The 48,720-nt window shown below is 74.1% G+C and carries 45 protein-coding genes and 1 riboswitch; of the genes, 21 read left to right on the plus strand and 24 right to left on the minus strand.

What is annotated here, in order from left to right; genetic code table 11:
• Positions 1–135 precede the first annotated feature (135 nt).
• Positions 136–1,167: a hypothetical protein gene (locus tag ACF08W_RS33620; RefSeq protein ID WP_385211497.1), complete on the minus strand. Its 1,032-nt coding sequence runs from the start codon at positions 1,165–1,167 to the stop codon at positions 136–138.
• Between the two features lie 212 nt (positions 1,168–1,379).
• On the opposite strand from ACF08W_RS33620, the gene ACF08W_RS33625 reads away from it, so the two are divergent.
• Together ACF08W_RS33625 and ACF08W_RS33630 are read left to right on the plus strand one after the other, a co-directional pair.
• On the plus strand, positions 1,380–1,700 hold the full coding sequence (locus ACF08W_RS33625; RefSeq protein ID WP_352275058.1) for a multidrug efflux SMR transporter: 321 nt from the start codon (positions 1,380–1,382) through the stop codon (positions 1,698–1,700).
• On the plus strand, positions 1,700–2,236 hold the full coding sequence (locus tag ACF08W_RS33630) for a TetR/AcrR family transcriptional regulator (protein WP_392281619.1): 537 nt from the start codon (positions 1,700–1,702) through the stop codon (positions 2,234–2,236). Before ACF08W_RS33625 ends, ACF08W_RS33630 begins: the two co-directional genes overlap by 1 nt.
• Here the strand turns inward: ACF08W_RS33630 and ACF08W_RS33635 are convergent.
• The gene (locus tag ACF08W_RS33635; RefSeq protein ID WP_392281620.1) at positions 2,226–3,155 is read right to left on the minus strand and encodes a winged helix-turn-helix transcriptional regulator; all 930 of its coding nucleotides are present in this window, start codon (positions 3,153–3,155) and stop codon (positions 2,226–2,228) included. The two genes, ACF08W_RS33630 and ACF08W_RS33635, sit on opposite strands and share 11 nt — an antisense overlap.
• Positions 3,156–3,535: 380 nt before the next feature.
• Here ACF08W_RS33635 and dapD point away from each other — a divergent pair, with 380 nt between their 5' ends.
• On the plus strand, positions 3,536–4,525 hold the full coding sequence (dapD, locus tag ACF08W_RS33640; RefSeq protein ID WP_385211505.1) for a 2,3,4,5-tetrahydropyridine-2,6-dicarboxylate N-succinyltransferase: 990 nt from the start codon (positions 3,536–3,538) through the stop codon (positions 4,523–4,525).
• Here dapD and dapA read toward each other — a convergent pair.
• Positions 4,516–5,406, minus strand: coding sequence for a 4-hydroxy-tetrahydrodipicolinate synthase (dapA, locus tag ACF08W_RS33645; RefSeq protein ID WP_392281621.1), 891 nt, complete (start codon positions 5,404–5,406; stop codon positions 4,516–4,518). The genes dapD and dapA overlap by 10 nt on opposite strands.
• A gap of 152 nt (positions 5,407–5,558) precedes the next feature.
• Between dapA and ACF08W_RS33650 the strand changes: the two genes are divergently transcribed.
• Positions 5,559–6,251: a DUF4232 domain-containing protein gene (locus ACF08W_RS33650; RefSeq protein WP_392281622.1), complete on the plus strand. Its 693-nt coding sequence runs from the start codon at positions 5,559–5,561 to the stop codon at positions 6,249–6,251.
• Positions 6,252–6,254: 3 nt separating this feature from the next.
• Here the strand turns inward: ACF08W_RS33650 and ACF08W_RS33655 are convergent, their stop codons facing one another.
• A complete protein-coding gene (locus ACF08W_RS33655) occupies positions 6,255–7,388 on the minus strand; it encodes a lipid II:glycine glycyltransferase FemX (RefSeq protein ID WP_385211509.1) in 1,134 nt (377 codons plus the stop codon).
• Positions 7,389–7,525: 137 nt separating this feature from the next.
• On the opposite strand from ACF08W_RS33655, the gene ACF08W_RS33660 reads away from it, so the two are divergent.
• The 3 genes from ACF08W_RS33660 (at position 7,526) to ACF08W_RS33670 (ending at position 11,565) form a co-directional block, all read left to right on the plus strand.
• Positions 7,526–8,242: an antibiotic biosynthesis monooxygenase gene (locus ACF08W_RS33660; RefSeq protein ID WP_392281623.1), complete on the plus strand. Its 717-nt coding sequence runs from the start codon at positions 7,526–7,528 to the stop codon at positions 8,240–8,242.
• Between the two features lie 209 nt (positions 8,243–8,451).
• Positions 8,452–9,915 (plus strand): hypothetical protein, encoded by a 1,464-nt coding sequence (locus ACF08W_RS33665; RefSeq protein ID WP_392281624.1) that lies wholly within the window; start codon positions 8,452–8,454, stop codon positions 9,913–9,915.
• Positions 9,916–10,086: 171 nt separating this feature from the next.
• A complete protein-coding gene (locus tag ACF08W_RS33670; RefSeq protein ID WP_392281625.1) occupies positions 10,087–11,565 on the plus strand; it encodes an alkaline phosphatase PhoX in 1,479 nt (492 codons plus the stop codon).
• Positions 11,566–11,653: 88 nt separating this feature from the next.
• Here ACF08W_RS33670 and ACF08W_RS33675 read toward each other — a convergent pair whose 3' ends face one another.
• From ACF08W_RS33675 to ACF08W_RS33685, 3 genes are all read right to left on the minus strand, one after another.
• Positions 11,654–12,874 (minus strand): TerD family protein, encoded by a 1,221-nt coding sequence (locus tag ACF08W_RS33675; protein WP_385211517.1) that lies wholly within the window; start codon positions 12,872–12,874, stop codon positions 11,654–11,656.
• 129 nt (positions 12,875–13,003) lie between these two features.
• The gene (locus ACF08W_RS33680) at positions 13,004–13,222 is read right to left on the minus strand and encodes a hypothetical protein (protein ID WP_392281626.1); all 219 of its coding nucleotides are present in this window, start codon (positions 13,220–13,222) and stop codon (positions 13,004–13,006) included.
• Between the two features lie 155 nt (positions 13,223–13,377).
• A complete protein-coding gene (locus tag ACF08W_RS33685) occupies positions 13,378–14,187 on the minus strand; it encodes an NAD-dependent epimerase/dehydratase family protein (RefSeq protein ID WP_392281627.1) in 810 nt (269 codons plus the stop codon).
• A 266-nt stretch (positions 14,188–14,453) separates the two neighbouring features.
• On the opposite strand from ACF08W_RS33685, the gene ACF08W_RS33690 reads away from it, so the two are divergent.
• Both ACF08W_RS33690 and ACF08W_RS33695 read left to right on the plus strand, forming a co-directional pair.
• Positions 14,454–15,458 (plus strand): 5-dehydro-4-deoxyglucarate dehydratase, encoded by a 1,005-nt coding sequence (locus ACF08W_RS33690; RefSeq protein WP_392281628.1) that lies wholly within the window; start codon positions 14,454–14,456, stop codon positions 15,456–15,458.
• Positions 15,455–16,639 (plus strand): hypothetical protein, encoded by a 1,185-nt coding sequence (locus ACF08W_RS33695; protein WP_392281629.1) that lies wholly within the window; start codon positions 15,455–15,457, stop codon positions 16,637–16,639. The genes ACF08W_RS33690 and ACF08W_RS33695 overlap by 4 nt, the downstream gene beginning before the upstream one ends.
• 66 nt (positions 16,640–16,705) lie before the next feature.
• Here the strand turns inward: ACF08W_RS33695 and ACF08W_RS33700 are convergent, their stop codons facing one another.
• Both ACF08W_RS33700 and ACF08W_RS33705 read right to left on the minus strand, forming a co-directional pair.
• Positions 16,706–18,157 (minus strand): peptidoglycan D,D-transpeptidase FtsI family protein, encoded by a 1,452-nt coding sequence (locus ACF08W_RS33700; RefSeq protein WP_385211527.1) that lies wholly within the window; start codon positions 18,155–18,157, stop codon positions 16,706–16,708.
• A 125-nt stretch (positions 18,158–18,282) separates the two neighbouring features.
• A complete protein-coding gene (locus ACF08W_RS33705; protein ID WP_352275074.1) occupies positions 18,283–19,053 on the minus strand; it encodes an IclR family transcriptional regulator in 771 nt (256 codons plus the stop codon).
• A gap of 182 nt (positions 19,054–19,235) precedes the next feature.
• Between ACF08W_RS33705 and ACF08W_RS33710 the strand changes: the two genes are divergently transcribed.
• From ACF08W_RS33710 to ACF08W_RS33720, 3 genes are all read left to right on the plus strand, one after another.
• Positions 19,236–20,756, plus strand: a complete 1,521-nt coding sequence (locus ACF08W_RS33710) for an aldehyde dehydrogenase (NADP(+)) (protein WP_392281630.1) — start codon at positions 19,236–19,238, stop codon at positions 20,754–20,756.
• The gene (locus ACF08W_RS33715; RefSeq protein ID WP_392281631.1) at positions 20,753–21,262 is read left to right on the plus strand and encodes a hypothetical protein; all 510 of its coding nucleotides are present in this window, start codon (positions 20,753–20,755) and stop codon (positions 21,260–21,262) included. The genes ACF08W_RS33710 and ACF08W_RS33715 overlap by 4 nt, the downstream gene beginning before the upstream one ends.
• A gap of 86 nt (positions 21,263–21,348) precedes the next feature.
• A complete protein-coding gene (locus ACF08W_RS33720; protein ID WP_392281632.1) occupies positions 21,349–21,735 on the plus strand; it encodes a DUF4440 domain-containing protein in 387 nt (128 codons plus the stop codon).
• Between the two features lie 322 nt (positions 21,736–22,057).
• Here the strand turns inward: ACF08W_RS33720 and ACF08W_RS33725 are convergent, their stop codons facing one another.
• Positions 22,058–22,258, minus strand: a complete 201-nt coding sequence (locus tag ACF08W_RS33725; RefSeq protein WP_392281633.1) for a hypothetical protein — start codon at positions 22,256–22,258, stop codon at positions 22,058–22,060.
• A gap of 289 nt (positions 22,259–22,547) precedes the next feature.
• Here ACF08W_RS33725 and ACF08W_RS33730 point away from each other — a divergent pair, with 289 nt between their 5' ends.
• The 3 genes from ACF08W_RS33730 (at position 22,548) to ACF08W_RS33740 (ending at position 25,137) form a co-directional block, all read left to right on the plus strand.
• A complete protein-coding gene (locus tag ACF08W_RS33730) occupies positions 22,548–23,138 on the plus strand; it encodes an XRE family transcriptional regulator (protein ID WP_352275110.1) in 591 nt (196 codons plus the stop codon).
• Positions 23,139–23,276: 138 nt separating this feature from the next.
• Complete coding sequence (locus ACF08W_RS33735; RefSeq protein ID WP_352275078.1) at positions 23,277–23,984, plus strand: DsbA family oxidoreductase; 708 nt, start codon at positions 23,277–23,279, stop codon at positions 23,982–23,984.
• 91 nt (positions 23,985–24,075) lie between these two features.
• Positions 24,076–25,137: an aminotransferase class V-fold PLP-dependent enzyme gene (locus tag ACF08W_RS33740; protein ID WP_392281634.1), complete on the plus strand. Its 1,062-nt coding sequence runs from the start codon at positions 24,076–24,078 to the stop codon at positions 25,135–25,137.
• Between the two features lie 22 nt (positions 25,138–25,159).
• Here ACF08W_RS33740 and ACF08W_RS33745 read toward each other — a convergent pair whose 3' ends face one another.
• The 4 genes from ACF08W_RS33745 to ACF08W_RS33760 all read right to left on the minus strand — a co-directional run bounded on the left by ACF08W_RS33745 (position 25,160) and on the right by ACF08W_RS33760 (position 29,651).
• Positions 25,160–26,179, minus strand: coding sequence for a VOC family protein (locus ACF08W_RS33745; protein ID WP_392281635.1), 1,020 nt, complete (start codon positions 26,177–26,179; stop codon positions 25,160–25,162).
• 40 nt (positions 26,180–26,219) lie between these two features.
• The gene (locus ACF08W_RS33750) at positions 26,220–27,491 is read right to left on the minus strand and encodes a hypothetical protein (RefSeq protein ID WP_385211541.1); all 1,272 of its coding nucleotides are present in this window, start codon (positions 27,489–27,491) and stop codon (positions 26,220–26,222) included.
• Complete coding sequence (locus ACF08W_RS33755; protein ID WP_392281636.1) at positions 27,488–28,366, minus strand: class I SAM-dependent methyltransferase; 879 nt, start codon at positions 28,364–28,366, stop codon at positions 27,488–27,490. The genes ACF08W_RS33750 and ACF08W_RS33755 overlap by 4 nt, the downstream gene beginning before the upstream one ends.
• Before the next feature lie 178 nt (positions 28,367–28,544).
• On the minus strand, positions 28,545–29,651 hold the full coding sequence (locus ACF08W_RS33760; protein ID WP_392281637.1) for a pyridoxal-phosphate-dependent aminotransferase family protein: 1,107 nt from the start codon (positions 29,649–29,651) through the stop codon (positions 28,545–28,547).
• A gap of 110 nt (positions 29,652–29,761) precedes the next feature.
• Here ACF08W_RS33760 and ACF08W_RS33765 point away from each other — a divergent pair, with 110 nt between their 5' ends.
• Complete coding sequence (locus ACF08W_RS33765) at positions 29,762–30,862, plus strand: amidohydrolase family protein (protein WP_392281638.1); 1,101 nt, start codon at positions 29,762–29,764, stop codon at positions 30,860–30,862.
• Between the two features lie 355 nt (positions 30,863–31,217).
• A complete protein-coding gene (locus tag ACF08W_RS33770; protein ID WP_352275085.1) occupies positions 31,218–32,363 on the plus strand; it encodes an SCO1860 family LAETG-anchored protein in 1,146 nt (381 codons plus the stop codon).
• Positions 32,364–32,408: 45 nt separating this feature from the next.
• On the opposite strand, the gene cobC is transcribed toward ACF08W_RS33770, so the two are convergent.
• Complete coding sequence (gene cobC / locus ACF08W_RS33775; RefSeq protein ID WP_392281639.1) at positions 32,409–33,911, minus strand: Rv2231c family pyridoxal phosphate-dependent protein CobC; 1,503 nt, start codon at positions 33,909–33,911, stop codon at positions 32,409–32,411.
• A 95-nt stretch (positions 33,912–34,006) separates the two neighbouring features.
• On the opposite strand from cobC, the gene ACF08W_RS33780 reads away from it, so the two are divergent.
• Positions 34,007–34,729: a ZIP family metal transporter gene (locus ACF08W_RS33780; protein ID WP_385211553.1), complete on the plus strand. Its 723-nt coding sequence runs from the start codon at positions 34,007–34,009 to the stop codon at positions 34,727–34,729.
• Between the two features lie 11 nt (positions 34,730–34,740).
• Here ACF08W_RS33780 and ACF08W_RS33785 read toward each other — a convergent pair whose 3' ends face one another.
• The 7 genes from ACF08W_RS33785 to ACF08W_RS33815 form a co-directional block, all read right to left on the minus strand.
• Positions 34,741–36,111: a cobyrinate a,c-diamide synthase gene (locus tag ACF08W_RS33785; protein WP_352275088.1), complete on the minus strand. Its 1,371-nt coding sequence runs from the start codon at positions 36,109–36,111 to the stop codon at positions 34,741–34,743.
• Positions 36,112–36,133: 22 nt separating this feature from the next.
• The gene (gene cobO, locus ACF08W_RS33790) at positions 36,134–36,733 is read right to left on the minus strand and encodes a cob(I)yrinic acid a,c-diamide adenosyltransferase (protein WP_352275089.1); all 600 of its coding nucleotides are present in this window, start codon (positions 36,731–36,733) and stop codon (positions 36,134–36,136) included.
• A complete protein-coding gene (locus ACF08W_RS33795; RefSeq protein WP_352275090.1) occupies positions 36,733–38,775 on the minus strand; it encodes a putative cobaltochelatase in 2,043 nt (680 codons plus the stop codon). Before ACF08W_RS33795 ends, cobO begins: the two co-directional genes overlap by 1 nt.
• A complete protein-coding gene (locus ACF08W_RS33800) occupies positions 38,772–40,334 on the minus strand; it encodes a cobyric acid synthase (RefSeq protein ID WP_392281640.1) in 1,563 nt (520 codons plus the stop codon). The genes ACF08W_RS33795 and ACF08W_RS33800 overlap by 4 nt, the downstream gene beginning before the upstream one ends.
• Positions 40,331–41,317, minus strand: coding sequence for a cobalamin biosynthesis protein (locus tag ACF08W_RS33805; RefSeq protein ID WP_385211560.1), 987 nt, complete (start codon positions 41,315–41,317; stop codon positions 40,331–40,333). The genes ACF08W_RS33800 and ACF08W_RS33805 overlap by 4 nt, the downstream gene beginning before the upstream one ends.
• Before the next feature lie 138 nt (positions 41,318–41,455).
• A riboswitch (cobalamin riboswitch) is annotated at positions 41,456–41,587 on the minus strand.
• Between the two features lie 149 nt (positions 41,588–41,736).
• Positions 41,737–41,967, minus strand: coding sequence for a hypothetical protein (locus ACF08W_RS33810; protein ID WP_352275093.1), 231 nt, complete (start codon positions 41,965–41,967; stop codon positions 41,737–41,739).
• A gap of 32 nt (positions 41,968–41,999) precedes the next feature.
• Positions 42,000–43,301 (minus strand): anion permease, encoded by a 1,302-nt coding sequence (locus ACF08W_RS33815; protein ID WP_392281641.1) that lies wholly within the window; start codon positions 43,299–43,301, stop codon positions 42,000–42,002.
• Between the two features lie 226 nt (positions 43,302–43,527).
• On the opposite strand from ACF08W_RS33815, the gene ACF08W_RS33820 reads away from it, so the two are divergent.
• The 3 genes from ACF08W_RS33820 to ACF08W_RS33830 all read left to right on the plus strand — a co-directional run bounded on the left by ACF08W_RS33820 (position 43,528) and on the right by ACF08W_RS33830 (position 46,975).
• Positions 43,528–44,187 carry a class II aldolase/adducin family protein gene (locus ACF08W_RS33820; RefSeq protein ID WP_392281642.1) on the plus strand — a complete coding sequence of 220 codons (660 nt, stop codon included), beginning with the start codon at positions 43,528–43,530 and terminating at the stop codon, positions 44,185–44,187.
• A gap of 66 nt (positions 44,188–44,253) precedes the next feature.
• Complete coding sequence (locus tag ACF08W_RS33825) at positions 44,254–45,381, plus strand: alpha/beta hydrolase (RefSeq protein WP_392281643.1); 1,128 nt, start codon at positions 44,254–44,256, stop codon at positions 45,379–45,381.
• A 295-nt stretch (positions 45,382–45,676) separates the two neighbouring features.
• The gene (locus tag ACF08W_RS33830) at positions 45,677–46,975 is read left to right on the plus strand and encodes a hypothetical protein (protein ID WP_352275112.1); all 1,299 of its coding nucleotides are present in this window, start codon (positions 45,677–45,679) and stop codon (positions 46,973–46,975) included.
• 45 nt (positions 46,976–47,020) lie between these two features.
• Here the strand turns inward: ACF08W_RS33830 and ACF08W_RS33835 are convergent, their stop codons facing one another.
• Both ACF08W_RS33835 and ACF08W_RS33840 read right to left on the minus strand, forming a co-directional pair.
• On the minus strand, positions 47,021–47,434 hold the full coding sequence (locus ACF08W_RS33835) for a VOC family protein (RefSeq protein ID WP_392281644.1): 414 nt from the start codon (positions 47,432–47,434) through the stop codon (positions 47,021–47,023).
• 83 nt (positions 47,435–47,517) lie between these two features.
• Entirely contained in the window at positions 47,518–48,408 is an 891-nt protein-coding gene (locus tag ACF08W_RS33840) for a neutral zinc metallopeptidase (RefSeq protein WP_385211568.1), read from the minus strand.
• Between the last annotated feature and the right edge of the window lie 312 nt (positions 48,409–48,720).

A 48,720-nucleotide genomic window follows, 5' to 3' on the forward strand; every position in this document is an offset into this window, starting at 1 on the left:
CCCGGGGGGCCGGGCCGGGCCGGACCCCCGCCATGGCCACGGGCGGGCCCGGCCCGCCCGCGGGGGGGGCACGGCCGTTCGCATGCGGGGCATTGTCATCGACGCCCACGATCCGCCCGATCCCGGCGGAAGGCCCTACCGCGGACCGTGGTACGTGGGCCCGTACGGGGTGTCGTACTGCGCCGGTACGCCCGCCGCCTCGGCGAGGGTCGGGCCCAGGTTCTCGGTGCGCATGCGCCGGTCCACGTAGATCAGCCCCGTCACCAGCGGCGGGAAGACCGCCGTGATGAACTGGCTGACCAGGCCGCCCAGGACCATGACCACCAGGTAGCCGCTCATGGCGAAGAGGATCGCGGTGGGGCTGGGGTCCTCGCCCAGGGCCGAACCGCCGATGACGCCGGAGAACATGCCCAGGAACGAGAACGGCATCTGGATGATGTAGCTCGTCACCATGGCCAGCAGGGCGCCCAGCAGGCTGATGCCGAGGACGCGCCACCAGTCGCCGTGCACCAGCCGGGACGAGCGGCGCATGGAGGCCACCGCGGACTGCCCCTCGAAGACCGCGACCGAGGGTGCCAGGGAGAACTTCACGAAGAGCCAGATCGCCAGCGGGCCGGTGGCGAAGGCGCCCACGAGACCGAGCACGACCCACGGGGTGGCACCGGTGTCGTGCGCCACCGCGACCGCTCCGACGACGAGGGCGAAGAACGCGACCATCACGAGCACCATCGGGATCATCGCGATCAGATAGGTGAGGAACACCGCCGCGATCACCGCCCGGACGCGGGACCAGGCCCGGCGCCAGACGGCGGAGAAGGTGGTCGGCCGGCCCAGCACCGCTTCCTGGAGCACCGCGGGAACGGCCGCGTACATCAAGGCCGTCGAGAGCACGCCGACGACCGCCGCGACCAGGAAGACGACGCCGAAACCGATCAGGACCGGAGTCAGGTCCGAGGAGCTCGGGTCCGCGTCGGAGTCGAGCGCGAGAAGGGTGCGCAGATGGTCGCCGACCGCGGAGTACGCGGTCACGACCGCGACGGCCATGACCACCAGCCCCCCGCCGTAGACGGCCGCGCCCATGCCGAACAACTGCTTCCAGTAGCGCCCCAGCGTGCTGAAGGCGCCGCCGAGTATGTCACCGAGTCTGAGCGGGACCAGCGGTATCACCCCTGGTTTCGGCGGTGGCGGCGCCCAGCCTCCCCACCCCGGGGGCCCCTGGGGTCCTCCGTACGGTGCTCCGCCCCACCCTGCGTCCTGCGCCACTGTCGCTCCGTCGTCTCTCGTCGTACTGGTGTGCTGTCGGTCGGGACACCGTAACGTTTCGGCCGCCCGTAGGCTCCCGCCTTCTCCGTACGACAGCGATGCGTACACTCGTACACATGGGTTACGGACTGCTGGCCGCGGCCATAGCGGCGGAGGTGGCCGGCACGACGGCCATGAAGTACAGCGAGGGGTTCACCCGGCTCTGGCCCTCGCTGATCACCGTCGCGGGCTACCTCCTGGCCTTCGGGCTGCTCGCCCGGACGCTGAAGACGCTCTCGATGGGCACCGCCTACGCGATCTGGGCCGGGGTCGGCACCGCGGCCATCGCCGCCATCGGCATCCTCTTCATGGGCGAGTCCGGCAACGCGGTCAAGCTGGCCGGAATCGTGCTGATCATCGCCGGAGTGGTGGTGCTGAACCTGGGCGGGGCCCACTGATGGCCCGCCGCTACGACCCCGGCCGGCGCGACCGCATCATCGACGCCGCGATCCGGGTGGTCGGCGCCCGGGGCATCGCGGAGCTGAGCCACCGCTCCGTCGCCGCCGAGGCCGATGTGCCGCTCGGCTCGACGACGTATCACTTCGCCTCGCTGGACGAGCTGCTGACCGCCGCGCTGCGCCGGTCGAACGAGAACTTCGCCGGGGTCATGCGGGACAGCGGGGCCCTGGCCGACCCGGAGTCCGACCTGGCCGGCGAGCTGGCCCGGCTGCTGGGGCGGTACCTCTCCGGCGGGCACGGCAGGGCCGAGCTGGAGTACGAGCTATACCTCGCCGCGCTGCGCAGACCCGCGCTGCGGCCGGTCGCCGCCGAGTGGGCCGACGGCGCCGCCGCGCTGCTCGCCCGGCGGACCGACCCGGCCACGGCCCGCGCGCTGGTCGCGCTCATGGACGGGATCTGCCTCCAGGTACTGCTCACCGGCGGCACGTACGACGAGGCGTACGCGCGCGAGATGCTGGGGCGGATCACCGGCTGAGGTGCCCGCCCCGGACGGCCCGTGTGGGCGCTCGGTCCCCGGACGGCCCGATGGACCGGGCCGCCGCGAGCGCCGCCCGTACGCTCTCCTCGATGTCCGTCACCGGGTACAGCGCCTCGCGCACCGTCCGGTCGCTGTCCACCACCAGGGTCAGCCGCTTCAGCCTGCTGACGCCCCCGGCGCGGAAGGTCGGCAGCCGCAGGGCCGCCGTCAGCTCCAGCCCCGCGTCGGACAGCAGCGGGAACCGCAGCCCCTCCGCCCGGCTGAAGTCACGCTGCTCGTCCGGGCGTTGGGTGGAGACGCCGTGCACCGTCGCGCCTGCCGCGGTGAACTCGGCCAACTGGTCGCGGTACGTGCAGGATTCGAGGGTGCAGCCCCGCGCTCCGGGGATGGCGGCCCAGCCCGGCGGATAGGCGTCCTTGCGCGCGTAGGCGCCGGGGAAGAAGTACAGGACGGTGCTCGCGGTGCCGGCGACCGGGTCGCGCGGGGCGCCCTCGTGGTCCGGCAGGCGCAGCTCCGGCAGGCGCGTACCCACCAGGGCGTGCACCCGGGCCGCCTCCTTCGAGCTCTCCTCGGCGGTCGCCATCGTCTCCCCTTCCCCGAGCAGCCAGGTGTCGCCCCAGTCCTGGAGGGCGATCAGTACGGGCAGCAGGGCGCGGCCCCGCGGGGTGAGCCGGTACTCGTACCGGGGCGGGCGGTCCTGGTACGGCTCCCGGGCGAGCACCCCCGCGTCCACCAGCAGCCGCAGCCGCTCGGTCAGCACCTTGCGGGACACGCCCAGCTCCTCCTGGAGCGCGTCGAAGCGGTGCACCCCGCGCGCCGTGTCCCGCACGATCAGCAGGGTCCACCAGTCGCCCACCACGTCGAGCGCCTGGGCGATCGCGCAGTCGGCGCCGGCCAGGCTGGTGCGCTGGGGCATGGGTTCCTCCGTGGGTCCGCCGCGTCCGGCGACGTCCGCCTTCCACCGGACCGCATGATGCCACAGTGGGTTCCCTGAAGGAACTCTCCGAGGTGGCGCTAGGGGGTGTCTGATAAATGAGTGCGGGTGAAGGAGCGGGGTCCGGTGCGTGCGATCGCAAGGCGCCGGAGCGTCCGCGGATGGGGTCTCCCCTGCTCGAACGGAGTTGAGAGCTCGGGGAAGGAGCCACGTGGGCGGTTCGGCAACGCCGCGAGCGTGCGTGCCGGACCCCGCGACGCCGCAGGCATTTGTCAGACACCCCCTAGGTGTGCGGGCGGCGCCACGACCATCGGGCGAGACCGGTTGGCTCCCGCGGCGTCCGGCCGGTTAGGTTTCGTGTCATGACCGACACGACTCCTGCTCGCACCACCGGCGCCGTCGCCGCCGGCCTCGCCACCATCGCCGGCGACGGCACCGTTCTCGACACCTGGTTCCCCGCCCCCGAGCTCACCGCCGAACCCGGCCCGGCCGGAACCGAACGGCTCTCCCCGGCCGAGGCCGTCACCCTGCTGGGCCAGGGCGCCGCCAAGGCCGTCGGTGTGGACGCCCGCCGCGGGGTCGAGGTCGTCGCCGTCCGTACGGTCATCGCCTCGCTCGACGACAAGCCGCTGGACGCGCACGACGCGTACCTGCGCCTGCACCTGCTCTCGCACCGCCTCGTCCGCCCGCACGGCCAGAACCTGGACGGCCTCTTCGGCCTCCTCGCCAACGTCGCCTGGACCTCGCTGGGCCCGGTCGCCGTGGACGACCTGGAGAAGGTCCGGCTGAACGCCCGCGCCGAGGGGCTGCACCTCCAGGTCACCTCGGTCGACAAGTTCCCCCGGATGACGGACTACGTGGCCCCGAAGGGCGTCCGCATCGCCGACGCCGACCGCGTCCGGCTCGGCGCCCACCTCGCCGCCGGTACGACCGTCATGCACGAGGGCTTCGTCAACTTCAACGCGGGCACCCTCGGCACCTCGATGGTCGAGGGCCGCATCTCCGCCGGCGTCGTCGTCGGCGACGGCTCCGACATCGGCGGCGGCGCCTCCACCATGGGCACCCTCTCCGGCGGCGGCAAGGAGCGCATCGTCATCGGCGAGCGCTGCCTGATCGGGGCCGAGGCCGGGGTCGGGATCGCGCTCGGCGACGAGTGCGTCGTCGAGGCCGGGCTCTACGTCACCGCCGGCACCCGGATCACGCTGCCCGACGGGCAGATCGTCAAGGCCCGGGAGCTCTCCGGCGCCTCGAACATCCTCTTCCGCCGCAACTCGGTCTCCGGCGCGGTCGAGGCCCGCCCGAACAACGCGGTCTGGGACGGTCTCAACGACGTCCTGCACAGTCACAACTGATCGAGCGCGCTGAGCAGTTCCGCGTACACCTCCCGCAGCCCGTCGGTCGCCCCGCGCCCGGCGGGCTGCAACGGTTCCCGGACCGGTCCGGCGCCGAGCAGCGCCTTCGCGGTGACCGCCCCGGGCAGCCCCGAGGCCATCATGGCCTCGCCCAGCGGGGCGGTCAGCAGATTGAGCCGGGCGGCCCCGGCGGTGTCCCCGGCGTCGAAGGCGTCCAGGACCGCCCGCAGCGGACCGGGCACCACGTTGGCGACCGTGCTGACGAAGCCGGCCGCGCCCACCGCGTACAGCGGAAGGTTCAGCTCCTCGCAGCCCGAGTAGTACGCCAGCGAGGTCGCGCCGATCACCTTCGTGGAGCCCAGCAGGTCGTACGCGCAGTCCTTCACGGCCACGACGCGGGGGTGTCCGGCCAGCCGCAGCAGGGTCTCCGGCTCGATGCGGGTCCCGGTGCGGCCGGGGATGTCGTACAGCATCAGCGGGAGGCCGGTCGCGTCGGCGACGCGGCGGAAGTGCGCCTCGACGGCGGCCTGCGGCGGCCGGCTGTAGTACGGCGTCACCACCAGCAGGCCGTCCGCGCCCGCCCGTTCGGCCTGCCGGGCCAGCTCCACGGTGTGCCGGGTGTCCGCACTGCCGACCCCGGCGACGAGCGGCACCCGGTCGCCGACCGCTTCCCGGACCGCCCGCAGCAGGGCGGTCTTCTCGGCGTCGGTCGTGGTCGGGGACTCGCCGGTGGTGCCGTTCAGCACCAGGCCGTCGCAGCCGTCCGCGACCAGCCGGGCGGCGTGCCGGGCGGCGGCGTCCGGGTCCAGCCCACCGGCGTCGGTGAAGGGCGTGATCATGGCGCAGAGCGCCCGGCCGAAAGGGGTGGCGGGGGAGGTCATCCCCGAAGTCTCGGCCGAGCGGACCGTGAAGGTCCACTTAGATCTGCTCCGGATGACCGGCAAGCAACGCTGAACGATGGATGCCGGTCCACCGCGCTCTGGCATGATCGAACGTCCATACGGCGGACGGTCGACCGGGCGGGGGCGCGAGCATGCGGGGACGGACGGGTACGGAGCACGGAACGGTCCACCGGGGACGCGGCCCGCTGGCGGCCGCGCTCCTGGCCGGGGCGCTGGGGCTCACGCTCTCCGGCTGCTCGGGCTTCCTCGTACCGGCGGGCGAGGGCGAGCCGGGGCCGACGCCCACCGACCCGTACCGGGTGCACGCCGACAAGCTGCCCTCGCCGTTCCCCAGCGCCCCCGTCACGACTGCCGGACGCCCGCCCGCCGAACGGCCGACGACCCCCGCGCCCACGCCCACCGGCCGGGCCGACTGCCCGTCCTCCGGCGTCGTCGTCGACATGGGCGAGGTGGAACCGGCGCTCGGCCACCGGGCCGTCGGGCTCACCCTCACCAACTGCGGCTCCAAGCCGTACCCGGTCCACGGCTACCCCTCCGTCCGGGCGCTGGACGAGGCGGGCGACCCGCTGCCGGTCAAGGTCAACCCCGGCTCCTCCTACATGGGCACCGACCGGGGCCCGCAGCAGGTCGTGCTGAAGCCGGGCCGCAAGATGTACGCGCTGCTGGCCTGGGTCTCCACCCCGACCGGGGGCGACCTCATCGAGGGCGACGTCCTGGAGATCGCCCCGGCCCCCGGCCTGGAGCCCCGCGTCTTCCCGCTCGAAGGCAGCGACGTACGCCTGCTCGACGAGCTGAACATGACGGCCTGGCGGACCACGCGCTGAGGCTCAGCGGCGCGCCATGTACAGGGCGAACGCCTTGTGGAGCACCTTGTTGACCGGGTAGTCCCACTCGCCGATGTACTCCGCCGCCCGGCCGCCCGTCCCGACCTTGAACCGCAGCAGGCCCAGCAGGTGGTTGCTCTCGTCCAGGGTGTCGGTGATGCCGCGCAGGTCGTAGACGGCCGCGCCCCGCTCGTGCGCGTCGCTCATCATCCGCCACTGGACGGCGTTGCTCGGCTGGACCTCGCGCCGGTGGGCGGTCGAGGCGCCGTAGGAGTACCAGACATGGTCGCCGACGGTCAGCATCGTCGCCGCGGAGAGCGTCTCCCCCTCGTGCTCGGCGAGGTAGAGCCGCATCCGCCCGGGGTCCTCGGCCCGCAGCGAGGTCCACATGCGCTCGAAGTAGGCGAGCGGGCGGGGGATGAAGCGGTCGCGCTCCGCCGTCTCGCGGTACAGCCCGTAGAAGGCCGGAAGGTCCTCGAAGCCGCCCTCGACGACCTTGACGCCCGCCTTCTCCGCCTTCTTGACGTTCCGCCGCCACTGCTGGTTCAGGCCGCCGCGGACCTCCTCCAGGGTGCGCCCGGCGAACGGCACCTGGAAGACGTACCGGGGCTGCCCCGCGCTGAACCCGTCCTCGCTCTCCTCCTCGCCGCGCCGCCAGCCCAGCCGGGTCAGCTCCGCCGCGAGCCGGGCGGCCCTCGGGTCCTCCTCGTCCGCCGGCACGTCGCGCAGCCGCCCGGCCGCCGGGTCGGCGATGGCCTCCTTGACGGTGCGGGCGTCCCAGCGCCGCGCCACCACCGGCGGCCCCATCCGCACCGCGAACGCGCCCCGCGCCTTCAGATGCGCCACCATCGGATCGAGCCACTCCCGGGGCTCCGCGCCGAACCAGTCGACGGCCGGGCCCTCCGGCAGATAGGCCAGGTACCGCTTCAGCCGGGGGATCGGCCGGTACAGCACGAGCCCCGCGCCGACGATCCGCTCCCGGCCCGCGCCGTCCCGGTCGAACCAGCCGATGCTCTCCGCACGCCAGTCGGGCTTCACGTCGCCCCACGACGGGACCTGCATATGGCTCACGGACGGGCGGCCCGCGACGAACGCCAGATGCTCCTCGCGGCTGATCGTCCTGAGAAGCGGTGCCATGCGGTACTCCGTTCGTCGTGCTCTCGGTGAACGCGGTGGGGCGGCCGGACGTGGTGTGTTGACCTCAACTCCGGTTGACGTATGAGGGTGGCCGGTGAGGGCGCACCACCCCGGTGCCCCGGTCAGGAGGATCCGCCATGAGCGTGCGTTTCACATCCCGTCCCGATCTTGCCCGCAACGACGTGGGCCTCGTCAAGATGAGCACCTGGGACACCGGCACGCCGGAGCGCATGCGGGCGACCGTCGAGGCGATCCGTGCGGCATGGGGCGGCCGCGACTGGCCGCACCCCGGACTTCTTTCGTACACCGTCCACACCGGCGAGGACGGGCGGACACTCCTCCACTACAGCCAGTGGAGTGGCGAGGAGGCGTACCAGGACTTCTTCCGTGACGGCCGGGACGAGCGCAACGCGGAGATCGACGCCGCCGTACCGGGCATCCGCCGGCTCGGGCTGCACACCCTGGAGCTCTACCGCTCGCTGCTGCCGGGGGAGGACGACGCGCGGGAGCCGGGCTGCGTGGTGATCGTCGACGTCGCGTTCGAGGGCCCCGACCCGGCGCGCCAACGGGACTGGGTGGACACCGTGTTCGAGGCGCTGTCGACCGACGGTTCGCGGGCCCCCGGCGGCATCTCCGGCCACTTCCATGTGAGCACCGACGGGACGCGGGTGGTGAACTACGCCGAGTGGGAGAGCGCCCGCGCCCACATGGACGCGCTGGCCGGGAAGGGCGTGGGGATCGGCTCGGACACCCCGCAGTGGGAGCGGGTGCGGTCCTACCCCGGGGTGACCGCCGACGGCGGGGTCCACCGGTACACGCCCGCGCTCTCCCTCGCGCCGGGCACGGGCGGGTGACACCCCGGGGGCGGGACAGGGCCTGCGGGCCGAGGCGGAGCGCCCGCGGGCCGCGGGGTCAATCCCTCGTGCGGGCGGGGCGGTTGTCAAGGGCCGCCGGACGAGCCGCCCCGGTCCGCCCCATGAGCCGGGCGGCATGGGGCGAATTGCGTCTACGCTGGGGCCCGCCCGATCCCGTACGAACCGTATGTCCCGAGGAGACCCCCCTGATGTCCGCAGAGCCCCCCACCCTGCCGCCCGTCCGGCTGCGCACCGAGGCCGAGCTGGCACGGGACGCGCTGGCCGCGCCGCTGCTCGCCCGTGCCGTCCGGCTCGCCCGCTGGGCGGGGCCGGAGACCGGTGTCGGCGCGGGCGGCGAGCTCGTCGACGAGAAGCTGCCCGCGGCGGCCGAGCACCTGGGCCTCGCGGCCGACGAGAACGGTGCGGCGGAGGCGAGCGAGGCGTGGCGGCTCGCGGTCGACACGGGGCTGATCGACGTGACGGACCCGGCCGAGGAGGACGGCCCGGACGCGGTGGGAACGGCCGCCCCCGGGGAGAACCTGCCGCTGGTCACCGGCGGTTCGCCGCAGGACGTGCTGGCGATCTGGCTCGACGGCCTGGAGGCCGCGTACGCCGACGCCACCGCGCCGGTCTTCGACGACCTGGCCGAACTGGTCGGCGAGGACGGTTCGGTCGACTTCGACGCGCTGGACTGGGACCCGGAGGCCGAGGCGGACTTCCTGGACGGGGCCCTGGCCAACCTCTACCTGCTCACCGTCGGCGACGGCCGGGGCGGCACGGACCCGGAGCCGGTGCCGCTGCCCGCGCTCGCCGCTTCGGTGATCGTCCCCGACGACATGGGCGAGCCGACCGACGACGTGCTGGAGCAGGTCTCCGAGGCGATGATGCGTCTGGACGACCAGTTCCGGGTCCTGGAGCCGATCGGCCTCGTCGACTACCGCCCGGTGGACGAGTCGCTGCTGGTGGAGGCCGGCGAGGAGGCCGTTCCGGCGGCGGACGACGAGGACGTCACCCGGTACGGCATGGTCCGGCTCACCCCGCTCGGGCTGTACGGGCTGCGCGCCCGGATGCGGGAGGCCGGGGTGGACGCCCCGGCGCTCGGCGACCTCGCGGACAAGGGTGCCGACGCCCTGCTCGCCGGTGTCGCGCACTACCCCGAGGCGGCGGCGGGCAGCGAGGTCGAGCTGTGGCTGGCCCGGCGCGGTGACGCGGCCGGGGCGGCGGCCGAACTGCTGGCCGCGGCGCGCGGCACGGACCCGGGGGCGCCGCTGCGCAGGCTCCACTGCCAGCAGGCGCTCGCCCTGGTCGGCGCGGAGGCGGAGCCCGCGGTACGCGCGGTGCTGGACGATCCCGAGCTGGGCGGCCTGGCCCGGGTCTGGCTCGTGGAACTCGGCGCGGACGCGGTGCCCGCGCCCACGGAGTCGATGATCTTCTGGCTGGCCGTCGACACCATCGCGGCCCAGCTCGCGGCCGACGGCGACCTCGACGAGCTCCAGGGCCTGGTCGAGGGGCTGGCCGGCCGGCACAACGGTTTCTTCGACGAGGTCTGGCGGGTGGACCACCCGGCGACCGCCGACGTCCTCGACGCGATGGGGCGCCTGCACAGCGACAAGAAGAAGGCGAAGGAAGCCCGCAAGGCGGCGTTCAAGGCCCGCTCGCGCACCGGCTCCTGACCGCCCGTCGACCGGGGGCACGGACCGTGGGGCGGGATTTGGACACGGGTTCCGGCCAACTGCACAGAAAGGATGCCCCCGGACGTCGTCCGCAGTTCAACTGATGTTGGCGTGGGGGCGCGAACGTGGGTGCGGCAACAGCCCGCCCACGTCGTCCCCAGGAGTTACGTGATGCCCTTCACGCGCAGGGAATTCACCAAGCAGTCCGCCCTCACCGGTGCCGGTATCGCACTGACCGGCACCGTCGCGGCGCTGGCCACCGCGCCGGGCGCCCTGGCGGCGGACGAGCCGAAGCGCGGCCGGAACGACCAGGGCGAGAACGACAACGACCGGGGCAACGGCCACGGCCACGGCCGTGAGCCCGGCTACGGCCCGCTGCTCCCCGACCCCAAGGGCCTCCTCGCCCTCCCCGAGGGCTTCTCGTACCAGGTCGTCACCCACTGCGGGGTCACCCGGCTGGAGACCGGCGAGTACACCCCCTCCAACCACGACGGCACGGCCGCCTTCGAGGGCCCGCGCGGCGTCACCCTCCTCGTCAACAACCACGAGCTCAGCGGCGTACGGGCCGGCTGGGAGCACCCGGTCCCGCTCACCGAGGGCCTCGTCTACGACCCGGTCGCGGCCGGCGGCTGCACCGTCGTGGAGACCCGTCGCGACGGCCGCACCGCCGAGTGGGTCGGCATCGCCGGCACGTCCACCAACTGCGCGGGCGGCGCCACCCCGTGGGGCACCTGGCTGACCTGCGAGGAGACCGAGGACAAGGCGGGCAAGAACGGCCTGCTCAAGGACCACGGCTACGTCTTCGAGGTCGACCCCTACGACCGCCGGGCCAACCGCGACCCGCGCCCGATCAAGGCCTTCGGCCGGTACGCCCACGAGGCCGTCGTCATCGACCCCAAGCTCGGCCACGCCTACCTGACCGAGGACGCCTCCAAGCCCAACGGGCTGCTCTACCGCTGGGTCCCGCCGCAGGGCTTCAAGCACGGCCGGGGCAAGCTGCGCACGCTGGCCGACGACGCCGGGGTCCTCCAGGCCGCCAAGTGCTTCGACAAGAACGGCGTGTTCGTCGACGACCTGTCCCGCGCCACGAAGATCGGCACGGTCTACGGGGTGGACTGGGCCGACGTGCCCGACCGCGACGCCAGGACCGTCTCGGTGCGCAAGCAGTTCGCCGACGGCGAGATCACCCGCGCCCGCAAGCTCGAAGGCATGTGGTGGGGCGACGGCGGCGCCTACGTCGTCTCCTCGTTCGCCCGCGCCGAGAGCCCCGTCCAGCACGACGGCCAGGTCTGGTTCTACGACCCGAAGCGCCGCACCCTGACCCTGAAGGTGCTGCTCGGGGTCAACCCCGACCCGTCGAAGGACGGTGCCTTCGACGGCCCGGACAACATCACCGTCTCGCCGTACGGCGGTCTGGTCATCGCCGAGGACGGTGACGGCCTCCAGCACCTCTTCGGCGCGACCGGGAGCGGCCGCACCTACCCGATCGCCCGCAACGAGCTGAACATCGGCAGCGAGGAGGAGCCGGAGTACAGCGAGTTCACCGGCGTCACTTTCTCGCCCGACGGGCGGACGCTGTACGCCAACATCCAGACGCCGGGCATCATGGTCGCCATCACCGGCCCGTGGAAGCGCCAGCCGCAGAAGTAGTGTCCGCCCGCTCCGTACGGGGCTCCGCCGCCCAGTGGCGGGCGGAGCCCGGTACAGGGGTGTGCCGGACCGGGCCCGGCGTCCTCGGCTACAGCGCCTGGGCGGCGGGCTTCACCATGCCCCGGACGGTGCGCGACTTCACGAAGTCGCCCATGGCCGTCATCTCCCATTCGCCGGAGAACTGCCTGATCAGCTTGGCCATCATCACGCCGGTCTGCGGCTCGGCACCCGTCAGGTCGAAACGGACCAGCTCCTCGCCGGTGGCCGCGTCGACCAGCCGGCAGTAGGCCTTGGCGACCTCGGTGAACTTCTGCCCGGTGAACGAGTTGACCGTGAAGACCAGGCCGGTCGCCTCGGCGGGGAGCCGTCCCAGGTCCACGACGATCACCTCGTCGTCGCCCGCGCCCTCACCGGTGAGGTTGTCGCCGGAGTGCTTGACCGCGCCGTTCAGAATGGAGAGCTTGCCGAAGTAGCAGCTGTCCAGATGGTTGCGGTTGGGGCCGTAGGCGATCACGGAGGCGTCGAGGTCGATGTCCTTGCCCCGGAACGCGGGCTCCCAGCCGAGGCCCATCTTGACCTGGGAGAGCAGCGGGCGGCCGCCCTTGACCAGGGAGACCGTCTGGTTCTTCTGGAGGCTGACGCGGCCCTTGTCGAGGTTGATCTTTCCGCTGCCGGGCGCGGGCGGGGCGGCGGGCGGCGCCGGGGGAGCGGCCGGGGCCGGCGGAGCGGCGACGCGGGGATCCACGGGAGCCGCGGCGGGGGCCGGGGGAGCGGCGGGCATCGGGGGCGGCGGCGCGGCGGCGGGCTCCTCCTCGACCGTCACGCCGAAGTCCGTGGCGATCCCGGCCAGGCCGTTCGCGTACCCCTGGCCGACCGCGCGGGCCTTCCAGACGCCGTTGCGGCGGTAGACCTCGATGACCACGAGCGCGGTCTCGGCGCCCAGCCGCGGCGGGGTGAAGGTGGCGAGCACGCTGCCGTCGTCGGCGTTGCGCACCGTCGCGGTGGGCTCGATGCCCTGGAAGGTCTGGCCCGCCGCGTCCGGGCTGGCCGTGACGACGATCTTCTCGATGCCGGCCGGGACCGCGGCGGTATCCACCACGATCGCGTCCGGTGCGGTGCCGCCGCCGGAGCGGTAGGCCACACCGGGGCCGTTGGGCTGGTTGTAGAAGATGAAGTCGTCGTCGGAGCGGACCTTGCCGTTGACGGTGAGGAGCAGGCCCGAGACGTCGAGCCGCACCGGAGCGGCGACGTCCACGGCCACGCGGGCCGCGGAGAGAGGGATGTTCGAGCCGGGGGTCATAGCGGTCATGCTCCGGGTAACGAACGATGCCCCTTTGCCGTTCCCTTACCTTCGGAGACGACCCGGACTTCCTGAACTTCCCGGACTTTCCGCCGGTATCGCCCCGCCACCCCCACCACTGCCCGGCTGCCCCGCCGCTCAGCGGTTGCGGGGATGGTTGCGGGCGGTGCGTTCGTTGCCGTGCTTGTACGCCCCCGTCCAGCGGGCCATCACCAACTGCGCGTCCCCCGACTCCATCTCTGCCAGGAACTTCGCCGCCCGGGCGCCGCGCAGGGTGCCCGCGTGGCGGCCGTGATGGGTGAGGGTGACGCTCGCGTCGCCGTGCTGCTCGTACAGGAATCCGGAAGGTCTCGGCATGGGGCCGTATCCTGCCCGCCGCGCGGATGTCCTGTCGCGCGGATTTCGGGCGAGGGCGCGGCGCTTGCGCGGCCCGTGGCGCGGCTCCGGTCCAGGGCGCGGCGCTTGCGCGGCCCGTGGCGCGGAGCTTCGGCCCAGGGCGCGGCGCTTCGTGGTCAGTGCGGCCAGAGGGGTGGCCGGGTGCAGAAGTGGCCGCCGAGGTGGGCGTGGTCGGGGTCGTCCGGGTCCGGTTCGCCCTGTTCGGCGACGAGCCGGGTCGCGTACGGCTCGGAGTCGTCCCGCGGCTCGTACCCCAGCGCGCGGGCCGATGCCAGGTCCCACCACAGCCGGGTGTTCGCGGAGGAGCCGTACACGACGGTGTGCCGTACGTCCTTCGCGGTGAGCGCGGCGTGGAAGAGCCGGGCGCCGTCCGCCGGGCTCAGCCAGAGCGACAGCATCCGCACCGAGGTCGGCTGGGGATAGCAGGAGCCGATCCGTACCGAGACGGTCTCCAGGCCGTGCCGGTCCCAGTACAGCTGGGCGAGGTCCTCGCCGAAGGACTTGGACAGGCCGTAGAAGGTGTCGGGGCGGCGCGGCGCGTCGGTGCGCACCGGCGGATCGCCGGGCAGGGGCCGGGGCGTGTAGCCGACGACGTGGTTGGAGGAGGCGAACACCACCCGCCGCACGCCCTCCTCCCGCGCCGCCTCGTAGAGGTGGTACGTGCCCTCGATGTTGGCCCGGAGGATCCTGTCGAACGAGGACTCCAGGGAGATGCCCGCGAGATGGATGATCGCGTCGACCCCCCGGACCGCCTCGCGCACCGCCTCCCGGTCGCCGAGGTCGGCGGTGACGGCGTCCGGTTCGCCCTCGACGGGGGCGGCGTCGAAGAGCCGGAGCGTGTACCCGTACCCGGGCAGCAGCCCGCGCATCAGGGTGCCGAGACCGCCGGCGGCGCCGGTCAGCAGGACGGTGCGGGGAGCGGGCATGCGCGGATCTCCTCGGCCTGGACGTCGTCGGGGTGGACGTCAGCGCGGACAGCATTCATATCCGTGGACACGCTAGGAAGTGTCGATGCGTCGGGTCAAGTGTGCGGGCGGCAGGACGTCCCGGGTGGGTGGGTTCGCCACCCGCTTCGATGATGGTGCGTCGTTCTCCTCCTTGACCCGCGCCCGGAGGCTGGCTTAGCGTGCAGTCGTTCATGAATGTGGACACCAGTCAGAATTGTGCACGACTGCACGCTCAGGGAGCGCCAGTGACCTCAGCACCTCTTGCCGCCCGCCTCACCCGTGTCGCCGGGCCGCTCTTCTTCCCCGTCACCGCGTACGGCCCGGACGGCGGTGTCGATCTCGACGCCTTCCGCGCCCATGTCCGCGCCGGTGTCGACGCCGGCGCGGCGGCGGTCTTCGCCTGCTGCGGCACCGGTGAGTTCCACGCGCTCACGCCCGAGGAGTTCCGCCGGGTCGTCGCCGCGGCCGTCGAGGAGACCGCCGGGGAGGTGCCGGTCGTCGCCGGGGCCGGTTACGGCACGGCCCTCGCGATCCAGTACGCGAGGATCGCCGAGGAGGCGGGCGCGGACGGGCTCCTCGCCATGCCCCCGTACCTCGTCGTCGCCGACCAGGCGGGGCTGCTCGGCCACTACACCGCACTGGCCGCCGCCACCTCCCTGGAGACGATCGTCTACCAGCGCGACAACGCCGTCTTCACCCCGGAGACCGTCGTCGCCCTCGCCGGCACGCCAGGCATCATCGGCCTCAAGGACGGCTACGGCGACCTCGACCTGATGCAGCGCACGGTGAGTGCCGTCCGCACCGGACGGCCCGGCACGGACTTCCTGTACTTCAACGGGCTGCCGACGGCCGAACTCACCGGCCCCGCCTACCGGGGCATCGGCGTCACGCTCTACTCCTCCGCCGTCTTCGCCTTCGCGCCCGACATCGCCCTCGCCTTCTACCGGGCCCTGGACTCCGGCGACGACGCCCTGGCGGGCGAACTCCTCGACCACTTCTACCGGCCGCTGGTGGAGCTGCGCGCCAAGGGCCGTGGCTACGCCGTCGCGCTGGTCAAGGCCGGGGTGCGGCTCGGCGGGCTGGACGTCGGCCCGGTCCGCACCCCGCTCACCGAGCCGACCGCCGCCCATGTCGAGGAGCTGACCGCGATCATCGCGCGCGGCCGGGCCGTGCTGGAGCGGTACGGAGCGGAGCACCTGGGACAGGGCGGGGACGAGCAGCCGGAGCCCGGACCGGGGACGCGCGGGTGAGGACCTCGGCCTTCCTCTACCCCTGGGACGTCGTCGGCGACCCGGACGCCGCCCGCCGCCTCGCCGACCTCGGCGTCCAGCAGGTGACGCTCGCCGCCGCCTACCACTCCACCCGGGCGCTCACCCCGCGCCACCCGTCCCACCGCGTCGTCACCGCCGAGTACGCCGCGGTGCTCTACCCGCCGGACGCCGAACGCTGGGCGGGGCGCGCGCTCCGTCCCCGCGCGCAGTCCTGGACGGCCTCGGACGACGCGTTCGCCGAGGCCGCCGAGGCACTCACCGGCGCCGGCCTGGAGGTGCACAGCTGGGTGGTGCTGGCGCACAACTCCCGGCTGGGCGCCGAGCACCCGGACACCTCCGTGGTCAACGCCTACGGCGACCGCTACCCCTGGGCGCCGTGCGTGGCCCGGCCCGAGGTGCGCGCCTATCTGACCGACCTCGCCGCCGAGGCGGCGACCCGCGCCGGCGCGCGCGGCACCGAGCTGGAGTCCTGCGGCTGGTACGGCCTCGCGCATCTGCACGCCCACGACAAGATCGCGGGCGTCGGGCTCGGCGACGCGGCGCAGTACCTGATGTCGCTCTGCTTCTGCTCCGCCTGCCGAGCCGGTTACGCCGGACAGGGCCTGGACGCCGACGCCCTGGCCGCGGCCGTGCGCACCGCGCTGGAACCGGTCTGGGCCGGTTCCGGCTCCGGGCCGGCCGGCCGCGCGGGCATCGGGCACCTCCTCGGCGCCGATCTCGCCGCCACCACCCTCCGGTGGCGCGGCGAGGTGGCCCGTACGCTCCAGGAGGACGTCGTCGCGGCCGTACGGGCGGCAGCGGAACCCGGCTTCCAGGTGCTGCTGCACGCCGACCCCGAACCCCACCGCACCGGCGCGAACACCGGCGTGGACCCGGCGCACATCCTCTCCGTGGCGGACGGTGTGGTGCTGCCCTGCACCGGCGACGACGCGGCGCGCGAGGCGGTGCTCGGCCCGTTCACCGGCCGCTGCGGGGTGCTCGCGGCCAACTTCTCCGTGGTCACCGGGATGGGCGGCAGCCCCGCCACCCTGGAGCGGGACGCCGCGCACGCCGCCTCGCTGGGGGCGAACCAGCTCCGCCTCTACCACGCCGGGCTGGCCTCCGACCCGGACCTCGCGGCCGTCGCCGCGGCGCTGGCCGCGCTCCGCCCGCGCGGATGAGGACGCCGGGCCGGCGGGGGCGCCCGTCAGCCACCCCCGCCGGCCCGGTCCACCGGCCGTCCCCGCTCAGCCCGCCAGCGCCGCCTTCATCATCTTCTGCGCGATCGGCGCCGCCAGGCCGTTGCCGCTGACCTCCGAGCGCGCCGCGCCCGAGTCCTCGACGACCACGGCGACCGCGACCCCCTTGCCGCCGGACCGGTCCTTCGCGTAGGAGGTGAACCAGGCGTACGGGGTGCTGCTGTTGCCCACACCGTTCTGCGCGGTACCGGTCTTGCCGCCGACCTCGACCCCGGCGATCCTCGCGTTGGTGCCGGTGCCCTCCTCGACGACGGTCACCATGGCGCCGCGCAACTGCTCGGCGGTGGACGCCGAGACGATCCTGCGGGTGTCGCCGTCCGGGTACTCCTGGAGCGGGTCGCCGTCGCCGTCGGTCACCGAGGACACCATGTGCGGCGCGGCCAGCTCGCCCCCGTTGGCGAGGACGGCCGAGACCATGGCCATCTGCAGCGGCGTCGCGGTCACCTCGAACTGGCCGATGCCGGTGAGCGCGGTCTGCGGCCGGTCCATGCCGGTCGGGTAGACGCTCTTCGACGCCCGGACCGGCACGTCCAGCTTCTCCGCGTTGAAACCGAACTTCTCGGCCATCGCCCGCACCTTGCCCTGGCCGAGATCGACGGCCGCCTTCGCGAAGACGTTGTTGCAGGAGTACTGGAGCGCGACGCGCAGTGTCGCGTTCTCGCAGGGGGCCGTCGCGCTCTCGTTGCGCAGCACCGTGCTGGAGTCGGGCAACGTGTACGGGTTGGGGCTGTCGGTGGGCGTGTCGACCGACCCGTACAGCCCGTTCTCCAGCGCGGCCGCGGCCACCACCAGCTTGAACGTGGAGCCCGGGGCCAGCGGCTGCCGCATCGCCCGGTTGACCAACGGCATGTCCGGGTCGTCCTGGAGCTTCTTCCAGGCCGTGCCGTCCGTCGTTCCGCTGATCGTCGACGGGTCGTAGGAGGGCGTGGAGACCATGGCCAGGATCCGGCCGGTCGCCGGGTCGATCGCGACCGCCGCGCCCTTGTCGTCGCCGAGCGCCTCGTACGCCGCCTTCTGCACGTCCGGGTCGATCGTCGTCAGGACGTCGCCCGGTTCCTCCTGCTTGCGGGTCAGCGCGCCCAGCGGGTTCTTCAGCCGGTCGTCGGTGCCGTCCAGCACATCGCTGTAGATCCCCTCCAGCTGGGTGGACCGGTACGCCTGCGAGCCGTAGCCGGTGACGGCCGCGTAGAGCTCGCCCTGCTTGTAGGTGCGTTTGTACGCGAGGTCGCTGCCCACCGTCCTCTTCGATCCGGTGACCGGGCTTCCGGCCACGATGATGTCACCGAGCGGCTGCGCGTACTGCGCGATGGTGTTCCGCCGGTTGCGGTCGTCGTCCGCGAGCGCCTTTGCCTGATATGCCTGCACCCAGGTCGCCCGCACCAGCAGGGCGAGGACCAGGAGCAGGCAGAAGACCGAGGTTCGCCTGATGGTTCTGTTCATCCCACCGGAGGGACGAGCCGGACCTCACGCACCGTTCCCGACCGGGGCGGTTCTCACCGCTTTCTCATGAGGTGTCCGGGCGCGGCGGCTTCCCCGGCGGATGCGGTCGGTACGGCCGGTACGGCTCAGAGCCGCCGGGTGGCGAGGGCCAGCCGGTCCCGGGCGTCGAACAGCGCGTCCTTCACCAACTGCTCGTGCGCGGGCGTGAGCCGGGCGACCGGCACCGAGCAGCTGATCGCGTCCCGGGCGGGGGTCCGGTACGGGACGGCGACGCCGAAGCAGCGCAGACCGAGGGTGTTCTCCTCGCGGTCCACCGCGTACCCCTGCTCGCGGACCAGACGCAGCTCCTCGATGAGCTTCTCGCGGTCGGTGATGGTGTGCTCGGTCAGCGCGGGCAGCGTCTCGGGGAGCAGCTTGCGCACCTGCTCGTCGCTGTGGGTGGCCAGCAGCGCCTTGCCGAGCGAGGTCGAGTGCGCGGGCAGCCGGCGGCCGACACGGGTGAACGGACGCAGGTAGTGCTGGGACTGCCGGGTCGCGAGGTACACCACGTTCGTCCCGTCGAGCCGGGCCAGGTGGATCGTCTCCGCCGTGTCGTCGGAGAGCCGGTCCAGCGTCGGCCGGGCGGCCGCGACGACCTCGTCGCCGTCGATGTACGAGGTGCCGACCAGCAGGGCCCGCACGCCGATCCCGTACCGCGTGCCCGTCGCGTCCGTCTCCACCCAGCCCAGCTCCACCAGGGTGCGCAGCAGCATGTAGAGGCTCGACTTCGGGTAGCCGACGGCCTCCTGCACGGCGGCGAGCGAATGCATGCCGGGCCGCCCCGCGAAGTATTCGAGCAGCTCCACCGTCCGTACGGCGGACTTGACCTGTGCCCCGCCGGATTCACCGACCGACATCGCCCTGCACCCTTCCAGCCACTGGCCCCGACCCGTCGCCGGAACCCCCGGAACCCCTTGGACCGGGGCTCCTTGCCAACATCGAGCGCCCGGAAATAGAGTCACGCCATATTCACGATTCAGAACTCTGTTCAGAATACCGAACAATCTCCGATGTGCGGCAGTGAGCGGAAGGAACCACGGTGGCAGCAGCACCAGTCTGGAGCGTCGACCCCCGCACGGGGAACCCGCGTGAGCAGGTAGCGGTGGAGGCTACCGCGCAGGAGATCGACCGCGCGGTCCGGGCCGCCCACGCGGTACGGGAGTCCCTCGCCGACCGCACCCGGCGCGCCGCGTTCCTGCGCACCGCCGCCGAACTGCTCACCGAGGCCGGCGAGCACGTCATCGAGGCCGCCGACGCGGAGACCGCGCTCGGCCCGGCCCGGCTCACCGGCGAACTCGCCCGCACCGCAGCCCAGTTGAGGTCCTTCGCGGAGGTCGTCGAGGAGGGCGCCTTCCTCGACGTCCACATCGACCACGCGGACGCCGGCCGCACCCCGCCCTGGCCCGACCTGCGCCGCTACAAGATCCCGCTGGGCGTCGTCGCCGTCTACGCGGCCAGCAACTTCCCGCTGGCCTTCTCCGTCCCCGGCGGCGACACCGCGAGCGCGCTGGCGGCCGGCTGCCCGGTCGTCGTCAAGGCCCACCCGGACCACCCCGCCACCTCCGAACTGTGCGCCTCCGTACTGCGCCGGGCGGCCGCCCGCGTCGGCCTGCCCGAGGACGTGCTGATCCTGGTGCACGGCTTCGAGGCGGGTGTCGAGCTCATCCGCCACCCGCTCGTCGCCGCCGCCGGGTTCACCGGCTCGGTACGCGGCGGCCGGGCCCTGTTCGACGCCGCGGCGGCCCGCCCCCGCCCCATCCCCTTCCACGGCGAACTGGGCTCCCTCAACCCCGTCGTCGTCACCGGGGCGGCCGCGACCGAGCGCGGCGAGGAGATCGGCGCCGGTCTGGCGGGTTCGATGACCATGGGCGCGGGCCAGTTCTGCACCAAGCCCGGCTTCGTCCTGGCCCCGGCGGACGAGAGCGGCGACCGGCTCCTGGAGTCCCTGACCGACGCGGTCAGCGACACCGAGGCCGCGGTCCTCCTCGACCACCGGATGCGCGACGCCTTCCTCGCGGGCGTCCGGACCCGGGCCGAACTCCCCGGCGTCGAGGCCCCGGTCACCCCCGGCGCGGGCGGGGAGCACACCGTCGCGGCCGGCTTCCTCACCGTACCGGCCGGACTCCTGGCCGCCGAGGGCCCGCACGACGAGCTGCTGGAGGAGTGCTTCGGTCCGGTCACCGTCGTCGCCCGCTACGCCTCCGAGGACGAGATCACCGCCGTGCTCTCCCGCCTTCCCGGCAACCTCACCGCCACCCTCCAGACCGCCACCGGCACCGACCCGGACGCCCCCGCGCTGCTCGCGGCCCTCACCCCGCTGGCCGGCCGGGTCCTCGTCAACGGCTGGCCCACCGGCGTCGCCGTCGCCCCCGCGCAGAACCACGGCGGCCCGTACCCGTCGTCCACCTCCACCTCCACCTCGGTCGGCGCCACCGCCATCGAACGCTGGCTGCGCCCGATCACGTACCAGACCACCCCCGAGGCCCTGCTCCCGCCCGAGCTCCACGAGGACAACCCGCTGGGCCTGCCCCGCCGGGTCGACGGCCGCAGGGAGTCGTGACACCCGCCTGGCCCACCGGGCCGGTCTCCCGCATCGAAGCCCTCCTCACCGCGCCGCTCCCGGCCACCGGGCCGACGTCCGACGAGGGGGAGCCGGAGACCGGCGAGTGGAGCGCGACGACCGGCGAGGGCTTCCGCATCGAGCCCCTCTGGCAGAGCGACGACCTGGTGGGCGTGTACGGGACCGACTGGGCGGCCGCCGAGGCCGCCGCCTCGGACCGGCTCGCCGGGCTCGTCGCCGAGCTGGACCGCCGATGGGGCCCCCACCGCACGGCGGGCATGCGGGTCCCGATCTTCCGGAACACGGCGGGCGAACCCCTCCTGCCGCTCTACCAGGCGCTCTGCGACACGGACTGCCTGGGCGACCTGGTGGTGTGGGGCCCGGTCGGCGGACGGTGGATCGCGGTCTCCCTCAACCAGAGCGACGGCGACGCCCCGATGATCCTCGTGGCCGTTGTCTCCGACCGGCCGATCACGGAACTCGACGAGGACGAGGGCGAGGGCTGAACCGGTGCTGGCGGGACGCCCTCGGCCGTGGACCGTGCGGGGAAACTCGGTTGTGGGCGCCGGGCTGTCCTGGGGAGCATGCCGGGATGAACCAGGAGACGGATGAGATACGCGAGGCGATCGCGGGCGAGCTGCGTCTGATGGACCCCGGCGTACGGATGTCACGCTCGCTCGCCCAGGAGCTGCTGGACCCCGAGTTCTTCGAGGTCGGCGCCTCGGGGCGGCGGTGGACGTACGACGAGATGCTCGCCGCGCTGCCCGAGATGGACAGTTCGACGCAGAGCGGTCCGCACTACGAGCCCTCGAATTTCTCCGGTGCCCTGCTGGCACCCGGGCTGGTGCACCTCACCTACGAGACCACGCTCGACGGGGAACGCGCACTGCGGACCTCACTCTGGCGCAGGCGGGGTACGTCCACGATGTGGCGGATGTACTACCACCAGGCCACCCCCGTCCCGCCCGACGGCGCCTGAGCCGCGGAGCGGCGGCGTCCGCCTCCGGGGACAGCCGGGCTCCGGGGTCAGACCCCGCGGTCCCTCCCTGCGGGAGACTCAAGCCCATCCGCCCCTCTGCGGGTCACACGGGCATGGTCGGTGTACTCGCGCCGGTAGAAGCCGTGACCGGGATGCAGGCCGGTGTGGCCCAGGGCCCACTCCTGGGCGGCTTCGGGGCGGGTCTGCGGTCCGGACGACGTCTCGCACCCGATGAAGGTGCAGAACAACTCTGCCGTCACACCGCTCTCCGGTGCGTGCGCGATCGTGTGGGGTACGTATCGGAACCTGGCGCGGATACTCATCAGTGACCGTCCGGATGCCGTCGCATCAGGACGTTGCAGTCCGTCACGGTCGTCCGGTCGAGCCCCGCGCGGGCCCAGTCACGGACCCTGGCCAGCTCGGCGCAACCCGCGCATCCCTCGAACGGTTCGGGCTCCACCAGCTCAGGAAACAGGGGGAGTTGGAGGGTCGGGGTGTCGGGGTACCGCCTTGGTTCAGTCATGCGCTGATGGTTACTCACCCTCGCGGACGTTTCCCTGAGCGCGACGGCGACAGTTGGGACGTGGGCCGCTAGTCTCGGAGAAGGCCCAAAAGGGCGGCGCAAGGGGGTTGACATATTGAATACCGCGCTCAGGTCTGCCATGGACGATGCCGGACTCACCTCGCGTCAACTCGCATACCGGGTAGGGGTATCGTCCAAGCAGGTGGAGCGATGGCTCAGCAACCAGGAGCTGACACCCCACGCGAGGAACCGAGCGGACGCCTGCCGGGCGCTGGGAGTTGACGAAGACATGGTGTGGCCGAAAGCGGTGCAGGAAAGGTTCAAGACCGGGAACGACCGGGAGTTGGTCCACAGCTACCCCTACCGATCGGCGTGCCCTTCCACCACCTGGACGGAGTTGGTCGAATCCGCCGGTGACGAACTGTTCCTGGCCGGTTATACGAACTACTTCTTCTGGACGCAGGTTCCCCATTTCGCCGAGACCGTCCGGCGCAAGGCCGAATCGGGATGCCGGGTGCGATTCCTCGTGGGCGACCCGGACGGGGAGGTGACCCGGCAGCGTGAGGAGATCGAGGACGTGGCGCTCTCGGTTTCGACGCGTGTCCGTATCACGTTGGAGCACCTTGACCGGCTCGGCTCCCTGGAGAACGTCGAAGCGCGCTTCTCCGCCCCGCTCGACGCCATCAACCATGTGAGCCTGTCGGTTTTCCGTTTCGACGACGAAGCCCTGGTGACTCCCCACCTGGCGCGACTGGTGGGGCATGACTCACCGCTGCTGCATCTGCGCCGACACGGCGAAGGCGGCATGTTCGACCGGTTCGCGGAGCATGCCGAAGAGCTGTGGAGCCGCGCGATTCACCGGTCATGCAAAAGCGGATAGCCCCGCATCGCGCCTCGGTCCGAGGGCGCGTTCCCCGATAAGGGAATGAGGACCTCCGGTCCCGTGTTGTGGACGGGAGCGGAGGGTGGCTCCGCGCTGCTCGGGCAGTGGTACGAGGAAAACGAGAGAAGAAGAGACATGCGCGTCGAGATCTGGAGCGACATCGCCTGCCCCTGGTGCTACATCGGGAAGGCCCGCTTCGAGAAGGGGCTGGCCGGGTTCGCCCATCGGGACCAGGTCGAGGTCGTGCACCGGTCCTTCGAGCTCGACCCCGGGCGGGCCAAGGGCGACACCGCGCAGGTGATCGACATGCTGGCGCAGAAGTACGGGCGCACCCCCGAGGAGGCGCGGGGCATGGAGGAGAACGTCGCGGCCAACGCCCGGGCCGAGGGGCTCGGCTACCTCACCGAGGGCCGCGACCACGGCAACACCTTCGACATCCACCGGCTGCTCCACCTCGCCAAGGCCCGCGGCCGGCAGGACGCGCTGCTGGACCTCGCCTACCGGGCGAACTTCGCCGAGGAGCGGTCCGTCTACGACGACGAGGTGCTGGTCGAGCTGGCCGTCGAGGCCGGGCTCGACGGGGCCGAGGCGCGGGCCGTGCTCGCCGACCCGGAGGCGTACGCGGCCGAGGTGCGGGCCGACGAGCGCGAGGCGTCCGAGCTGGGCGCCAACGCGGTGCCGTTCTTCGTGCTCGACCGGCGCTACGGCATCTCCGGCGGCCAGCCCGCCGAGGTCTTCGCCCAGGCGCTGGAGCAGGCGTGGAAGGACCGCCCGCTCACCGCGCTCGGCGGGGACGCGGCGGCCTGCGACGCCGACGGAAGCTGCGAGGTCCCGCGCCCCTGAGGGCCCGCCCGGGAGCGGTGACGAGGCGTCCCCTCCCGGCCCCCGGCCGTCCGTGATTGACCGGGGGCCGGGGGGACCCCAGGCTGGGCGCATGGATGATGCCTCGCTCAGCACCCTCGTGGACGACGAGTTCGCGCCGACGAAGACCTACCTCAACACCGCCTCCTGCGGGCTGCTGCCTCGGCGGTCCCTGACCGCCGTGACGGAGCTGGCCGGGACGCTCTCCGCAGGGCGTACCGACGGCTCCGGCGACTTCGCGGTGGTGGAGGCCGCCCGGGAGCGCTTCGCCCGCCTCGCCGGGGTCGACGCCGACCGGGTCGCGGTCGGCGGCTCCGTATCCGTGCACGTCGGAATGATCGCCGCCTCGCTGCCGCCGGGGGCCGAAGTACTCGCCCCGGAGGGAGAATTCAGCTCCGTCGTCGGTCCGTTCGCGATCCGCGGCGACCTCCGGACACGCTATGTGCCGCTGGAGCGGATGGCCGAGTCGGTGGGGCCGGACACCGCGCTGGTCGCCCTCTCCTCCGTACAGTCGGCCGACGGCCGCACCGCCGACCTGAAGGCGATACGCGCGGCCGCCGCCGACCACGGCGCCCGGACCCTGATCGACGCCACCCAGTCGGCCGGCTGGCTGCCGCTGGAGGCGGGCGAGTACGACTACACCGTCACCGGCGGCTTCAAGTTCCTGCTCGGTGCGCGCGGCACCTCCTACCTCACCGTCACCGAGGAGGCGCAGCCCGGACTGCCGCCGCTCCACGCCGCCATGAGCGCCGCCGAAGACCCCTGGGACAGCGTCTACGGCCCGGTCGAACGGCTCTCCCGGACCGCGCGCCGCTTCGACGCCCCGCCCGCCTTCCTCGCGTACCACGGAGCCGAGCGGTCCCTCGCGCTGCTGGCGGAGATCGGGGTGGAGGCCGTCCACACCCACGCCACCGGGCTCGCGGCGCGGATGCGGGCCGGGCTGGTCCGGCTCGGCCACGAGCCGGTGCCCGGCCGGTCTCCCATCGTGGCCGTGCCCGGCCTCGGCGACCGGGGCGCGGACCTCGAACGCGCCGGGATCGTGGTGTCGAACCGGGCCGGGAACCTGCGTGCCTCGTTCCACGTGTACAACACGGAGGCCGACGTGGACCGGGTCCTGGACGTGCTCGCGGGCTGAAACCCCTACGCGGTCCCGTTCCCTACGCGGTCCCGTCCAGCGGCGCGCTCCGCCACTTCCACGCCGTGAGGCGCGGGTGGCCGGGCAGCTCGGCGCGGCCGGTGGCCCAGCGCAGCACGGCCCACCGGTCCGCGTCCGCCGGGGCGTCCGGGAACAGCCGGGCCAGCACCCGGTCGCACAGCGCGGCCGGCGGGTTCCACGCCACGCCCAGACCGGCGGCGAGATCGTCCATGTGCACCAGGGTCTCCACCACCCCCATCGCGCCGAAGCCCTCCGGGTCGGAGATCCCGTACGAGTGGAACGCGCGCCGCTCCGCCGGGGCCGTACGCACCATCGCGGCGAGCATCGCGCCGTTCGCCTCCAGCGTCCACAGCAGCCCGTCCGGCCCGGCCGCCCGGTCCGCGAAGACCGCGTTCTGCGGACCGCCCTCGCGGTCGGCGCCCCAGCGGTACGGGACGTAGTCGTCCAGCGGCGGCCGCTGAGGGCCCAGCTGGGCCGCGTACGAGAAGAGGTCGTCGCTCAGGTGCTCCACGGTCTCCCAGCAGGTCCACTCCAGGGGCCCGGCCGGCTCGTCCCAGCGGTCCGCCGGGGCACCCCGGAGCGCCTCGGCCGCCAGGCGCACCACCTCGGTCACGTCGTCCGCCGTGACCGGCAACCTGGCCCCGGTCAGGGCGGCGCGCTCCGCCGGGCCGAGCTCGACACAGAACTCGTTGCCCTCCGGGTCGGCGAGGGTCGCCCAGCCCCGGCCGTCCGGCCTGCGGTGGTCGGCCACGAGCGTGGCGCCCAGCGCGAGCAGCCGCTCGACCTCCTCGTCCCTGGTCCGGTCCTTCGGCTGGATGTCCAGGTGGACCCGGTTCTTGACCTGCTTGTCCTCCGGGACCGTGATGAACAGCAGTGCTCCGTCGGGCGATTCGACGGCCACCTCCGGGTCACCGGGGGAGTCGTCGGCACCGACCGGGGCGCCGAGCACCCCGGCCCAGAATCCGGCCAGGGTGTAGGCGTCGGCACAGTCGATGGTGATGTGGCGCACGAATGAGGTCATGGGCCCACTCTCTCCGCCCGGACCTCGGGGGTACAGCGGATTACGCCCGCGGGGACGGATCGATGGGCCGCCCCTCGGGCACGGGAACGGGGACGGGTACGGGAGCGGGTGTGGGCGTGGGTGTGGACCTGCGCTGACGCGGCAGCACCTGCGGTGCCGCGATCCGGCGGTGACGGCGTCCGGGGAGGAACAGGGCGAGGATGCCGATCCCGGTCAGCCCGATCAGCCCGCTGAGGATCCCCACCCGGGGAGCCAGCGACGCCGACTCGGGCAGCAGGAACACCGTGGCGTCCAGGCTGAACGAGGCCGCGGCGACCATGGCGAGCGTGGCGGCGACCCGGTTGAGCCGGGTGTCGAGCGCCTCGGTCCGCTGCGAGGCCGCGGCCAGCAGCGAGTTGCCGACGTAGCCGAGCAGCTTGTCGGTCCGCTCCTGGGTGTTGTCCAGGCCGATGGACTCACGGGCCGCCAGATAGGTGGCCCGCGGGCCCTGGGCGGACTCTATGCGGTAGCCGTCGAGGTGGTGGTAGTCGGACCAGACCCCGTCCAGGAAGCGCCGGAACGCGTGCACATCGGTCGTGGGGGCCCCGGCCCTCGCGAGGTCGACCAGGATCCGCTTCCCGCCCAGCAGGGCGCCCACCAGCAGGGACTGCTGCGCCGTCGCGATGTCCGTCGGCTCCGTCATCGTCCGCAGCTCGGGCAGCGGGGTCTCCGGGTCGCGGTCCCAGGCGTACGTGTAGGGCAGCAGGATCCGGCAGTGCGGCCCCGGGCTGAACTCCGGCAGCCGCGGATCGGACGACCACGGCGGGTCCTCGGTGACGAAGTGGCAGTTGTACCGGGCGGACTGGCGGTCCACCGGCGCGGCCACGCCGGTGCCCGCCAGGTCCGGCCGCAGCGCCAGCCCCTGCACCATCCCGCAGGCCGCCGCGGCCGTCAGCACCGCGCTGAGGATCGGACCGTCCGCGTCGCGGAGCAGGGTGTTCACGTGGGCGTCCAACGTGTCGAGCTCGGCGAGCGGCAGCTGCCGCAGATCGGCCTCGTGGCGCAGCGCGTACGTCACCAGGATGCTGCCGGCGCTGAGGATCCGGGCGTGGCAGCCGACGATCTCCGTGCCGGGCAGGGTGATCACCTGGGTGATGATCTCCTTCAGGTCCAGCTCGATGGTGTGGTCCGGGTTGTACCCGAGCGACCCGAGCTCGCCGGCGACCGGGCGTAACGTGCCGTGCCCCGGCACCGGGAAGGAGTCGATCTCCAGGGGCGGGGAGTTGTGGTGCACGGGATACGCCCTGCTCTGCAGGTGGAGCACCTGTCTCAACGCGTCGCTCCGGTGGCTCGTCCCGGAACGCCCTGTCCGGGCACTCCGCGCGCGGAGTTGTGCCAGGACACCGCCACGTACTCGGGGATCAGTTCGGACTCGGGCACGTCGATCCGGCCGAGGTAGCGCCGCTGGAGGTCCTCCGGGCCGCAGTCCTCGATCCCGTCGCCGAGCAGTTCGGCCAGGCCGTGGTGGGTCAGGTACGAGGCGTCCTCGGGCACCGAGCGGCTGCGGAACCACGTGCGCTGGTCGGCGAGGACCTGGCTCCCGGCGGCCGCGGCGGGCCAGTAGCTGACCGCCGTGACCGCGCACGGGCCGAACTCGGCCCCCAGGCCCACGACCGCGCGCGCCTCGTCCGGCGGCAGGTAGAAGACCAGCCCCTCGGCCACGTAGGCGACCGGGCGGCCGTCGGCCGCCTTGCGGACCAGGGCGGCCAGCTCCTCGCGGGAGGCGGCCCCGGCGAGGTCGGCGGCGTGGTGGTGGACGTCCCGCTCCGGCAGCGCCCCGGACGCCACCAGCTCCGCCGTACGGGCCTGCTTGGCGGCGATCATGTCCGGCAGGTCCACCTCGATGGCCGTCCGGAACGGCAGCAGCCAGGGGTACGAGGAGAATCCGGCCCCGCAGACCACGAGCACCGTGTCCGGGTCCTTCTCCAGCGCGCGGGCCAGGGTGTCCGCGATGAATCTCCCGCGCAGGGAGACAACCAGGTCGTCGTGGGGGTAGACGGTGCCGGCGAACTCGGCCCACAGCTCGCGCACCGCCGGCCGGTCGCTCTCCGGGATCCAGGCGGCTGCCAGTGGGTCCTCGGCGAGTTCGGGCATCCTGGCGCGCGACTCGTTGACGAGATAGGCGGTCAGTTCTACTCCACAACGCATAGGCGCATCTCCCGTGGGTCCGTGTGTACCTGGCCGATCACCGCCCCGGCCCCCGGTTCCGGGATGCCGGGGCTCATGATCAGGCCCCACATAGTACGCACCGGTGCTCGGCGCCCGCCAGGGAGCGAGGGGTCAACGACCCGTCCGGAGCTGGCACTTCACGGGAGAGACCGCGAGGTCACGCGTTCGGCCACGCCTCCGCGACGGCCTTGCCGGCCGCTTCGAGGTCGACCCGGCGGCCCGTTTCGGCCAGCGCCGAGCCCAGGGCGGCGAGCGAGGAGAGCACGGCGCCCCGCGTCGCGTCCACGCCGTAGTGGTTGACCCGGATCATCTCCTTGGACAGCGCGCCGCCGCCCGCGATCAGCGGCAGCGACGGGTCGGCGGCCAGCGCACGGGCGACCAGTCCGGCGGCGTCCACGCCCTCGGGGGCGCGCAGCGTCGTGGCGACCGGCGCCGCCTCCCCGGCCAGGTGCACGTACGGGGAGAGGCCGCCGCCGAGCGCCACCGCGCCCGCCCGGGTCGCCGCGGCCGCCGAGGCGTGCCGGGCCATCACCGCGTCCAGCCCCTCGGCCTCGATCCGCTCCACGCACGCCTCCAGGGCCAGCATCTCCAGCTGGGCGGGGGCGTGCAGCAGGGCCTTGCGGCCGCCGTCGATCCACCGCTCCTTCCAGTCCAGTAGCGAGAGGTAGGAGTGGCGCGGCGCCTGCGGGTTGGCGGCGATCCGCTCCCAGGCGCGCGCGCTCACCGACACCGCCGACACCCCGGCCGGGCCGCCCATCGCCTTCTGCGCGCCGATCACGCAGAGGTCGACGCCCCAGGCGTCCGGCAGCAGCGGCTCGGCGCCCACCGAGGCGACCGCGTCCAGCATGAACAGCGCCCCGTGCGCGCGGACCACCTCACCGATCTCGGCGACCGGGTTGGTGTTGCCGGTCGCCGCCTCCGCGTGGACCAGCGAGACGAAGTCGATCCCCGGGTGCTCGGCCAGCGCCCGCGCGACCTGGTCGGCGGTGACCGCCGTGTGGAAGGGCACCGCCAGGTCGATCACCTCGGCACCGCAGTCCCGCAGCCAGTTCCCGAAGGTCTGCCCGTACGGGCCGGTCACCACGTTCAGCGCGGTCGTGCCGGGCCGGGCGCCGCCCCGGATGCAGCCTTCGAGCGGGAGCAGCGCCTCGCCCTGCATGATGACGACGTCCTGCTCGGTGGCGAGGAGGCCGGCGACCCGCTGCTCGATGGCCGCGAAGCGCGCGGCGGTGAGCGGGGCGAGGTCGAGGAAGGGGTGGGTCACGGCGGTGCTCTCTTCGGCTCGGATCGGTTCGGCGCGCGGTGGCGCGTGCGGACGGCTTTCTCGTCGAAGCGTACCGAGGGCCTTTGAGGCCGCCTCGTACAGTGCTGCCCATGAGTGATCACAAGGCTTCGCAGGTGCTGCACGTGAAGGGGCGGGTGCTCGTCGGCCCCGAGGACGTCCGGGACGAACTCTGGGTGGAGGGCGGCCGGATCACGTACGAGAGGCCGGCCGGGGCCGACGGGGCGGTGACCGTCACCGGTTGGGTGCTGCCGGGGCTGGTGGACGCGCACTGCCATGTCGGGCTCGACCTCCACGGCGCCGTGGACGCGGCCACCAGCGAGCGGCAGGCGCTGGCCGACCGGGAGGCGGGCGCGCTGCTGCTGCGCGACGCGGGCTCCCCGGCCGACACCCGGTGGATCGACGACCGCGAGGACCTGCCGAAGATCATCCGGGCGGGCCGGCACATCGCCCGGCCCCGGCGGTACACCCGGAACTACGCCCACGAGATCGAGCCGGACGAGCTGGTCGCGTACGTCGGGCAGGAGGCACGGCGCGGCGACGGCTGGGTGAAGCTGGTCGGCGACTGGATCGACCGGGGCGTGGGCGACCTGACCGCCTGCTGGCCGCGCGGGGCGGTCGAGGCGGCCATTGCCGAGGCGCACCGGCTCGGTGCCCGGGTCACCGCGCACTGCTTCGCCGAGGACTCGCTGCGCGATCTGGTGGAGGCCGGGATCGACTGCGTGGAGCACGCCACCGGCCTCACCGAGGACACCATTCCGCTCTTCGCCGAGCGCGGCGTCGCGATCGTCCCCACCCTGGTCAACATCGCCACCTTCCCGGCGCTCGCGGACGGCGGCGAGGCCAAGTTCCCCCGCTGGTCGGCCCATATGCGGCGGCTGCACGAGCGGCGCTACGACACGGTCCGCGCCGCGTACGACGCCGGGATCCCGGTCTTCACCGGCACCGACGCGGGCGGGGTGCTCGCCCACGGGCTGGTGGCGGACGAGGTCGCCGAGCTGGTGAAGGCGGGCATCCCGCCGCTGGACGCGCTCTCCGCGACGACCTGGGGCGCCCGGCGGTGGCTGGGGCGGCCGGGCCTGGAGGAGGGGGCTCCGGCGGACCTGATGGTGTACGACGAGGACCCGCGGGCGGACGTACGGGTCCTCGCCGGTCCGCGCCGGGTGGTGCTGAACGGGCGGGTGATCGGCTGACGGGGCGGCCGGCCGGCGGTCCGCCGCCGGGATCGCCGGGTTGACGGGCCGTGTCCGGAATGCGGCTGCCGTCGTTGAGCAATTTCTGTGCGTGTCCGTGCGTGTCCTGCGTGTGCACCGGCGTGTTCGACGGCCGCGCCGTCCGCGCTCGGCGGTTCGGGTGAACCGGAGGAACGCACGTACCGAGATATTCGAATACAGGCTCGGAAACCCCCCTTTGGAGTGAACTCACGTCAGGTGTCCGCGAGTTCACCCTCCGTGCGTAAAGCTTTCGGGGTCGAGGCCGCCGGAACCCTCCATGTCCCCCATGGGAGGGCGCCGGTGGCTCCATGTCTCATGTGGGGGTTCCACCACCTTGAACAGCAACACCTTCCGACTCGCCGCCCTGGCCGTCGCCGTCGCTCCCGTCGCCCTGCTGGCCGCCGTTCCGGCCCAGGCCGAGCCCGCGACCACCACGGCCACCGGCGGCGGGAAGGCGAGCGCGGCCGTGCTCCGTGCCTCGCTCGACGTCTCGCTCCTGAACAAGACGGTCGACGTACCGCTCAGGACCTCGCTCAACGCGGTGCAGGCGCCCGCCGACGCGGACAGCACCGCGCTGCGCGTCCGGGTCGACGGGGTGGACGGCAACCGGCCGGTCAGCCTCCTCGCCGCCGACGTGGCCACCGCGAAGGCCACCGCCGACCGGCACCGCGCCGAGGGCTACAGCAATGTGGTCAAGGCCCGGGTCCACGTCCCCGGGCTGCGGGCGCTCCCGTTGATCGAGGTGGAGAAGGTCACGTCCAGGGCGGTCTGCGAGGCGGGCCGCAAGCCGGTCGCCGAGTCGAACGTCCTGGGGCACGTGACGGTCCTCGGCAAGCGGATCGAGCTCGGCGCCGGCGGCACCACCCGGGTCGCCGTGCCGGGCGTCGGCGAGGTGACCCTCGACCTCTCGAAGACGGACACCACCTCGCGCACCGCCGCCGCGACCGCACTGCGCCTCAAGGTCTCCGTCAACCCGCTCAACCTGAACGTCGCCGAGGTCCAGGGCGAGGTCTCACTGGTGGAGGCCACCTGCGAGACGCCGAAGCCGGGCGGCGGCGGCAACACCGGCGGGACGAGCAACGGCGGGACGAGCAACGGGGGAACGAGCAACGGAGGTTCCAGCACCGGGGGTTCGGGCGGCACCGGAGGCTCCGGCGGCAACGGCGGGACGACCACCGGGGGCGGCGACAACAGCGGCTCCAGCAACGGGAGTTCCAGCGGTGGCCCCACCAGCGGCGGCGCCACGGCCGGGTCGACCGGCGGCCACCACGGCACCGGCGGCTCCGGCGACAGCGGCACCGGCGGCGACGGGGTGAAGCCGCAGACCGGCACCGGCCACGCCCCGGCCGGCGACACCAGCCTCGCGGAGACCGGCAGCTCCTCCTCCACCCCGTACATCGCGGGCGGCGCCGCCGTGCTGCTGGCCGCCGGCGGCGGGGCGGTGATGCTCACCAGGCGCCGGGCCCGCGCCCGCGGCTGACCCCGCACCCCGCACCCGCACCGGAACACCGGGCGCGGCGGCCCCTCAGCCCGCCGCCGCGCCCGGCCCCCGCACCGCCCGGCCGAACGCCGCGAGAAAACGGTCGGTGGTGGCCCGGTCGCGCACCGCCAGCCGCAGCCACTCGGGGCCGAGCCCGGGGAACGTGTCACCGCGCCGCGCCGCGAAGCCCAGCTCCCGCAGCCGCTCCCGTACCTCGGCCGCCCCCTCCAGCCGCAGCAGGACGAACGGCCCCTCGGCCGGCTCCACCACCCGCACCCCGTCGACCCTCCGCAGCCCCGCCACCAGATGGTCCCGGTCCACCGCGATCCGCTCCGCCGCCTCCGCCGCCTCCACCAGGGCCCGCGGCTCCACGCACGCCTCGGCGGCCGTCAGCGCCGGGGCCGACACCGGCCACAGCGGCTGCGCCCGCGCCAGCACCCGGACGGTCCCCGGCTCCGCCAGTACGTAACCGATCCGCAGCCCCGCGAGCCCCCAGGTCTTGGTGAGGCTCCGCAGCACCACCAGCCCCGGGATGTCCGTGCGCCCCGCGAGCGCTTCCCTCTCGCCCGGCACCGCGTCCATGAACGCCTCGTCGACCACCAGGAACCGGCCGGGCCGGGCCAGCCGTTCCAGCAGCGCCGCCGGATGCAGCACCGAGGTGGGGTTGGTCGGATTGCCGACCACCACCAGATCCGCCTCCTCGGGCACCGCCGAGGGGTCCAGCCGGAAGCCGTCCCCGGCCCGCAGCAGCACCCGCTCCACCCGGTGCCCGGCCGCGCGCAGCGCCGCCTCCGGCTCGGTGAACTGCGGGTGGACCACCACCGGGCGGCGCACCGGCAGCGCCCGCGCCAGCAGCACGAACGCCTCCGCCGCCCCCGAGGTCAGCAGCGTCCGCTCCACCGGCAGCCCGTGCCGGGCCGCCACCGCCGCCCGCGCCGCCCGGCCGTCCGGATACGCGGCCAGCGAGGACAACGACGCGGCGATCCGCTCCCGCAGCCAGACCGGGGGAGTACCGGCCCGTACGTTGACGGCGAGATCGGTCAGCTCCCCGCCCCGTACCTCCGCGTCGCCGTGGTGACCCAGATCGTGCGGGTCCGGCGCGGTGCCGGACGGGGCGGCGGCGTCCGGGGCGCGGCGGGCCACCGCGCAGGTCGCCATCGGCACCCGCCCCCGGGGCGCCGACTTCCGCTTCGGCACCACCAGCTCGCCCCCCGCCACGAGCGCGGCGGCCTCCGCCACCGAGGCCGTCCCCACGGCGGCCAGCGCCGCACCGGACCGGCCGTCCACCGCGACCCGGGCCAGCTCCTCGGCCGGATACGTGCGCAACGGCACCCCGAGCGCCAGCGCCGCGGCGACGATGCCCGGCTCCTCGGCCTTGCTGTCCACGGTCGCCAGCTCCGCGACGCCCCGCGGGGAGAGCCCGGCCTCCCGCAGGGCGTCCCGGACCAGTCCGAGGATCTCCTCGGCGGGCGCGCCCCGGGAGGCACCGACCCCGACGGTGAGCGGCGCGGACGGCAACACCGCGGCGGCGCCGACGGCTTCGGACATGGAACGGTTCCTCTCGAAAGGGGCGGGAGATCCGGAAGCGGGGATCAGGCGGCGCTGGGATGCGCGTACCGGGGGTGATCGGCTAGCAAGGGCCCATGGCGGTGTTCGTCGCGTTCGGCGCGTTCCTGATGACCCTGCTGGGCGGCTGGGTGGCCCAGCGCGTCACCGACCGCCGCCATCTGGTGCTCGGTTTCGCCGGCGGGCTGATGCTCGGCGTGGTCGGCCTGGACCTGCTGCCGGAGGCGGTCGAGGCGGCGGGCGGGCCCGTCTTCGGGGTGCCGGCCGCCCTGCTGCTCTTCGTCGCGGGCTTCCTCGTCGCCCATCTCGTCGAGCGGCTGCTCGCCGTGCGCCGGGCGGCGCACGGCGCGGGCGAGGGACGGGTGCCGCAGGTCGGGCTCACGGCGGCGGCCGCGATGGTCGGCCACAGCCTGATGGACGGCGTCGCCCTCGGCGCCGCCTTCCAGGTGGGCGCCGGCATGGGCGCCACCGTGGCGCTCGCCGTCATCACCCACGACTTCGCCGACGGCTTCAACACGTACACGATCACCAGCCTGTACGGGAACGCCCGCCGCAAGGCCCTGCTCATGCTGTTCGCGGACGCCCTGGCCCCGATGGCCGGCGCCGCGACGACCCTGCTGTTCACCCTCCCGGCGGAACTCCTCGGCTGCTATCTCGGCTTCTTCGGCGGCGCCCTGCTCTATCTCGCCGCCGCCGAGATCCTTCCCGAGGCGCACCACGAGCACCCGGCCCGCTCCACCCTGCTGTGCACGGTGGCCGGGGTCGGCTTCATCTGGCTGGTGGTGGGGATCGCGGACTGAGCGTCCGCCCGTCACCGCGCGCACCGCTCGACGAACCGGCGGGCCATCCCCGGCTCGGGGGCCCAGTGCGTGTGCAGATAGCTGGCGTGCACCCCGCCCCGTACGAAGCCCTCGACGCGCCGCTCCGGCAGGTGCATGCCCCAGGCCGGTTCGGGACCGGCGCCCGGCTCCAGCACCGTGCGGTGGAACTCGTGGCCGCGGACCCGGGTGCCGGGCGCCGCCAGCACGCTGTCCGAGACCGCCACCGCCTCCCGGTAGCCCAGCGTCAGCCGCTTCGTCATCCGGGCCTCCGCGTCCAGGACCCCGCACATCGGCAGCCCGTCCAGCGAACGCGCCAGGTACAGCAGCCCCGCGCACTCGGCCGCCACCGGCGCCCCGGACCCGGCGAGCCCCGCGACGGCCTCCCGCAGCGCCGTGTTGGCCGACAGCTCGGCCGCGTACACCTCGGGGAAGCCCCCGCCGACGACCAGCCCCCGGGTCCCCTCGGGCAGCTTCTCGTCGCGCAGCGGGTCGAACGGCACGACCTCGGCCCCGGCGGCCGCCAGCAGCTCGGTGTTCTCGGCGTACGAGAAGGTGAACGCGGCACCGGAGGCCACCGCGACCACCGGGGCCGCCCCGCCCCGCCCGACGACCGGACCGCCGCGGCCGCCGACCGCCTCCGCCGCGTCCCATCCGCCGTCCGGCAGCGGGGGCGCGGACCGGGCCAGCGCCATCAGCGCCTCCAGGTCGCACCCCGCCTCCACCTGCTCGCGCATCGCCCCGACCGCGCCCACCGCGTCGCCGCGCCGCTCGGCCACCGGCACCAGCCCCAGGTGGCGCGAGGGCACCGCCACCCGCTCGGCCCGCCGCAGCACCCCCAGCACCGGCAGCCCCGACTCGTCCAACGCGTCCCGCAGCAGCTCCTCGTGGCGCTGCGAACCGACCTTGTTGAGGATCACCCCGCCGATCCGCACCCGCGGGTCCCACGACGCGAAGCCGTGCACCAGCGCCGCCACCGACCGGGACTGCGAGGACGCGTCGACGACCAGCACCACGGGCGCCCGCAGCAGCTTCGACACCTGGGCCGTCGACGCCAGTTCGCCCTGGCCCGACGCCCCGTCGTACAGCCCCATCACGCCCTCGACCACGGCCAGGTCGCACCCGGCCGCCCCGTGCGCGAACAGCGGGGCGACCAGGCCGGGGCCGCACATGTAGGCGTCGAGATTGCGCCCCGGCCGCCCGGTGGCCAGCGTGTGGTAGCCGGGGTCGATGTAGTCGGGCCCGACCTTGTGCGGGGAGACGGCCAGGCCGCGCCCCGCGAAGGCCGCCATCAGCCCCGTCGCGACGGTGGTCTTGCCGCTGCCCGAGGAGGGCGCGGCGATCACCAGACGTGGCACGTTCACCGGGGGACCCCCGGGGTGGAGCTCACCATTCGATGCCCCGCTGACCCTTCTGACCGGCGTCCATCGGGTGCTTGACCTTGGACATCTCGGTCACCAGATCCGCCGCGTCCAGCAGCTCCCGCGGCGCGTTGCGACCGGTGATCACCACGTGCTGGGTGCCGGGACGGGCGCGCAGCACCTCGACCACCTCGGCGGTGTCGACCCACCCCCAGTGCAGCGGGTACGCGAACTCGTCGAGGACGTACAGCCGGTACGTCTCGGCGGCCAGGTCGCGCTTGATCTGCTCCCAGCCCTCGCGCGCCGCCTCCTCGTTGTCCTGCTGGCCGTCGCGCTGGACCCACGACCAGCCCTCGCCCATCTTGTGCCAGGCGACGGAGCCGCCCTCGCCGCTCGCGCCGAGGACCTTCAGCGCGTTCTCCTCGCCGACCTTCCACTTCGCCGACTTGACGAACTGGAAGACCCCGACGGGCCAGCCCTGGTTCCAGGCGCGCAGCGCCATCCCGAAGGCCGCCGTCGACTTCCCCTTGCCGATGCCGGTGTGCACCATCAGCAGCGGCCGGTTGCGGCGCTGACGGGTGGTGAGCCCGTCGTCCGGCACGGTGGTCGGCTGTCCCTGCGGCATTACGCGGCCCTCCTGGTGATGTCCCTCTTGCCCGCTTCCCGGACGCCCTTGACGAGTCCGGTGATCGCATCGGCCCGCAGCTCGTCCAGGGTCACGGCGGTGCCGCCGAGATCCCGGGCCAGCTCGGCCGCGAGCCCGAGCCGCACCGGCCCCGACTCGCAGTCCACGACGACCGAGGCGACGCCCTCCGCGGCGTGCAGCCGCGCCGCCCGGGACGCCAGCGCCACCGGCCCGGGGCCGCCGGTCGCCCGCCCGTCGGTCACCACGACCAGCAGCGGACGGCGCGAGGGATCGCGCAGCCGCTCCACCCGCAGCACCTCATGGGCCTTCAGCAGCCCGGCCGCGACCGGGGTGCGCCCACCGGTCGGCAGCAGCTCCAGCCGGGCCGCCGCCGCGTCCACCGACGACGTCGGCGGCAGCACCACCTCGGCGTCCCGGCCCCGGAAGGTGACCAGCCCGACCTTGTCCCGCCGCTGGTACGCGTCGAGCAGCAGCGACAGCACCGCGCCCTTCACGGCCGCCATCCGCTGCCGGGCCGCCATCGACCCGGAGGCGTCCACCACGAAGAGCACCAGGTTCCCCTCGCGCCCCTCCCGCGTCGCCTGCCGCAGATCGTCCCGCCGGACCACCAGCCCGCGCCCCGACCGGCCGCGCGCCCGCTGGTGCGGGGCGGCGGCCCGGACCGTCGCGGCCAGGTGCAGCTTGGTCAGGGCGCCCTCCGGGCGTCGCGCGCCGGTGGTGCGCCCGTGCTCGGTACGGGCCCGGGAGCGCCGCCCCGCCGCGCCCTCGCCCAGGCCGGGGACGCTCAGCGTCTTCGTACGGAACGGCTCGGTGGCGCCCACCGGGCGCTGCTCGCCGCCCCCGGACGGCCGGCCCTGCTCCTGGCCCCGCTCCTGGCCCTGGCCCTGCTCCGGTACGGAGGGGCCGGGCGTGTCGTCGGCGCCCTGCCCGGGGTCCTGCGGCGTGCCCGGGCCGTCGTCCCGCGGCGGCCGGCCGCCGCCGTCCGGGCCGTCCGGGTCCGGGTCGTCGTCCCCGCCGTTCCGCTCCAGCGTGTCGTCCAGCTTCTCCTCGTCGAGCCCCGGCGCGTCGAAGGGGTTGCGCCGCCGCCGGTGCGGGAGGGCGAGCAGCGCCGCCTGCCGCACGTCCTCGGCGAGCACCTCCGTACGCCCCGCCCAGGCGGCCAGCGCCGTGGCCGTCCGCGCCATCACGATGTCCGCGCGCATCCCGTCGACCTCGAAGGCGGCGCAGGTCGCGGCGATCTGCCGCAGCGGCGCGTCGCCGAGGACCACCGCGGGCAGCAGCGCCCGCGCGGCGGCGATCCTCGCCCGCAGCGCCTCCTCCTCACCGGCCCAGCCAGCCGCGAACCCCGCCGGGTCGTCGTCGTACGCCAGCCGCCGCCGCACCACCTCGACCCGCTGGTCGGTCTCCCGGGACGCGGCGACCTCCACGGTCAGCCCGAACCGGTCCAGCAGCTGCGGCCGCAGCTCGCCCTCCTCCGGGTTCATCGTCCCGACCAGCAGGAAACGCGCCGCGTGCCGGACCGAGACGCCCTCCCGCTCCACGTACGACGCGCCCATGGCGGCCGCGTCCAGCAGCAGGTCCACCAGGTGGTCGTGGAGCAGGTTGACCTCGTCGACGTAGAGGATGCCCCGGTGCGCGTCGGCCAGCAGCCCCGGCTCGAACGCCTTCACTCCCTCGGCGAGCGCCCGCTCGATGTCGAGCGCCCCCACGAGCCGGTCCTCCGACGCGCCGACCGGCAGCTCCACCATCCGGGCGTCCCTCGACACACCGGCCCCCGGCTCGTGCGGGCCGTCCGGACACGCCGGGTCGGCCGCCGCCGGATCGCAGGAGAACCGGCACCCCGGCACGACGGCCACCGGCGGCAGCAGCGCCGACAGCGCGCGTACGGCGGTGCTCTTCGCGGTGCCCTTCTCGCCCCGCACCAGCACCCCGCCGATGGCCGGCGAGACGGAGTTGAGCAACAGGGCGAGCTGCAGGTCCTGCTGCCCGACGACGGCGGTGAACGGGAAATGCGTACTCACTGGGCGGTCCCTCCTGCGTCTTTCGCGGATGTACGGGGGTGAGGCAGGGCGCCGCCGGGCGCCCCGGGCGGGACGAACGGGAGCCCCGGCGGCGCGCCCGACTCGATGAGCCGGAGCAGCGCGTCGGTGTCGGCGTGCTCCTCGATCAGGTCGCCGAGCCGGTCCAGCTGCTCCTCGCGCAGCGCGCCGAAGGAGGTGTCGGGCGCGGGGACGAAACGCCGGCCGGCGGCCCGCGCCACCTCGGCCAGGAAGCGGCGGCGGAACGCGTCGCTCTCCAGCGAGCCGTGCCAGTGGGTGCCCCACACCGCCCCCACCCGGCAGCCGTCCAGGAACGGCTCGCCGCCGAGGACGTCCGCCACCCCGTGGTGGATCTCGTACCCCTCCACGGGCGCGCCGAGCGCCTCGCCTACCGGCCGGGCCAGGGTCTTCTCCCGGTCGAAGCGGACGCGCACGGGCAGCAGACCGAGGCCCTCGACGCGGCCGGCCCGGGACTCCACCTCGTCCTCGATGTGCTCGCCCAGCAGCTGGAAGCCGCCGCAGATGCCGAGGACCGGCCGTCCCGCGGCCGCGCGCCGCGCCAGCGCGTCGGCGAGTCCGCGCTCCCGGATCCAGGCCAGCGCCTTGACCGTGCCCCGGGTGCCCGGCACCACGACCAGGTCGGCGTCGGACAGCTCCTCGGCCCGGTCCACGAACCGGACGACGACCCCGGGTTCGGCGGCCAGCGCGTCCACATCCGTGAAGTTCGACATCAGCGGCACCGCGCACACCGCGACCCGCAGCACGTCCTCGCCGTGCGGCGGTGCGACGGCCGCCTCGCGCACCGCCCCGCGCAGCGAGACCCGCAGCCCGTCCTCCTCGTCGATGCCGAGCCCGTGGGCGAAGGGCAGCACCCCGTACGTCGGCCGCCCGGTCAGCCCGCGCAGCATGTCCAGACCGGGCTCCAGCAGCGACACGTCACCACGGAACTTGTTCACCAGATAGCCCGCGACCAGTGCCTGGTCCTCGGGGGCCAGCAGCGCGGTCGTACCGAAGAACGACGCGAAGACGCCGCCCCGGTCGATGTCGCCGACCACCACCACCGGGAAGCCCGCCGCCCGCGCGATGCCCATGTTCACGATGTCGGTGCGCCGCAGGTTGATCTCGGCCGGGCTGCCCGCCCCCTCGCAGATCACCGCGTCGTACGTGGCCCGCAGCTGCTCCAGGCAGTCGGCTACCGTGCCGAACAGGGCCTCCTGCCGACCGCCGTGGTAGCCGCGCGCGCTCATCTCGCCGACCGGCTTCCCCATCAGGACGACCTGGCTGGAGCGGTCGCCGCCGGGCTTCAGCAGGACCGGGTTCATCAGCGCGGTCGGCTCGACGCGGGCGGCCTGCGCCTGCATGGCCTGGGCGCGCCCGATCTCGGCGCCCTCGCGGGTGACGAACGAGTTCAACGACATGTTCTGCGCCTTGAAGGGCGCCACCTTCACGCCCCGGCGCACCAGCCAGCGGCAGATGCCCGCGGTGACGACGCTCTTGCCCGCGTCCGAGGTGGTCCCGGCGACCAGCAGTCCGCCGCTCATGCGCTCCTCCGTCCGGTACCGGTCCGCCGCGCGGCGATCCGTCGTGCGGCGAGGCCGGCACCGAGCCGCCCCGCCACGCACACGCCGAGGGCCAGCGCGCCGACCCGCCGCGACAGCCGCACCGCGCGTTCGATGTCCGCGCCCTCCACGGCCCGGCCGCGCTCCCCGTTGAGCACCGGGCGGTGTTCGACCCGGCCGCCGTACGCGAGGGTCCCGCCCAGCCGTACGCCGAGCGCCCCGGCGAACGCGGCCTCCACCGGACCCGCGTTCGGGCTGGGATGTCTGGCGGCGTCGGCCCGCCAGGCGTGCAGCGCGTCCCGGGGGCGGCCCCCGGCGGCCACCGCGAGCAGGGCGGTGAGCCGGGCGCCGGGCCAGCCCGCGAGGTCGTCGAGGCGGGCCGAGGCCCAGCCGTACCGGCGCAGCCGTGGCGACCTGTGGCCGACCATGGCGTCGAGGGTGTTGACGGCCCGGAACCCGGCCAGCCCGGGAACCCCGGCCACCGCGCCCCACACCAGGGCGCCGACCACGGCGTCCGAGGTGTTCTCCGCCACGGACTCCACCACGGCGCGGGCGATCTGCGGACCGTCCAGGGACTGCGGGTCGCGCCCGCACAGATGCGGCAGCCGCTCCCGGGCCAGGGCGATGTCACCGGCCTCCAGCGCGCCGCCGATGGCCCGCGCCTCCCGGCCCAGGGAGGTGCCGCCGACGACGGACCAGGTGGCGGCGGCGGTCAGCGCCACGGAGGCGGCGGGGCTGCGGCGCACCGCGCGGGCGGCCAGCGCACCACCGCCCACGGCGGCTCCGGCGCAGATCAGGGTGTGCAGCGCGCCCCAGCCGCGGTGGTCGTGCCACAGGCGGCGCTCGACGCCCGCCGCGGCCCGCCCGAAGGCGGCGACCGGGTGGCCCCTGCGGGGGTCACCGAGCAGCAGGTCGCCGAGGAGACCGGCGGTGGCGCCGTACGCGAAGATGCGGTCGGCTCGCACGGCTCAGCCGGCCGTCGCGCCGCGGCGGACTCTCGTACGGAAGGCATCGGGGCCTGGGACGGCGGGCGCATGGCGGCCGGGCATGGCGATATGTCCTCACTCAGGGTCCGCGCCCTGGTTCGACGTGACCGGCGACGAGAGTCTCCTGGCTCCCGGATCCGCGGGGCCCCCGGCCTTCCAGCCCGCTCGCGCGTGCCGTGACGTCCGGTGTGGGGGACCGCTCCCCGGTGACAGTGGCGGGACCGCGCCGGATTCGCACCGGCTTCCTCTGCTGTCGCCGTAATTGGCTCCGGCAGTCCACCATGCCCCGCGAAGGCCCGTCAACCTGCCGTTGACCTGCGGCGGGGCAGTGTGCCGAGACGCACATCGGGCCGGGCACCCGGGGGTGTCCGGCCCGATGCGGGCGTGCGCGGGGTGGGTCAGGCGACGATCAGGAAGATGCCGTACCCGACGGCCGCCGCGCAGAGCGCGAAGCAGGCGTACGCGCCGGCGCGGGCCAGCAGCGGCGAGCCGCCGGAGCCGCCCTGCGCAGCCGGTTCGGGCTGCTTGGAGAGGCCGACGATGCCCAGGGTGAAGAGACCCACCAGCGCGACGGTGACCACGAGGGAGACACCGAAGACGGAGCCGAGGGCCGCCCAGTCGATTTTCATGCTGATTCCTTAGACGGTCGGTGCGGGACCGGTCAGACGGCGGCGGGCTGCGCCGGGTCCTGAGGGGCCTTGGGCGTGACCGGGAGGGCGGTCACGACGGCCGCGGCCGGGGCGGCGGGGGTGGTGGCGGCCTGGGCCGCGGTGGTGGGCGGCGGGCTGACGGCGGCGATGGCCGTGGTGACGACACCGGCGGGCTCGGCGGGGACCGGGGCCGGGGCCCCGGCGCCCGGGGCGACGTCGTCGTGGCCGACCGGCTTGCGGCGGGAGAGCAGCCAGATCGAGCCGGAGCCCAGGACCAGCAGGGCCGCGACCACGACGACGCCCCAGGTGCCCTGCTTGGTGAGCAGCTCCGCGCCCGCGCCGACCAGACCGGCGGCCGGCAGGGTCAGGCCCCAGGCGACGAACATCCGGGTGGCGGTGGACCAGCGGACCACACCGCCCTGGCGGCCGAGGCCCGCGCCCATCACGGCGCCGGAGCACGACTGCGTGGTGGAGAGCGAGAAACCGAGGTGCGAGGAGGCCAGGATGACCGTGGCCGCGCTGGTCTGGGCGGCGAAGCCCTGCGGCGGCTTGAGGTCGGTGAGGCCGCTGCCCATGGTGCGGATGATGCGCCAGCCGCCCAGGTAGGTGCCGAGCGCGATGGCGAGACCGGCGGAGACGATCACCCAGACCGGCGGGTTGGCCCCGGGGTGCAGGACCCCGCCGGTGACCAGGGCCAGCGTGATGATGCCCATGGTCTTCTGCGCGTCATTGGTGCCGTGGGCGAGGGAGACCAGCCCGGCCGAGGCGATCTGGCCGGCCCGGTAGCCCTTGGCGGTGGCCTTCTCCTGGGCCTCGTCGCGGATCTTCCCGCCGATCCGGTACGTCAGCCGGGTGGCCAGCAGCGCGGCGACACCGGCGACGATCGGGGCGGCGACCGCGGGGAGCAGCACCTTGGTGACGACGGTGCCGCCGTTGACGGACGACCAGCCCGCCGACATCACGGCCGCGCCGATCAGACCGCCGAACAGGGCGTGCGACGAGCTGGAGGGCAGCCCGACCAGCCAGGTCAGCAGATTCCAGAGGATGGCGCCGACGAGTGCCGCGAAGATCACTTCCGTGCGCAACCCGTCCTCGTTGACGATCCCGCCGGAGATCGTCTTGGCGACCTCCACCGACAGGAACGCGCCGACGAGATTGAGAACGGCGGACATGGCCACCGCGGTCTTCGGTCTGAGTGCACCGGTCGAGATGGTGGTCGCCATCGCGTTCGCGGTGTCGTGGAAACCGTTCGTGAAATCGAACACTAGAGCTGTCACGATCACAATCGCGAGGAGCAGCGTGATGTGTTCCATTTACCCAGGCAATCGTTCGACGTCATTGGCATGTGGACCGTAGGCAACCTGGGTAAACGGAAGATGAACTGGGGAGGGCACTGTGGTGACTCCAACCGGAGTCACAGCGTTCCGTTTCTGTTCGAGGTGTGTTCCCCGGAAGGCGGAACGCGGTGGTCCGCCCGGCCCTGTACCCATCGCTCCCCAGGGCTGACAGGATCGGTCCATGAGCGATCAGCTTCGGCGCATGAGCGATCAGAAATGTGACGTGATCGGACGGGCGTGGGACGGGGTCGTCGCCACCGCGCGGCGGACGGCGGCCGAGGGGCTCGTCGTCGGGACGTCGGGAAACGTGTCGGCCCGGGTCGGCTCCACCATCCTCGTCACCCCCAGCGGAGTGCCCTACGACCGGCTGCGCCCCGAGGACGCCGTGGGCGTCGATCCGGACGGCAACCGCCTCTTCGGCGACCTGGTCCCGACCAGCGAACTCCCGCTCCACCTCGCCGTCTACCGGAACACGGACGCCGCCGCCGTCGTCCACACCCACGCGGTGCACGCCACGGCCGTCTCCACCCTGGTCGCCGAGATCCCCCCGGTCCACTACGCCGCGGCCATGCTCGGCGGCCCCGTCCGCGTCGCCGCCTACGCCCGCTACGGCACCCCCGAACTGGCCGAGTACATGCTCACCGCCCTCCGGGACCGCACCGGCTGCCTGCTCCGCAACCACGGCACCGTCACCTACGGGACCACCCTGGACCAGGCGTACGACCGGACCGCCCAGCTCGAATGGCTCTGCCGCCTCTGGCTCGCCGCGAGCTCCGTCCCCGGACACACCCCGAGCCTGCTCACCCCGGACCAGCTGGACGAGGTGGGCGAGGCGCTCAAGGGATACGGGCAGCCGGGCTGACCCGACCGGCCCAGCGCACGGCCCCGTCCGCTGGCAGCGGGCCCCCGCCGCCACGAGACTGGGGCCGTGCGCCCGGCAACGATCACGGCAGCAGCCGTCACCACGGTCCTCGGCGTCGGCGCGGCGGCGGTCGCGGCCGGCCGGTACGCCAGCGACGTCGCCCTGCGGGCCCCCGCGGGGCGCCCGCTCCCCGCCGACCGCCGACTCACCGTCCACGCCACGGCGGCCGGCCAGGTCACCCTCACCCGCTCCTTCACCGCCCTGCGCCCCGGCACGTACGGACTGGTCGGCGACGACGTCCACGCCGTGGTCGGGCCGGTGATCGAGAACGCCCACGCCGCCCCCGACACCGTCGTCCGACGGCTGGAACGCGTGGACCGGGGCACCCTGGAGCCCGGCGACAAGGTCCGGGTGACCCCGCAGCTGTTCAGCGGCGACCCCTTCCGCGCCCTCGGCCTCGCCCACGAGGAGGTCGAGATCCCCGGCGAACTCGGCGCCCTGCCCGCCTGGTTCGTGCCCGGCCCCCGCGACACCTGGGTCATCACCGTGCACGGCCTCGGCACCACCCGGGAACACCCCATGAACCTCATGGGCTTCCTGAACGGGCTGCGGCTGCCCGTGCTCGACCTCGCCTACCGCGGCGACGCCGGGGCCCCGCGCTCGCCCGACGGCCTCGTCCACCTCGGCGAGTCCGAATGGCGCGACCTGGACGCGGCGATCCGCTTCGCCGTGCGCCACGGTGCCCGCGACGTCGTCCTGCACGGCTGGTCCACCGGCGCCTCGATGGCGCTGCACGCGGCCGTCGGCTCCGCCCTGCGCGACCGGATCTCCGGACTCGTCCTGGACTCCCCGGTCCTGGACTGGAACGCCACCCTGCGCGCCCTGGCCGTCGCCCGCGGCGTCCCGTCCTTCCTGCTGCCGCTCGCACAGCGCGCCGCCGAGGGCCAGACCGGGGTGCACGGCGGCCGGCTGCTGGACGAATCCGTCGCCCGCTCCCTGCGCACCCCCACCCTGGTCTTCCACGGCCCGGACGACCAGCTCGCCCCCTGGCAGCCGACCCGCGACCTCGCCGCCCGCCGCCCCGACCTGATCGCCCTGCACCCCGTCCCGCAGGCACCGCACGCGGCGATGTGGAACGCCGACCCGGCCCGCTACGAGGAGACCCTGCGCCGCTTCCTGGTCCCCCTGATGTGACCCGGCCGGGGAGGGCGGCCCGCCCTCCCCGCGAACCGGCCCCGGACCGGGGCTTCCGGTCCGCCCGGCGCAAGATCCGTCAGGCGCCCCCGGATCCCCGCGATGTGACCGGATGGGAGAGGGTAAACGCCTCATTGTCCCAGGCCCGGACCGGGATCGCCGTCCCGGGAATCCGGGTTCCGTTTGGGCTTTCGGGCCGTCAGGGGCAAGACTGCTACCCGTGACGTCCCGTAACCCGCGCGACTCCAGGCTGCGACTTGTCCGCCCGCGACCCCTTGCCACCGCCCGCAAGGCCGTGACCACCCGGCGCACCAGGCCGGCCCCCCGCCCGCCCGAGGGCACCCCACCCCGGTCGGAACTGGCCCGCCAGGCCAGGGCCGCCCTCGCCGACGCCGTACGGATCGCCCGGTGGGCCGCCGACGGCGCGACCCCCGGCGCGCCACCGCTGGCCGCCCAGGCGCTCCAACGCGCCGCGGCCGCCCTCGAACTGTCCCCGGCACAGGTGCGCTCCGGCTGGGACCGGGCCAGGCTCGCCGGCCTGGTCGAACTGCACGGCGACACCGCACGCCCCGGCTGGCGGCTGCGCGCCTGGGACCGCGACGACTCCGCCGTGCTCCGCGGCTGGGTGGCGCTCTTCGACGCCTGGTCGCTCGTCCACCCGGCGCCCGCGGGCCTGGAGTCCACGGCCGCCGCCGAGGCCGTCGAGGCGGTGCCCCAGGTCCTCTCCCTCCTCCAGCTCTCGGCGGGCCCGGTCACCGTCCCCGCCCTGCTGGACCTGCTCGCCCAGCGCGTCGCCGAACTCCGCGAGGAGCGCTGCGAGGTGCCGTACGGGCCGCAGCCGCTGCCCGGACCGGCCGAGCCCGCCCCGCCCGCCGACCCGGCCGCCCTGCTCGACTGGGCCCTCGACGGACTGGCCGCCGTCGGCGCGCTCACCCTCGGCACCGGACACGCCACCCTCACCCCGCTCGGCAACTGGGCGGTCTGGGTCAAGCTGGAGCAGATCTGCGTCGCCGCCCAGAGCCCGGCCGGGAACATCGAGCAGTCCGCCGCCGACATGCTGCTCGGCTGCGCGAGGCTCACCCCGGGCCCGGCCCGCGACGAGTACCGGGCCTGGCTGGCCGCCCGCCCGGTCGGCAGCGCCGTCGCCGAACTCCTCGACGTGGCCCGGGGCGAGGACGCCCTCCTGCGCGGGCTCGCCTTCGAGGCGCTCCGGGTCGTGGGCGCCCCCGCCGAGCCCGAGGTCCGCGCCGTGCTCGCCGACGCCTCGCTGCGCCCCTACGCGCTGCTCTGGCTGGCCGAGTACGACGGCACCGACCCCGAGGACGCCCCCGACGTCCTCAGCCGCGAAGAGGCCACCTGGCTCTGGGTCGACACCGCGGCGGCCGTCGCCGACCACGGCGAGACCGGGCTGCTGGTCCGCCACCTCGACTCCGCCGTCCAGGGCACGGTCCCGGCCCTCCTGGAGGAGGTACGGGCCGTCGGCCATCCGCGCACCGTGCAGGTACTGGTGGCGCTGGCCGCCGCCCACCCGGACCCGGCACTGGCCAAGGCGGTGCGCCGGGCCGCGTTCCAGGTGCACACCGGCGGCGCCTGACCGCGCCGGGCGGGCCCGAGAGCGCTCGGGCCCGCCCGGCGGCCGTCAGCCCGCCGACCCCGGCGCGTACGTACCGAAGCTCCAGACGTTGCCCTCGGCGTCCCGCGCCATGTAGTCCCGTGAGCCGTAGTCCTGGTCGGTGGGCGGCACCAGGATCTCCACCCCGTGCTCCACCGCTCTGGCGTGGTGCGCGTCGATCTCCTCGACCACGACGTAGACGCCGACGGGGCCCGCGTCCCGCATCGCCCGGGAGAAGACGCCGTCGCGCCCCTTGGAGCCCAGCATCACCCTGCCGTTGCCGCAGGACAGCTCGGCGTGGAGCACCGCGCCGTCCTCGCCCTCGTACACCGCCTCCCGGACGAAGCCGAACGCCTCCGTCAGCGTCCCGATCGCCGCCTGCGCGTCCTCGTACAGAATCGTCGGATAGATGGTCGGAACTCCGGCCGCCGCGTTCGCCACCGCACTCACCTCTCCTGCGCCACGTCCTCACGGTGATCCGCCGCCCAGTCTTCCACCGGGCACCGACAGTGGCCCGGCGGCGCTCAGCGGAAGGTGTCGCAGGAGGCGAGGTCCCCGTCGCGGTAGCCGGTGGTGAACCACTGCCGGCGCTGGGCGGCCGAACCGTGCGTCCAGGACTCCGGGGTGACCCGGCCCTGGAACTTCTCCTGGATCCGGTCGTCACCGACCGCGGCCGCCGCGTCGAGCCCGTCCCGGACGTCCGCCGTGGTCAGCGAGGTGAGCAGCGGGCGCCCGGTCGCCCCGTCGGGCGTGGTCGTCGCGTGGTGGGCCCAGATCCCGGCGTAGCAGTCCGCCTGGAGCTCCACCCGGACCGCGTTGCTGTTCGCGCCGGTCCGGCCGTCCTGCGCCCGCCGGAGCGTCCCCATCAGGTCCTGCACGTGGTGGCCGTACTCGTGGGCGACGACATAGGCCTGGGCGAAGGGGCCGCCGCTGGAGCCGAACTTCGTCCGCAGCTCGTCGAAGAAGCCCAGGTCCAGATAGACCTGCCGGTCACCGGGGCAGTAGAACGGCCCGACCGCCGAGCTCGCGGCGCCGCACGCGGTGTTGATCCGGTCACTGAACAGGACCGTCCGGGACGGCGTGTACGTGGCCCCGCGCTGCCGGAACTCCTGCTTCCAGTAGTCCTGCACGCTGTTGACCACCGCCACGGTCCGGCAGTCCTCCCGGGTGTTCGCGTCCCGCCCGGTCCGGCAGTCCCGCTCCACCTGGGCGGCGGTGGACGAGGTCGGCGCCGTGGTCGGCCCGCCCGACGAGAGCCCGAGCTCCTCGGGGCCGACGCCGAAGAACAGCCCCAGCAGGAGCGCGACGAGCCCGACGACGCCGCCGCCCACCGTGGCCCTGCCGCCCGGGATCCGGCTGCCGCGCGCGTCCTGGACCTCGGACGTGTCCAGACCGGCATCGTCGTCGAACTGCATGGTCCTGCCTTCCGCTCCGCGCTGTGGTCCCGCCTCCGCCGAGTATCGGACAGGTCACGCCGCGCCGCCTTTCCGGCCGTGCGGCGGCCACCCCGGGCGGCTGCCGGGAAGCACGCGGAAAAGCAGTTGCACACCGCCAGTAGAATGGCCCCATGGCAATTCTCCTTGTGCATTAGCGGCGTCGAGACATCTCCGCCCTCGTCCCGTAAGCCGTCCAACCGCCCTGGAGTATTACCGTGATCACCGCCTCCGGCATCGAGCTGCGTGCCGGCGCCCGCATCCTCATCGAGTCCGCCTCCTTCCGTATCTCCA

The organism is Streptomyces sp. NPDC015144 (genome assembly GCF_043079735.1).
Classification (GTDB): Bacteria; Actinomycetota; Actinomycetes; order Streptomycetales; family Streptomycetaceae; genus Streptomyces.

What these genes read in the sequence shown, in the direction of transcription:
- ACF08W_RS33625 (WP_352275058.1), top strand. Translation starts at nt 1,380, where the DNA reads ATGGGTTACGGACTGCTGGCCGCGGCCATAGCGGCGGAGGTGGCCGGC.
- ACF08W_RS33630 (WP_392281619.1), top strand. Translation starts at nt 1,700, where the DNA reads ATGGCCCGCCGCTACGACCCCGGCCGGCGCGACCGCATCATCGACGCC.
- ACF08W_RS33635 (WP_392281620.1), bottom strand. Translation starts at nt 3,155, where the DNA reads ATGCCCCAGCGCACCAGCCTGGCCGGCGCCGACTGCGCGATCGCCCAG.
- dapD (WP_385211505.1), top strand. Translation starts at nt 3,536, where the DNA reads ATGACCGACACGACTCCTGCTCGCACCACCGGCGCCGTCGCCGCCGGC.
- dapA (WP_392281621.1), bottom strand. Translation starts at nt 5,406, where the DNA reads ATGACCTCCCCCGCCACCCCTTTCGGCCGGGCGCTCTGCGCCATGATC.
- ACF08W_RS33650 (WP_392281622.1), top strand. Translation starts at nt 5,559, where the DNA reads ATGCGGGGACGGACGGGTACGGAGCACGGAACGGTCCACCGGGGACGC.
- ACF08W_RS33655 (WP_385211509.1), bottom strand. Translation starts at nt 7,388, where the DNA reads ATGGCACCGCTTCTCAGGACGATCAGCCGCGAGGAGCATCTGGCGTTC.
- ACF08W_RS33660 (WP_392281623.1), top strand. Translation starts at nt 7,526, where the DNA reads ATGAGCGTGCGTTTCACATCCCGTCCCGATCTTGCCCGCAACGACGTG.
- ACF08W_RS33665 (WP_392281624.1), top strand. Translation starts at nt 8,452, where the DNA reads ATGTCCGCAGAGCCCCCCACCCTGCCGCCCGTCCGGCTGCGCACCGAG.
- ACF08W_RS33670 (WP_392281625.1), top strand. Translation starts at nt 10,087, where the DNA reads ATGCCCTTCACGCGCAGGGAATTCACCAAGCAGTCCGCCCTCACCGGT.
- ACF08W_RS33675 (WP_385211517.1), bottom strand. Translation starts at nt 12,874, where the DNA reads ATGACCGCTATGACCCCCGGCTCGAACATCCCTCTCTCCGCGGCCCGC.
- ACF08W_RS33680 (WP_392281626.1), bottom strand. Translation starts at nt 13,222, where the DNA reads ATGCCGAGACCTTCCGGATTCCTGTACGAGCAGCACGGCGACGCGAGC.
- ACF08W_RS33685 (WP_392281627.1), bottom strand. Translation starts at nt 14,187, where the DNA reads ATGCCCGCTCCCCGCACCGTCCTGCTGACCGGCGCCGCCGGCGGTCTC.
- ACF08W_RS33700 (WP_385211527.1), bottom strand. Translation starts at nt 18,157, where the DNA reads ATGAACAGAACCATCAGGCGAACCTCGGTCTTCTGCCTGCTCCTGGTC.
- ACF08W_RS33705 (WP_352275074.1), bottom strand. Translation starts at nt 19,053, where the DNA reads ATGTCGGTCGGTGAATCCGGCGGGGCACAGGTCAAGTCCGCCGTACGG.
- ACF08W_RS33720 (WP_392281632.1), top strand. Translation starts at nt 21,349, where the DNA reads ATGAACCAGGAGACGGATGAGATACGCGAGGCGATCGCGGGCGAGCTG.
- ACF08W_RS33725 (WP_392281633.1), bottom strand. Translation starts at nt 22,258, where the DNA reads ATGACTGAACCAAGGCGGTACCCCGACACCCCGACCCTCCAACTCCCC.
- ACF08W_RS33730 (WP_352275110.1), top strand. Translation starts at nt 22,548, where the DNA reads ATGGTGTGGCCGAAAGCGGTGCAGGAAAGGTTCAAGACCGGGAACGAC.
- ACF08W_RS33735 (WP_352275078.1), top strand. Translation starts at nt 23,277, where the DNA reads ATGCGCGTCGAGATCTGGAGCGACATCGCCTGCCCCTGGTGCTACATC.
- ACF08W_RS33740 (WP_392281634.1), top strand. Translation starts at nt 24,076, where the DNA reads ATGGATGATGCCTCGCTCAGCACCCTCGTGGACGACGAGTTCGCGCCG.
- ACF08W_RS33745 (WP_392281635.1), bottom strand. Translation starts at nt 26,179, where the DNA reads ATGACCTCATTCGTGCGCCACATCACCATCGACTGTGCCGACGCCTAC.
- ACF08W_RS33755 (WP_392281636.1), bottom strand. Translation starts at nt 28,366, where the DNA reads ATGCGTTGTGGAGTAGAACTGACCGCCTATCTCGTCAACGAGTCGCGC.
- ACF08W_RS33765 (WP_392281638.1), top strand. Translation starts at nt 29,762, where the DNA reads ATGAGTGATCACAAGGCTTCGCAGGTGCTGCACGTGAAGGGGCGGGTG.
- cobC (WP_392281639.1), bottom strand. Translation starts at nt 33,911, where the DNA reads ATGTCCGAAGCCGTCGGCGCCGCCGCGGTGTTGCCGTCCGCGCCGCTC.
- ACF08W_RS33780 (WP_385211553.1), top strand. Translation starts at nt 34,007, where the DNA reads ATGGCGGTGTTCGTCGCGTTCGGCGCGTTCCTGATGACCCTGCTGGGC.
- cobO (WP_352275089.1), bottom strand. Translation starts at nt 36,733, where the DNA reads ATGCCGCAGGGACAGCCGACCACCGTGCCGGACGACGGGCTCACCACC.
- ACF08W_RS33800 (WP_392281640.1), bottom strand. Translation starts at nt 40,334, where the DNA reads ATGAGCGGCGGACTGCTGGTCGCCGGGACCACCTCGGACGCGGGCAAG.
- ACF08W_RS33810 (WP_352275093.1), bottom strand. Translation starts at nt 41,967, where the DNA reads ATGAAAATCGACTGGGCGGCCCTCGGCTCCGTCTTCGGTGTCTCCCTC.
- ACF08W_RS33815 (WP_392281641.1), bottom strand. Translation starts at nt 43,301, where the DNA reads ATGGAACACATCACGCTGCTCCTCGCGATTGTGATCGTGACAGCTCTA.
- ACF08W_RS33820 (WP_392281642.1), top strand. Translation starts at nt 43,528, where the DNA reads ATGAGCGATCAGAAATGTGACGTGATCGGACGGGCGTGGGACGGGGTC.
- ACF08W_RS33840 (WP_385211568.1), bottom strand. Translation starts at nt 48,408, where the DNA reads ATGCAGTTCGACGACGATGCCGGTCTGGACACGTCCGAGGTCCAGGAC.